Raw genomic sequence first — 57,671 nt, 5'->3', positions numbered from 1 at the left:
ACGGCATGAATTTCGTGCGGCAGACGATCAGGTACTGGCAGGGAAATGGCGGGTAGGACGGATGTGGCTTGCATGGCTGGCATGGCTGGTATGGCTGGGGTGATCATCAGACGGCTTCCTTTTCAAACTGCAAGTGGTGCAGACTAGCGTAGACGCCATTGTGCGCAAGTAGTTCGGCATGGGTGCCAAGTTCGACGATATGTCCGCTCACCAGCACCACGATGCGGTCCGCCCGTTCGATGGTCGAGAGCCGGTGGGCGATGACCAGCGTGGTGCGGTTTTGCATCAGCTTGATCAGGGCAGACTGGACCGCGCGTTCCGACTCGTTGTCGAGTGCCGAGGTGGCTTCGTCGAGGATCAGGATCGGTGCATCCTTGTAAATCGCGCGGGCAATCGCCATACGCTGACGCTGGCCACCGGACAGGCGACTGCCGTTGTCGCCGATGGGTGTGTCGAACCCTTTCGGCAAGGCGGCGACCATCTCGGTCAGGTGGGCTGCATGGGCGGCGGCTTCGATGCGCTGGCGGTCCGGTTGCGCGTCGCCGTAGGCAATGTTGGCTGCGACCGTGTCGTCGAACAGCACGACGTTCTGGCTGACCATCGCCATCTGGGCGCGCAGGCTGGTCAGCGAGATCGATTCGATGGGTTCGGCGTCGAGAAAAATTTCACCAGACTGCGGGCTATGAAAACCCGGCACCAGATTCACCAGTGTCGATTTGCCGCCGCCGGAAATCCCGACGAAGGCGACGGTTTCGCCGGGATGAATGGTCAGGTTGATGCCCGATAGCGCCGGCACTTGCTGGTCCTGATACGCGAAGGTGACGTTCCTGAATTCGATGTGCCCGACCGAGCGACCAGTCAGTTCCTTGCCGCTGCTGCGCTCGGAGGGCGTGTCGATCAGGGCGAAGACGGCTTCGGCAGCGGCAATGCCGCGCTGCAGTGGTCCGTTGACTTCGGCCAGATGCTTGAGTGGTGTCAGCAACATCAGCATCGCGGTGATGAACGAGACGAAGCCGCCAGCCGTGATCATGTTCTGACCCGACTGGATCAGCGCAATCACGATCACTACCGAGACCGCGCACGCCGCCATCACCTGCGTGATCGGTACGGTCGCGGCAAAGGTGCTGGCCATGCGCATCGAGTAGCTGCGCAGTTTGCCGGCGCGCTGTTCGAAGCGGATTTTTTCGTAATCATGGCCACCGAAAATCTTGATGACCTGCTGTGCGCGGGTGGTTTCTTCGATGACCTGGGTCAGCTCGGCATTGACGTCCAGGAATCCCCGGGTCAGCGTACGCAGGCGTTTGCCGGTCAAGCGCACGACCACGGCAATCAGCGGCAACAGGATCAGCGCGACGATGGTCAGGCGCCAGTTCAGCCAGAGCAAAAATGCCAGCAACACGATCACCGTCAGGCTGTCGCGGATCAGCGAGGTGAACACCTTGGTGACCATTTCGATGATCTGCTGGACTTCGAACATCATCGAGTTGATGACCCGGCCCACCGATGTGCCGGCATAGAAATCTGCCGGTACATCGAGCAGCCGGCTGAACATCTGGCGGCGCAGGATGTTCAGCAAATGCGTCGAGACCCAGGTCATCATGTACGTGGTCAGGAAGGTCGATGCACCTCGCAGCACGAACATGCCGATGATTGCCAGCGGCACCATCCACAACGGAATCGTCGACTCGCCGACAAAGCCCTTGTCGAGCAGGACCTTCATCACCGCCGGAAACATCGGTTCGGTCGAGGCAGTCACCATCATGCCGAGAAAGGCCAGCCCGAGACGGCCGCGAAATGGTTTGAGCATGCGCGCGAGGCGCAGCAGATGAGGAGACAGGGTCATGGTTGGCTTCGCTGCTGCATCAGACCAGGACCCGCCACTATGGCCATGGTCGATGCATAAAAGGAGGAACCGGCGGGGCTGGCGTCATGCAAATACAGGTCCGGTGCCAATGCCGGATTGACGACGAATGCGATTACAATCCACCGGGCCTGTACCGGGCCGAGAGCGCGCTGTTGCCAGAGCGTCCGCGAGCACGGCAGGCCAACCGGAACTGCCGCCCTGACCAGCCCGACTCCAGCGCGCGAGTTGATGGCCAATGCCGGCAGCAAAAAACTTATCCACGAAAAAAGTTGCAATCCAACTCTCGGCTTGATGAAACTCTCTGTGAAACTCTCTGTCATTGTGATCACGAAAAATGAGGCGCGCAATATCGGTGCCTGCATGGACAGCGTCGGATTTGCAAACCAGTGGATTATAGTGGATTCGGGCAGCACGGACGGCACTGTTGCCATCGCCAGAGATTTTGGCGCCGACGTGCTGGAGACCAGCGACTGGCCCGGTTTTGGTCCGCAAAAGAACCGTGCCCTGGCTGCCGCCGAGGGTGAATGGGTCCTGTCGCTGGATGCCGACGAACGCATCACACCGGCCTTGCGCGATGAAATCCTGCGCATCATCAACGCACCGCAACACGATGCCTACGCGCTGCCAAGGCTGTCGAGTTTTTGCGGCCAGTTCATCCGCCACTCGGGCTGGTATCCGGACCACGTGGTGCGGCTATGGCGCCGCGGCTGCGCCACCTTTTCCGACAATCTGGTGCACGAGCGGGTGCTGGTCGAACGTGGCACCACCGGACGCCTGACCAATCCCATCATCCATTACAGCTATCGCGACGACGGCGACTTCCTGCGCAAACTGGAACAGTATTCCGAACTCGGCGCACGTCAGGCCTACGCCGCCGGCAAGCGCGGTTCGTTGCGAAAAGCCTTCGCGCACAGCCTGTCGGCGTTCCTGCGATCCTTCGTGTTCAAGCGCGGTTTTCTGGATGGCCGGGCCGGCTTGATCGTCGCATTGTGCGCGGCCGAAACGACTTATCACAAGTACTTCAAACTGATGCTGCTGACCGAAGCCGAACGCGGTCACGACGGGGATGCGCAGGTCTTCGAGCGCAACGAACACACTGCACGCACCGAACGCACCGAACGTACCAAACGCACCGAACGCCGGTCGCCCGAGACCGAGTAACGCATCAAGACTCCTGCCGCAGCACGGCCCCTGGTGTCGCGCGGCCTTGCTGCGCTCCCGCTTGCGACACGCTCCCCGAGATAGCGGCACGCGCCATCGGATACCTGACCACCTGACCGTCAGGTTTCTGCAAAATATATCCACCTTGAAATTCAATTGACGCCCGTCAAACCAACATGATTTCGGCGAACTTAATTCCATGTCTGGTCGTACATTCACTTCGCACCAAATCGATTGTGCAAAAAAAATAATCATCGAAAAAATGACCCGTTGACACCGAAGGCCAGCGTCGTAACACGCGTGGTGGCTTGGGCGGCTGTCTGCCTGTCACCAATAATAGGGGACTGCAATGCCTGCAACCGCGCTATCGCTGCTCGACCTGATTTCGCCCTATCAACTACTCGGCACCACCCTTGGCGACTGGCAGGTAGCGCTCGGTGCGATCTACGTCGATCACTACGAAGCGACCGGTTCCGCCGAAGGCAACACCATCCGCGGCGTTGCCAAGTTTGCCGTCTCGGCGCGGCCGGTACTGGACTTGCCCAACGCGCGCTTCACCGTCACCGCCGTGGCCGGCGGCATCCATCCGCAAGACGACCCCACCCGACGCGATCCCTGGATCGATATTCAGGATACGCAGATCGCCTTCGAATTCTTCGCTCCGCGGATCGGCTCGACCATCATCGCCGGTGCCACCGGCATACCCGCCAGCACCGCCAATGTGTTCAATGTGATCGACGCGATGCCGCTCGATGTGCCGGTCTCGGATTACCCGGGCGCGCAGTTCACGCTGACCATGTTGCTGACCACCGTGGTGTTGCGCCCGCCGATGCTCAAAGGCGCCCTGCTGCGCGCCGACGGCTTGCTGGAACCCGATCCGGCGCATCCGGTGGTCTCGTTCACATTGCCGCGCCTGCGCATGCAATTGGCTCAGGATGCCGCCGGCGTACTGGCGTTCGATATCCTCAGCGTGGGAGCGGCAGGACTCGATGATGGCGGCGATCTGGCCAGCGCCGAGCTGATCACGATGGACCCGCCGTATGCCTTCATCGGAGATTCGCGGGTGGTCGGTTTCGGCTTTCGCAGCGCGGTGCTGGATTTGTCGGATGGCTACACGCCACCCGATATCCTCGAACAGTTTGGCTACGATGAAAGCTGGACCGGCCTGTATCTGCCGGTGGTGCGGCTATTCGTCGCGCCCAACGGCATGAATGATTTTGCGGTGTCGGCCGGCGCCAGCAATTTGCTCATTGGTCTGGGCAACACGCCCGGCATCACCGGCGACTTTGCGCTGGCCGTGATCAATCAGGGCAGCGCGCTGGGCGTCTCGGCGCGCTTTTATGGCCCCGGCAACCAGCCCTTCGGCATCACGCGCACCGGCACCACCGCCAGCGCGATGCTGCCGCAAAGTACCCGCATGGTGGTCGATGCCGCCGGACGACGCCCGCCCTACACGTACACGGCCACGCTGGACGGAACAACCCTGTCGCCGGTGGCGGGCCAACCGAACATCTTCGATGTCGATCTCGGCAGCGACAACGCCGGCGTGATCGCCATCAGCGTCACCGATGGCGGCACACCGGCCACGCCGGCAACCCTCACCATCACCGCCGGGCCCCGCCCCGGCAATGCGCTGCCGGCAGCGGCGAGCGTGGCACCAGCGAGCTTCACGACCGACACCATCACGCGCGACGCGGTGGCCGTTGGCGCACCGTCACTGAGCCTGCTCAGTCGCACTGATGCCACCATTTCGCTGACGCTCGATCCGCCCGACGCGCTGACGGCATGGGAAGTGCGCAAGCCGCCCGGCGGTGCCGTGGTCGCCTCGACCGGCGCGAGCGTGACGATTCCGCTCGGGCCCAATGAGACGGCATCGGTCAAGGCCACCACCCAGGCGGTTGGTGCAGGGCCCGACACCGTCAGCGCCTATTTCCGGTTCGACCGGCCGACCAATCTCCATTTGCCCGAGCATGACAGCACCACCACGATCAACCACGTCACCGGCCTGCCCGGCACGCTCGGCCCGGTCGGCAATCCGTACGCATTGAACCCCGACAATTCCAGCACCGGTGCAGCCGTCACGGCCGCACCGGAAAGCCCGTTCACCGGACAGCGCGTCAGCGATGCCTACACGGCGCGGGTCAATGCGATACCGACCGGTTCCACCATCGCCATCACCGGCTGGGCCAGCAACGAAGACGATCCGAACGACCTCGATTACAACTTTCTGCTGTCACGCCGCCGCGCCGAAGCATTCGGCCACATCCTGCGGGCAATCAATCCCGCCAAGATCTTCACGTTCACGCTGCTCGGCAAAGGCCCGACCGGCAGCGCCGACCTCGCCACCCGTCGCACCCACTGGCGCGCCGACGCCGTGCTGCCCGCGGCGCCTCTGGCGGGCACGGTCACCACCGGCACCGTCACGCGCGGGGCGACCAGCACGCCCGTACAACCACCGCACACGCCCGATCCGGCGCCGACCGATCCGACCCCACCGAGCTGGTTTCGCTCGCTCGGCGCGAAGGTGCGCATCGTGCGCGACGAGTTTGTTGCCGTCGAAATCGATGGCGAATTCGACATCAACACGCCGTCCGAACAATTCATCCAGCAAAACGGTGGCAGCGCCGCTGCCGAACCGACGCTGCGCGGCATGGGCAGCAACCCGGCCGATGGCGTGGTCAAGGCGCGCATCGTGTTCCAGATCGATAACGCCACCGGCGACTGGACCGCGCTGGCCTATCTCGGTGCCGATCCGGCCGACCGGGATGGATTGCTGATGACCGGCCAGTTGCCGGGGCAACCGCTGCAAGGCCCGAACTTCGGCCGCAACCTGCTCGGCATGACGGCCCTGTTTGCGCCGCTGCTCGACGCCACCGCGCCCGCCAATCCGGCCTCCGGCGACATGGTGCCGGCGGTGCTGGCCGTGGGTGGTGTGGCGCTGGCGACCGGCTTGGCGCAGGCCGGCTTTTTCAATGTCGAGCGGGTGATCCTGTGGGGCGGTGAAATCACGGTGCGCAAGCGCGCCAACGGCACCGAAGTGGCGCTGCTGGCCGATGTCGAAACCGCGCTGTCGGCCGATGTGCAGATCGGTGGCATCAGCCTGCTGACGATCCCGCGCCAATCGCCGCTGGTGGTGCGCTACAAGGCGATCGGCATGCGTTTCGGCAATAGCCCCGGCGAGCGCAATTTTCAGTTCCGGCCGGTCTTCGATGCCTCGAAGGGCTACACCATCGACCTGTCGAGTCCGGGTGCGATCAGCGTGCCGGACCCGCTCGGCCAGCTGATCCGCATCCTGGGCGCGCGCATCGCCCGCACCAATCCGCTCTCGTTTGAAATCGACCTCGGCCTGAATGTCGACCTTGGCGTGATCACCTTCGACCGCGCCCGCGTGCGCATCAAGTTCAACGATCCGGTCGCGGTCGAACTGACCGCCTTCGGCGCCGGCGTCAATATCCCGGGCGTGCTGATCGGCAAAGGCAACTTCGAACTCGGCGAAGAAATCGGCGGCAGCCTCGACCTGCAACTGGTACCGATCAATACCCGCGTGCGCGCCACCCTGAAGATCGCCAACCTGCCCGGCGCGACCGGCGTGTTCGTCGCCATGGACCTCGAATTGCCGGTCGCGATTCCGCTGGGGGGATCGGGGCTGGGCATCTATGGCTTCCTGGGCATGTTCGCCATGAATTACGGTCGCGATGAAGCCGGCCTGAGCGGCCCGACGATCGCGCTCGACTGGCTCAAGAACCGCGCCGATGGCGACCCGACCAAACCGGCCGCATGGACACCGCAACTCGACCGCTGGGCCTTCGGCGTGGGTGCCACGGTCGGCACGATGGGCAGCAGCGTGCTGTTCAATCTGAAGGGCGTGTTCCTGCTGGAACTGCCCGGACCGCGCATCCTGCTGATGATGAAAGCCCGCCTGCTGCAACCGATGCCGGCACTCAAGAACAAGAATGCCGAAGGCAATTTGCTGGCCGTCATCGACCTCGACGCCGGACGCGGCACGCTGACCATCGGCATCGTCGCCGATTACACGGTCGATCCGCTGATCAAGATCCGCATCCCGGTCGAAGCCTTCTTCAACCTGAAAAAAGGCACTGACTGGCACCTGTATCTGGGCCAGCGCAGCGATCCGATCCAGGCAAAAATCCTCAGCGTCATCGATGCTTCCGGCTATCTGATGATTTCCGGCGATGGCTTGCCGGCCTACCCGGAAGCCAGCCTGCCGCAGGTCTACGGCTTTGCCATCGGCACCGGCCTGCGCGCCGCTTTTGTGTGGGGCAATGTGTCAGTGCGGCTGTACCTGCGCATCAGCGCCGGTTTCGATGCCGTGATCGGCTTCGAGCCATTCCGGCTGGCCGGCAAACTGTTCATCCGCGGCGAACTGGTGTTGTTCATCATCAGCATCAGCGCCTATGCCGAACTGGTGGTGGATGTCGGCGAAGAGCTTTTGCCGGATGGTTTGCGCAAGCGCATCTCCAGCATCGACGGCGAGATTTGCGGTGAAATCGACCTGTTCTTTTTCAGTATCGAAGGCTGCGTCAGTTTCCATCTGGGTGCCAGCAGCGTGCCGCAATTGCCGGCCCCGCCGCTGGTGCGCGACCTGAAACTGGTTTCGCGCTCCCCTGCCCTGGTGCTTGGCAGCGGCACCGGCAGGCCGATCGATGGCGCCATCGGGACTGCGCCACAGAGTGCGGCGGGCGAGCTGCCGGTGGTGCCGATCGACGCCATCCCGGTGCTGATGCTGTCGGTGCCGCCGATCGACGACACGCTGACGTTTTTTGGCAAGGCGCCGCTGGCCGACCCGGGTGCGAAAGAAGGCGGCTGGCAACAGCAGGGCAAGAACTGGGTGCGTTACGACCTGACCGCGGTCGAACTGATCGGCCCGATCGGTGCGGGCGATACGCCGTCGGTCTGGTGGACTCTGAAAGACCCGACTGCCGACAACCTGGAAGTGCAACTGGCCCTGTTGTCGTGGGTGCCGACAGCCACGCCGAAAGCCTTCACCCGCAGCAAATTTCAGGAAGACACCATCGACGAACGCTGGGGCACGGTCTGTGACCAGGCAGCGCCGCCGACCTCGGTGCTGTGGACCTTCCGTTTTGAGCCGCTCGGCCCGTCCGCCGAAGGCTGGCTGCTCGATGGTGAAGCCTGGCCCGATCCGGCCGGCACCGTGCGGTCGCAAGCACCGGCGACCACATTGCAGGTCACCGAAGGATGGCGCTGCGGCGTCGAGATCATCGATCGCAAGCGCGGGATCTATCCGGCCTTTGTCGATGGCGCGGCAGCGCCGTGCCCGCGTGACACCACGTCCGGCGACGCAACGCGCATTCCGGGGCGCGGCGTGTCGGGTGCTCCGGTGACGCCGATCACCCCGGGAACACGACTGGCAGACATCCGCGTGGTGGCGGCAGAATTAACAACAGCAACAGCACCCATATCCGCCTCCGTGCCAGTGCCAGTGCGACTGGACGCCGCTGCAGCACGTCGCGCCGCCAGCCTCGACCAGCGCGAGCAGGTGCGCGAACAGGTCGATATGGTGGCCGGCCGCAAGCAAGTCGATGTCATTCCGGACATGCCGATCAGCTGGTCTGCCACCGCGGCGCGCCTGCAATCGGGCATCGCCATCTCGCGCGCCGAATTGCTGAGCGCCACGCTGGCCGATGCGCCCGCCGCCACCACGACCACCACAACAGCAACAACGGCCCCCGGCGCCAGCACCCAACCGGCGCGTTGCCAGGCCAAGGCGCTGGCCAGTCCGCTGCTGGATGACGGCCGCACCGTGGCACTGGGCAACCCCGACGACACCGACCAGATCGAATCAGCATGGAAAGCCCTGGGCTTCGCGCCGCCGGAACTGTTCAATTCGGTGGTGCTGCACTGTGGCGATATCGTGGCCGGACGCCTGCTGCTGTTTGTGCTGACCAGCCTGGTCCTCAAGAAGTCGCTGCTGATACGCCAGCGCGACAGCAAGGGCCAGCTGCTCGACGAACAGGCCGTCTCGGTGACCGATATCGTGCCGACCAAATCCATCCCGCCGGAATGGCTCAGCCTGTCCGGACCATGGCACGACGATGTGCAACTGGCGGCCGGCTTCTTCGCCAGACTCGGTGGCGCTGCAGGCGCCAGCCAGAAAGCCTACGTACCCGTGCTGGTCGAACTCAAAGCGCATGGCGAGGTGCACACGATCGAGATCGGCCAGACCAGCAAAGTCGCACTCAATACCGACCAGCAGCGCTTTTTGTTCCGGCCGTATTACGTCGCTGCGATCGAGTTCATGGGCGGTGCCGAAGTGCGTCGCCACGACTGGGATGACAAGACCGTCAAGCGCAACCGGGGCGCACTGGAGGCGGCGTTTTCCGAGGATGCGTCGGGCCACGCCTTGCTGCAACCGGATACGGCGTATCAGGTCAAGGCGACCTGGCAGGTCCGGCAATCGACCCAGGACGCCCGGCCAACTGCAACCGACACGGCGGCCATCGCTGCCACAACGGATAGCCGCACATTCCATTTCCGCACCGATGCACAACCGCCGCAAGCGCTCGATCCGTGGGTGCTGGTGACCTTCCCCGAGGACGGTGAAAGCCACGTCTTTGGCAAGGAGCGGCTGTCGTTCGTGTTTGCCACCAACGATGTCAGTGAACTCTATAAAGCCTATGGCAAGAAACTGCAGGTGCGCATCAAGGCCGCCTCGTTCCGCCGGCCGGTGTCGACACCGGCGCTGCCGCATCCGTTTCCGATCACGGCCGACACGCTGGTCAAACTGCCCGGCAGCATCCTGTCGCCATGGGAAGAGAGCGTGCGCGACCTGCTCAGGGACAAGCCCTGCGTGCCGATCGATGTCACGGTCAGCCATCACAGCAAGATCGATATCCCGATCCCGCTGGACCCGTACACCGACTACGTGGTCGACATCGAATACGTCGATCTCGGCGCAGCGGACGACACCGTCGGCAAGCTGGTCTTCCGGCGCGCATTCTCGACCTCGGCATACGGCACGTTGGGAGAATTTGCCAATACCTTCCTCGGCACCCGGCCCGAACATCGCTATGCGCAACCGGGCAAGCTGGCCACGCTGGCAGCGACCTTCGCCAGCCATGATCCGCAAGGCAGCCAGCTCGATGAAGCGATGCTGGCGGCCGGACTCGAACCGATGGGCACACCAACCGCACCGCGCCTGATCGCCTTGTGGGAGCAGGCAACACCGGCGGCGATTCCGCAACCGGTGGCGGTCATCATCGACTCGCCCGAACCGATCTGGCGCAGCCGGCTGATCCCGACCAAGGTCATCGATGCGATTCCGGACGCGCCCGAACGCTATGAAATGAAGCCCGTCGTATGGCTGCAATTACAGCAACTGGCCGGCGCGCCGGATGTGGTCGCGCAGATCATCCCGGCACCGGGCGGGCAGCGCGCCATCGTCATCCTGAAACCCGGCAGTCGCGGCAAGGGACTGGCGCTGGGCATCAAGCGCAAGCAATTCACCGAGCCCTATCTGGCCGATCCAACGGTACCGGCCGATCCGGTCAAGATCACTTATGTCTCGCTGCTGAGCGCACCCTGGGAGGAAGCATGACCCGCATCGTCGATCCATTCCGTTTCCATGCGAGAGCCGCCGTCACCGACTGGATGCGCATCAGCCGTGCGCGCGACGAAACTGCCCAGGAGTGGCTGAAGGACTGGCCGCGCCGCAAACTCGACAGCACCACCGTCGCGCAACTGCGCTGGTCGATCAATCCGCAACTCTCGCCGTCGTTACCGCACTCCGACATCGGCATGCCGAGCGGACCGTTCATCGTCTGGACCCGGCAACCGTCGCTCAAGCAGGCCAGGGAACTGACCTTTTTTACGTATCTGAATCAGGATGGCGCCACCATCGTCTGGTGGTTCGGCAAACCGATGGTGTATGTGCAGGTGACGCTAGCTGTCGCCGGTACCGCGGCCAACGTGATCGCGCTGAACGGGCCGGCCAGTATCGACACCATCGAAAGCATGGCGTCGGTGTCGACCGGCAGCCAGGGCGTGGTGCTGGCCGGCACCGCCATCTCGGCACTGGCGATCAGTTCGGATGCCGGCGTCAGTGTCACCAAACTCGTGGGCGTGACCGCAGTGGATTACGCCAATGCCGACGACTGGCGACAGCTCGAAATCGTCGGCCTGCCGGTCGACCAGGGCGACTGGTCGGATGTGGAACGGCATGCCGAAAAACAGGGATTGGTCGGCGCACTCACGACTCCGGCCGAGGCAGCGCGCGACCGTTTGCGGCGGGGTGCACCGGCCTTCGGCTGGGATGCCAGCATCGGCTTCAATCCGGCACCTGTCTGGCAATTGCCGGACTTCGACGGGCTCATCAAGGAAGTCCGCAAGGATCTGTTGCCGCGCCTGCATCCGGTCATGAAAATGGCGTCGGTGCTGCAACCGCGCCAGCGCGACACCATCGCCATCCCCGGCCCGACCGGCTCCGGCGGCACGCTGTCCGATCCGTCCGAGGCACGCCTGCCGCCACTTGGCCTGACCTTCGTTGCGGCGGGCTCCGATCCGCTGATGGCGTTGACATTGGGTTTTGGCACTGCGTATGAAGTCTCCGGTCTGATCGGTGCGGCTGCGCCCATCGACACGCGGATGGTGGCTGCCATGGCCAGCACCCAGGGCAACCGGCTCGCCGATTTCATGGTCACGGCAAACTGGGACAACGGTATCGACGGCCAGTCCGCCGCTATCGAGATGGCTGCGCTGGCCATCGGCGCGACCCTGCCGGTGCAACCACCCACGCCGGCCAGCCTGCTGGCCCAGGTCCAGTCACGCGACCGGCCCGCCGCCGCCGACCTGCCCTGGACCAGCGCGTCGCGCGTCTCATGGAGTCGCTTGCCACGCCTGAAAATGCTGACCACCAGCAGCTTCGCAATGGCCCGCGCCAACCCGGCGCACGCGGCCGAGGTCGCCACCGCCATCATGCGCGAGCGGCCCAGCGGCGGCTATGCGCCGATCACACTGACACGCAACCTCAAGGACAAAGAGCAGGGCCGCCACTCCGGTGTGGATTCCGGCCTGACGCTGCCGATGAGCGCCGCCGGTCTGGCGCAACGCTACGGCATCGCGTTGCAGGATATCTGGGGACTCTGGTCGCACTGGGGCACGGTCGACTACACCGACATGCAACCGGCACCGGACCGGCCGCGCATCCTGAAATGCGCGCTCGACGCCGCGGTGCCGGGGTCGGGGCGCATCTGTCCCGGCACGCTGACCATCGAACTGGCCTGGGACTGGCAAGTACGGCGTCCCAACAACATCGAACTGCGCTGCCGCCTGTTTGCCGCACCACAGCGCTCGTCAACCCCGCCGCCCGACCTGTCGCTGCCGGCCGGTATCCATTCATCGATGGCAGCGGTGCCGGGCGCGCCCTTGCTGATCAATTTTTCCGGTGACAGTGCCACGGCATTGCCCGCCAATGTCAGCGTCGATTACTTCGACATCGACGGCCATCCGGTCACGCCGGGGCCGGTTGGCGAGGACGATGTGCGCCGTTACAAGATCACGATCAGCGGTTTCAGCCTGGACTACAGCAGCGTCGGTCACGTCGGTGTTGCGCTCTGGTCGCGCGTGCAGGAACGTGCCGCACCACTGCGAACCAGCGCCTGGCTGGCGCCGCTGGTGTCGGGTTCTGCCATCGAACCCGGTCCGAACGTGGCGTATGCCTCCGACCCGATTCCACCGATCCCGGCACCCCCCGAACTGGTGCAGCGGGCCAGCCTGGCCGATGCCCGTGGCGAACACCATGCACGGGTCGCGTGGGCGGCCAGTAGCGGTGCGGTCGGCTATTTTGTGTATCACTCGACCGAAAGCGCCATCCTCGGCGCCGTCAGTGCCGCCGGTGGCACGACCACGCCGCCCGCACCGGACCCCACCCGGACCTACACCGAACGGCTGGCCGTACTGCGCGGGCTGCTGGCCATCGACACGCACCGCCACGTGTTTACCCGACTCAATACCGAAGCGCTGAAGGTCACCACCACCGACCTGATCCTGCCGCGCGGCACGCGGGAAATCCATCTCTACACGATGGTCGCGGTCAACGCCGGCAACATCGAATCGGCCTGGCCAACGGCAGCCGAAGCGGAAGAACGCATCCTCGCCATCGCCGCCGCCGGCATCGTCAGTCCGGCCGCGCCCCGGCTTGAAATCCGCCGCGTCGACCGACCTGCAGGCCTGCCGAAATTTGCCGTCCACGTCGACCTGACCAGCCAGCCCGGTGCTGCCGTCAGCCGCTACGAACTCTATCGGACACGGGTCGAAGCCGCCGCCATGCAACTCGATACGATGGGGCCGCCGGTGGCGACGATTGCCGCCACGGCCGGCAGCTGGACAGTCACGCCCCACCCCGCCGATCCAGCTGCACTGGACAGCGCAAGCGGCACCGACAACCCGGACGGTTCCTGGAAAAAACTCTGGTATCGCGCCGTGGCCTGGGCCCACAAGGATGACGACCGCGCGCTGTTACCGGGACGCTCACCGCCATCGAATGCGATGTCGCTGGTAATCCCGCCGGATGGCCCGCCCAACCTGTCGGCGATCAGTGCCGAATGGTCCGGTGGTCCGCTGCAGGATGTGCTGCTGCACTTCACCAGCAGCGCGCCGATTGCCGTCACCGCACTCGGGCCGCACAAGCTCGGTGTCACTGCCGCGGTGCTGAACGGTCCGTCGAAGGCCACGCAAGCGACCTTGTTGCAGACCCTGCAGACACTGGACGCCATTGACACCGTGGCACCGGCGGGCACCGGCCTGTGGCGCGACAGCCTGTTGCCGGCCGTACCCGCGCGCTATGCGGTACTGCTCAAGCGTGGTTCGGTCGATGATCAGATCGGCTGTATCGTGCGGCTGGCCGATCCGCTCGGTCGCATGACCGAACAGAGCATCACGATCGCCGCCGGTCCGGTCGATCCGCTGCCGGATGTGCTGGACCTGCAGCTGATTCATGTCGGCATGGGCATCAATGCCAACTGGCGCTCGACGGCACCGCCGGGGCCGCGCGCTGGCGGCAGCTACCGCATTCGCATCACGCTGAAACTGCCTGGCAAAGTGATCGGCCCGCAACCGGTGTTGCCGGTGCCGCCAGTACAGCCAGTGATCCGGCCGAGGCCGCAACTGATGGGACGCGCGGCGTTGACGGCGGCCGGCACGTCGCGCGGCTCGGTGGCAGCGATTTTGCACAAACCGCTGGTCGAGGAAATCAGCCTGGGCGGGGCTGGGATCGGTGCGATCGCTGGCATCGGTGGCATCGAGATCGGCCCCGCCGGTACCAAGTCCATCACGATCGAGGCAGCACTGAGCGACATCCCGTTGTCCGGCAGCGCACCCGCACCGACGCCCGCGCATCCCTGGAAACTCGAACGCCAGAACAGCGTCCATGGCAGCACCAGTTACAGCCTGATTTATAACGGCAAGGCCAGCAGCATCACGGTGCGCATCACCGCGCCCGACGGACGCTTTGCCGAGCAGGTGATGACGTGACCGAGACCCTTTGCAGCAGCCCGCGCCGGTGCGCCACTTTTGATCAGGATGCCCGATGAACATCACCCAGTTCACTACCGCCCAGGCCCAGAACCGCTTGCAAAGCGACGGGCTCGAATCGCTCGGACTGACCGCGCTGTTGCTGGCACCGCGCTGGTCCGCCAATGCGCTGCCGGGCTTCAATGCCGCCGCACTCACGCTGTCGGTCACCCAGCTGGCCAGTCCGTTCCTGGGCCTGCTGACCTGGCTGCCGCACGGACACGACTACACCGACGCGCAGGGCTTGCCGATCGACGCGGCCTGCGGCGTGATTTGCCTGCATCCGCATGCGGCGCAACGCCTGTTCCGGCTGGCCAGCGCACGCTATGCACCGGCCGTGCAACTGGTCCATCCGTTGCCGGTGACGATGCTGCTGCGGCTGGGCGGCTTGCCCAACGAGACCCCGCGCCGCATCGAAGCCGGCGACCCGGTGCCGGCGCCGCTCGGCACGCCGCTGCCGGCACCGGTGGTGGTGTCGTTCCATGACAGCCGTGGGCTGATCATTTGCCCGGTGGCGGTGGCGGCGATGTTTGCCGATCTGGTCAGCGCATTGCCCGGCCTGTTGTATGCCAGGGCGACCGGGGCCACCGGTGACGCCGGCGGGCTGACACCGATCAGCGCACTGGCGACCGGCAACCTGGTGCAGTTCGCCGACCTGCATGGCAACCTGTACCGCAAGACACTGAACACGCATTTCCTGAACCTGGTCACACCGGGCGCGCCAGCGACCACGAATCCGGTCGATCACGGCACCGGCTACGCGATGCTGGCCGCGAACCAGACCATCGCCGCCGATGCCGGCGATGGCGGCAAGTTGCGATTCGGTTTTGCGACACGCGGCACCCTGTCACGCACGCCGCTGGCGTTGCCCGTCCTGCCCGCCGCACTGACAGCGCCACCGTTTGCCACCACCGCCGCCCCGGTACTGCCGCGCCAGTTCCTGCGGGTCGTCGTGGTCGACCCCGACTGGCATCTGCTGGGCAACCGGCTGGAGACCACACGCAATGCGATCCCCGGCGATGACGCCAATACCCCGACCGACATCCTGCCGCCGGTACGCGACCGGATTGCGATCAGTTATGCCGTCGATGGGGTCGCAACACTGGCGCAGGTCGACGGCGTGCTGGCACGGTTTGCGGCGGCGGGCAGCGGCATGGTGATGGCCTGTTCGCCGGCCTTTGCCGCGGTCGGTTTGCCGCCACTTCCGGCGCCCGGCACCACGGTCGGCTGGCCGGGTTTTCCGGCGGCGGCGGGTGCCCCTGGCGCAGCGGTCAATGTCTCGCCGGCCACTGGCGCGACGGCGCAATGGCTGCCGCTGCCGTCGCTCGACGTGCTGTTCACGATTCCTGCCGCGGCCACGCCCAAAGACGCCCACGTGCGCATCTATACCCGACGCTTCATCGAGATCGAGAGCATTGGCAACCAGCCGTCGTTCGTGCGCGGTGATGGCGGCGCAGCACTAGCCGATGGCGTGAGCGCGCTGCACATCCTGCTGGTCAATCCGCTCGGGCTCGGCGCCGGCGATCCGCATCCGGCCGGTGCGGCGCTGGATGTCGATATCGTCATCACGCCGCGCATGGGCACGCGTCGGCTGTGGAGCGGCCTGCGCGTGACGCTGACCGGCGGCGGCACAGCGGTCGTCAATGCCTTCGGCGGCATCGACCGCCTGCCGCTGGTGCCGCCATCGATGCAGGGCTGGTGCGCGGTGCCGCTGTTCGGTTTGCCGCGCAGCGTGGTACCGGTTGGCGGCGGCACGCTGGCCGCCATCTCGCGCGGGCTGGCCTCGGAAAGCGTCCCCCGTACCGGCCCGCGCCTGCCGTTGATGGCGCGGTTTGAAACGGTGGTGGCCGCCGGCATTCCGGATGCGACTGCCACCAATGGCGCGCTGTCCTGGCAGGCAGTCGTGACCGGCGCGCGCTGGATGCCGGAATCGCGCTCGGCAGCGCACCAGACCGGCAATCCCGGCAATCCGGCCGGTCCCGACGTGCATGCCGCCGGGGCCAGCGTGAGTGGTGCGCTGGCGTATGACTTTGCCTGGCATGCGTTGCGCCGCGCCAAACCGCCGATTCCATTTCCGGGTGCGCCGGTGCTGCTGGATGGCTGGCTGGTATTCGGTGCCGGCAACACGATGAATGAACCCGTGACAGCGGCCACCGATGCCGCGCCGAACGCCGGCACCGGCATGGGTGCGGCACTGCAAACCGTGGCCGGGATTTGCGAAAATCCGGAGCTGTCGCTGGCACCCGAGAGCGCCTTCGCCAGCCCCACGTCGGTGCAGGACATCGTCAACTTCATCAGCAACGCAATCAATCCGGGTGGCACGCCGCCCACCATCAATCTGGTCAATGGCGATCGCTTGCTGGCGCAGGTGCGGCGTGAATTTTTCGTGGCCAAAAACGGCCGGCGCGATGCGCTCTGGTCACTGCGCCGGGCGCTAGGCGAAGCGCGCGAACTGATCTATCTCGAAGGTGCGCAATTCGCCCGCACGGCGGTCCCGGCCGCACCACAAAAACACGCGCTGGATCTGGCCCAGGTCATCATCGACCGCATGACCGCCCACAAGGGCTTGCGCGTGGTGATCGTCCTGCCACGCGAAACCGACTTTGCACCAAGCCCGCCGCCGATGAATTTCGAGACCTTCGTGCAGCAGGCGCTGGCCGCACGCAAGAATCTGGTCGCGGCATTTCCGCTGGCGTTGCGCAGCCGGCTGGTGGTCTGTCATCCGGTCGGTTTTCCCGGACGCTACACGGCGATGCGCTCGTCGGTGATCGTGGTCGATGATGTCTACAGCCTGGTCGGCACCAGCCATTTTCGGCGGCGCGGCATGACCTTTGACGGCGCAGCGGATCTGGTGTCGTTCGACCGGGTCATCGATGAGGGCTACTCAAAAAAGCTGCGTGATTTCCGGCGTACGCTGATGGCCACGCGACTGGGCATTCCGGTGGCCACCGGGCCTCTGGGTGCGAGCGCCGAATGGGTCGCGCTGGAACATCCGCGCAGCGCCTTCAGTGTGGTGCGCAACCTGCTGGAGCAAGGCGGACTGGGCGATATCAAACCGCTCTGGGACGGCAACAATCCGGATGTGCTGCCGGCTTCTCTGGATGTGGCTGATCCGGACGGCGTGGATGGCGCGACGCTGCTGGGCTCGCTGGCATCGTTTCTGAGCAAAGGGTAAGACGGACAGGACATTGCATCCGGGTCGAACGTCCACTGCACCACCACGGTGTCTGGCGACAGACACCTGGTACTCGGCGTCTTCACGGTAACGGCATGCCGTGCCGGTCGGGCACGTACTCGGGCTCGCCAGCGGCGAGCCGCTAGGCCGCGTCGGGTTGATCGCCCGGTGCAGCGCGGCGAAAGGCGTCGAGCGTCATGCAGTGGTCGTGAATGGCCACCACCCTGGGGACATGCGCCAGATTGCAGTCGAAGCGCATGGCGTTGAAAACCTGCGGCACCAGACAGCAGTCAGCCAGTGTCGGCGTGTCGCCAATGCAGAAGTCGGTGGAATGCTGCATTAAGGTCGCCTCAACAGCGGCCAGCCCGGTTTCCACCCAATGCTGGTACCAGCGCTTCTTCTGCTCGGTCGTGAACCCGAATTCGTCCACCAGAAAGTTCAGCACGCGCAGGTTGTTGAGCGGATGAATCTCGCAGGCGATATCCAGCGCGACGGCGCGGATGCGGGCGCGTTCGCCGGTCGATCGGCCAAGCAGGGTCGGCTCGGGATGCAGTTCCTCCAGGTATTCGATGATGGCCAGCGATTGGGTCACGGTCTCCGGCCCGTCCTGCAGCACGGGCACCAGCCCCATCGGATTGAGGCTGCGGAATTGCGGGCGTTTTTGCTGCCCGCCGTCAGCCAGCAAATGCACCGGAATCGTGTCGTAGGCCAGACCCTTGAGGTTCAGGGCGATGCGAACGCGAAACGACGCTGAACTGCGAAAGTAAGTATGAAGCTTGAGCATAAGATCGCTTTCAGAGTGGACTCGCATTCGGCAGTACCGTCCCGCTGACCTCTCCCAGCCCGATGCGCGCGGCACCTGCACGTTCGCACCAGCCACGCATGGTCAGCGTATCGCCATCTTGCAGGAAAGCATGGCGCTCGCCATTGGGCAAGGTAATCGGCTGTTTGCCACCCAGCGTGAGTTCCAGCAACGACCCCGCCTGATCGGATTCTGGCCCGGACAGCGTGCCCGACCCCAGCAGGTCGCCCGGCTGCAGGTTGCAGCCATTGACCGTGTGGTGCGTGATGAGTTGTGCCGGTGTCCAGTAGGCCGCTTGCCTGGCATTGCCGCGCGTCAGGCGTACCGCCCCCTCGCCGGCCGCGCGCATTTTGGCGGTCTGCAGCCAGACCTCCAGGTTGATGTCGAGCGCGCCACTTTCGCGATTGGCTGCGCTATCCAGATAAGGCAAGGGCTGCGGATCGCCGGCCGGGCGCTCGAAGGGTGCCGCGCGAAATGGCGCCAGCGCCTCCATCGTCACGATCCACGGCGACACCGTCGAGGCAAAATTCTTCGCAAGGAAGGGTCCGAGCGGCTGGTACTCCCAGGCCTGGATGTCGCGCGCCGACCAGTCGTTGAACAGGCAGACACCGAACAGGTGCTGTTCGGCCTGACCGATTGGGATCGACTCGCCCAGCGCATTTCCTGTGCCGGCGAAAAAGCCGAGTTCAAGCTCGTAGTCCAGCCGCTGCGTCGGGCCCAGCACCGGCGCGGCGGCCTCGCCCTTGAGTTGTCCCATCGGTCGCCTGAAGCGCTGGCCGCTGACGCCGATGGACGAGGCGCGTCCGTGGTAGCCGATCGGCACCCACTTGTAGTTGGGCATCAGCGGGTTGTCCGGGCGAAACAGCTTGCCCACGGTGGTGGCGTGATGAATGCCCACGTAAAAATCGGTGTAATCGCCGATCTGGCAGGGAACGGCCATTGTCACGGCCGATTGCGCGGTCAGCGCCCGGGCCCATACAACCTGCTTGCCGCTGCCCTCGGCCAAACCTGCAGAGATCGCCTTGCGCAGCGCATGGCGCTCGGCCGGCGTCGCCGCCATGAGCAGATTCATGTCGGCATGATCGACCAGCCCGGCTGCTTTCAGGTCGAGCACCTGGTCGCCAATGGCGACGCCGATGCGCAGCGGGTCGTCGCTGTTTGCGCGCCTGAAGCGCCCGAACGGCAGATTCTGGATCGGAAAATCGGCGTGCTCGCTGTTGGCGGATTCGACCCAGCTGCGCAGCTTGGGATCGTGGGTTTCGTTGATGTCGGTCATGGCTTGAATGTGTCCTGGAGGCCGGCCCAGCAGTCGGCGTAGTCGGTATCGAGCGCCGGGCTTTGCAGCGCCCAGGTCGTGGGAATGAAACGGTAGCGGCTCTCGAACATGAAGGCCAGGGTGTTGTCCAGCTTTTGCGGCTTGAGGTCTGCCGCGCTGGCCTTGTCGAAGGCTTCCTGATCGGGGCCGTGCGGCACCATGCTGTTGTGGAGGCTGGCACCGCCCGGCTTGAAGCCGCCCGGCTTGGCATCGTACTCGCCATGGACCAGACCCATGAATTCGCTCATCAGGTTGCGGTGGTACCAGGGCGGACGGAACGTGCCCTCCATCACCAGCCAGCGCGGCGGGAAGATCACGAAGTCGCAATTGGCGGTGCCAGGTGTGTCCGAGGGCGAGGTGAGCACGGTGAAGATAGAGGGATCGGGATGATCGAAGCTGATTGAACCGATCGTCATGAAGTTCGCCGTGTCGTACTTCACCGGCGCCAGGTTACCGTGCCAGGCCACGACGTTGAAGGGCGAATGCTGCATCGGCGCTATCCAGAAGTGGCCGCCGAATTTTTTGATCAGCTCGTACGCGCCGGGTTCTGTCTCGAAGGCCGCCACCGGCGCCTGGAAATCGCGCGCATTGGCAAGGCCATTGGAGCCGATCGGACCCAATTCGGGCAGGTGGAACTGGGCGCCGTAGTTCTCGCAGACGTAGCCGCGCGACGCACCGTGTCCGGCGTCCGAGTCGGGCAGCGCGACCTTGAATACCACGCCGCGCGGCACCAGCGCGATTTCACCCGGCGCGACATGCAGCACGCCCATTTCGGTGGTGATGACGAGGCGCCCCTGCTGCGGCACGATCAGCAGCTCGCCATCGGCATTGACGAAGGCGCGCCGTTCCATCGAGCGGTTCGCCAGGTACATCAGCGAGCCGATGCCGACCTGCGCCTCGGCGTCGCCATTGGCCGCCAAGGTATGCATGCCGTCGATGAAGTCGGCCCCGGACGTTTCAGCACCATCCAGTGGCAGCGGGTGCCAGCGCATCGGCTCGGGCGCGAGCGCGCTCGCGCGCTCGGCGCCGGTGGTCCAGCGTGCCTGGGAATAGGCCTGGTAGCGGCCCGAAACCACCGAGGGCTGGCGCCGGTAGAGCCAGGAGCGCCGATTCTGGTGGCGCGGAGCAGTGAAGGCGGTGCCCGAAAGCAGCTCGGCGTACAGCGCCAGGGGCGCACGCTGCGGGCTATTGCGCCCCTGGGGCAGCGCGCCGGCCACCGCCTCGCTGGCGTATTCGTTGCCGAAGCCGCTCTGGTAGCGCAGTTCGGAGGAAGGTACGGATGACATGAGATCCTCGTGGAATAAAGAATGCTGTTAAATGAATAGTGCGTACGCGCTTGAACATTGGGCTACATGGCGATTTTGCTGAATTCGCGAGCGCGCCGGTCCATGTGGCACGGTCGTCTGCACAGCTCAATGCGACATCGACGCTGCCTCGCCAAACGGCTTCATGGCCTTGCCACGCGTCTCCAGTCCCATCAGCAACAACGTCACTGCCGAAATCATTGCGGTCACGGCGATGGCGATGAAAATGGCGCTAGTGCTCCAGTTCAGGCCGATCAGCAGACCGCCGACCACCGGTCCGACGATCGAACCGAAGCGACCGATGCCCAGGCTCCAGCCGATACCGGTGGAGCGCAGCGCCGTCGGGTAATAGGTGGCCGCGAGTGCGTTAAGGCCGGGCTGCCCACCGATAATGCAAGCCCCCGTCACCGTCACCGCCGCAAACAGCAGTGGCAACGAACCGCCCAGCTGCCCGATCAAGGCAGTGGAGACGGCGGCCACGGCGAAGGCGGGCACCAGTACCTTGTAAAAGCCGATACGGTCGATCAGCGGACCCATCACCAGAGTGCCGATCAGGCCGCCGACGAAGAGCGACGTGCCAAGCAGCACCGAGTTCTGCAGCGTCATCCCGGCGCTCTTGGCGATGGTCGGAATCCAGCTCGACAGAAAATACAGATCGAGCAGGTTCATGAAGTTGACCACCCACAGCAAGAGTGTCGCCTTGGCGCGGCCGCCATGAAACAACTCCAGCATCGGCGTGCCGCTCTTGCCGGGTTCGGAGAGAACGTAGCGTGTATCGGCGTCAATATGAATGGTGGGATCGATCTTGCGCAGACTGGCCGCGAGTATCTCGGGTTTCACGCCCTTCATCGCCATGAACTGCAGCGATTCGGGCACATAAAAAAACATCAGCGTCGCAATCACGAGCGGAATCACGCCACCGAGATAGAACACCGATTGCCAACCCCAGGCAGGGATCATCGCCGACGCCAGAAGACCGCCCAGTACCGAACCGAGTGTGAATCCGCACGACACGTACATCATCAGCGTCACGCGACTGCGTTTGGGGCTGAACTCGCCGGCCAGCGCCATCGCGTTAGGCATGATCGCGCCCAGTCCCAGGCCGGCAATAAAGCGTATGGCGATCAATTCCGGGATCGTCGTCACCTGCGCGGTAATGAGCGTGCACACACCGAAAAAGACACTGCACCAGATCAGAACCGGACGGCGCCCGATCTTGTCGGCCAGTACGCTGAAGGTCAGCGAGCCGACCAGCATGCCGAACAGACCGGCGCCAAAAACCGCGCCCAATGCAGCCTTGTTGATGCCCCATTCCTGAATGATGGCCGGGGCCGTGAACGCCATCGCGAGGACGTCGAAGCCATCGGTTACGACGGTCATTCCCACCAGGATCAGCAGCCATATTTGAAAGGAGCTGATCTTGCTGGCATCGATCAGCGCGGATATGTCGATCGTTTTACGACTATTCATTGCAATCTCCTGATGTAGTTTTTGTATGTAGCGGTTCAAAGTTCAAGCACGAGCCTGCCACCCAGGGCACGTGAGCAGCACGTCATCACTTTGTTATTCGCATCGCGTTCGGCGCGAGTGAGCACAACGTCGCGGTGGTCGACCTCGCCCGCAAGCACGCGCACCTCGCAGGAGCCGCACAGGCCCTCTTCGCAATCGCTCTGCACGTCGACATTTGCGGCGCGCAGGGCGGCCAGCATGGTCTGGTCTGCCCGAACTTTGACGACCAGACCCGAATCCTTCAATTCGACCTCGAAGGCGTGTTCCTTTGCAGGGTCGAGCTGGCCCTTCGTCGCTACGAAATGCTCGGTACGCAGCGCATCGTCCGGCCAATGCGCCGAACAGATTTCGAGCGCCCTGAGCATCTTCGCCGGGCCGCAGGCATAGATCCGCGTGCCCGATTCCGGGGTGCGCAGCAGCGCGGCCAGGTCGTTGTGTCGTTCGTCGCCGGCGTAGACATGCAGGCGATCACCGTGCAGCGCCGCCAGATCATCGAGCAATGCCATCGTGCTGCGTCTGCGTCCGCTGTAGTGCAGCTGATAGTCGATGCCTAGCGACCTGGCGCGGCGCGCCATCGCGCTGATCGGCGTGATGCCGATACCGCCTGCAACAAAGACAATCTTGCCGGCATCTTCATCGAGCCGAAAATGGTTGCGCGGGCCGCGCATCGTGAGTCGATCGCCAGCCTTGACCTGCGTGTGCACCCAGGTCGAGCCACCACGGCCCTGATCCTCGCGCAGCACCGCGATTTCCAGCACGTTGGTTTCGGCAGGATCGCCACACAGCGAATACTGGCGCGACAGGTCGGGCGTGCCACAGTCGATATCGATGTGGGAACCCGGTGTCCAGCGCGGCATCGCTTTGCCATCGGGCGCCACCAGCCGCAGCCTGACTATGCCCTCCGCGACCGGTGTGACACTGTCGACAATGACCTGCCGCGTGATGGCATGCCTGGACGGCTCACCGACGCGGATCGGCATCGTCGACGCACGTCGACCGGCATCTTTTCTCTCGGGGTTGGCGTTCGGGTCCCACTCGACCCACAAGTGCTCGGGACCGCGAAACGAAGTGTTCGGCACATAGCTGAACGTCTGTTGTGCCAACCTCATGTGCGGCAGGCGCCGGGCAAACTCCTCCACAAAGATCTGCATCTCCATGCGCGCCAGATTCTTGCCCATGCACTGGTGCGAGCCGTACCCGAAGGTCAGGTGATCGACCGAGTTGTCGCGGCGAATGTCAAACAGATCCGCATCCGTGAAGTGGCGCTCGTCGTGGTTGGCCGACGATGTCACGATCAGCAGCCTGGCGCCAGCCGGCAGATCGACACCGTCGACCTGCGTATCCGCCGTGACGAGGCGCCGCCAGGCCGCGATCGATCCATTGTGGCGCAGGCATTCCTCGACGGCATTGGGGATCAGGCTAGGGTCTTCGCCTATCTCGCGCCACACATCCGGATGCGACAGCAGCAGCTTCATTGCGTTGGCGGTCGCATTCGCAGTGGTCTCGTGCGCCGCGACGATACCGGCCATCATCATCGAGTGCAGGTAGGAGTCGGTAACGATTTCCGGATTCTCCTTTTGCTTGCGGATGCCGTAGAACATCCAGCCGTCGCCCGACGGATCCTGCCGCATCTTGTCCAGCACTTTGCCGGCAAATTGCCAGAAGTTGCCAACCGCGTGCGCCACCTCGACCTGCTCTTCGGGTTGCGGGCGGCCCCAGGTATTGACCGTATGCGCGATGGAGTACTTGCGCAACGTATCCATGTCTTCTTCGGGGACGCCCAAAAAGTGCAAGGCCACCGTCAGCGGGATTTCCCACAGCATCTGGTCGACCAGATCGGCTCTGCCGTCATCAATGAACCGGCTCACGTACTCCCTGGCGAGCTTGCGCACCATCGGTTCGTGATGCTTCAGCGCCTCGGGAGTGAACGGGTCCATCAACATCCGCCGCCGCGGCATATGCGCCGGCTCGTCCTCATTGACCAGCGTACGGTTCATTGCGTAGCCGTAGGACGCGAGCACCGCATTGGCCTCGTCGCTCGTCGGCGTAATCTTCTCAAGGGCGATCGAGGGGCTGAAGGTGATGTTGTCGCGAAAGATGGCCTTGATGCTGTCGTAGCGGGTGACCACCCAGTAGCCCAGTTGAGGACTAAAAAAGATCGGCTCCTGCTCGCGGGCCCAGCGTAGGTACTCGGGCGGATCTTGCTGGTAAGCGTCGGTGAAGGGATCGAAATCGGCGGCGCGTGCGCTCACGGGACACCCGTCAGGTGCGCGCTGTCCGGAGACTGGCAACTGCCCGACAGGGCATGCATTGTTGCGGGGGGATGCGTCGACATTTGACATGCTTGTCTTTCTATTTAAAAGTGCATCAGCACATTGCGCAGTGACTCGACACCGATAATCGGCACGCTCAGGCAGGCATCAGGAGCCTGAACTGGAAAAAGGCGGACCATGCAGGTGTGGATCACCGCGGCGATGTCGGCAAGAGTGCTATCGTTGCTACGCCTTTTTCCTCCTCAACTGAGGCGGTGACAGAGCTCAAATCCCATCCGACAGTGCAGCGAATCGTGCGCCATTTCACTGACGATTACACTGCAATACGACTTGCCATTCAATCAGTTTTTTTTGATAGCGTTAGAAGATAAATCGATGAACGTCACACTCAAGCAATTGCGCGCGTTCCTGGCTGTTGCCCGCACCGGCAGCTTTACATTGGCCGCCGAAAGCCTGTTCGTCACGCAGTCGGCGCTGAGCAGCCTGATCAAGGAGCTCGAAAACGCGATCGGTGCAAGGCTCATGGATCGCAGCACGCGCAGAATCCAGCTATCAAACATCGGGAGTGATCTGGTCCCCCTGGTCGACAAAATCATTCAGGATCTGGACCGGGTACTGACCGGGGTGGCTGACGTCACGGCGTTGAAGAAAGGGCTGGTGCGTATCGCAGGGCCACAGCTGATGTCATGCACCTTGCTGACAGAATTCATCGCCGCCTACAACAAGGAATATCCTGAGATCGCGATCCGCCTGGTCGATTGCGGTGTCGAAGAGGTCGCGCCAAAGGTCATCACGGGTGAGGTGGATTTCGGCGTCGGTCCGGAGCGGGATCCAAGTTCCGACCTTGCAGCCAAACAGCTCTTCGAACTACCGTTCGTGGTCGTATTTCCACCCGGCCATCCGCTGGCGGCTCACAGCGAAGTTCGATGGGCGGATCTGGCAGCCTATCCCTTCATCTCGCTGCGAGGTCATTTTACGGAGCGTATTGCCGTGGACTTGCATGCGGCGATTCTGGACCTGACCCTGACGCCAGCCCACGAAGTGGCGTTCATGTCGACGGCACTCAGCATGGCCAGCAGCGGGCTGGGTGTCACTGCCTGCATCCCGTATGCCAATTCGCTGGTAGAACTCTACAAGCTGGAGATGCGCCCGCTGCGCGATCCGGAAGTGAAACGACGCTTCTTCGTCCTCACGCGCGGAGGTCGCTCGTTGTCTCCCGCAGCCGAAAGTGCCATGGCTTTTCTCTTCAGTTTTTGTAACATCCGCTGGCCTGCTGAGCAGTCCCTGTGACCGTGCTTCTTGTCGTTTACCCGCGTCTGGTGACGATGCTTCCGGGTCATGTGGAAAGGGGCTCTTAGCGTCTCAAAAGTTTACCGGATGGCCGTATCGCAAATAACGGTCAAGTCGATAAAAATGGCTGAGAAGGCAAATTCCAGCTGACGATTTTGTGCGAAATAATTTTGCGCGGTCACAACCGTATTTGGAACCAGTCAGGCGACACGACCACTTAACGTCGCACAGGCCAGCAATGGCCCCTCACTACACGCATTCCACGACCGCCCCCGCGATGCAACGCCTGAATTCCGTACTCAGCCTGCTCTTCACCGCTGCACAGCGCGCCCCGGACATTTTATTTACCTGAATCACACCGAGAGTTTTCATGCAACGCTTGAATACCATCCTTGCCCCGATCTGGACCGAGGCCTACCGCAACCAGACCGATGCCGACAGACAGACCCACCAAGAACGCCTGATGGCGTTGCATGAAGAGGCCCGCAACACGCCGCTGCAAGCGATTCCGGCAGCGTTGCACGAAGCCGGTGAGGCACAAGTGCGAACCGTCTCGCCCGACACCATCGCGCGTCTTGAACAGGGTCGCTCGCTGGCATTGGCGACCCGCCGATTGCTGCCACGGGGCCCCGCCAATCAACGTCTGGCGATGACCGGATCACGCGGGACCAACTGGCTCAACGTCGGCGGCATTCGCAAAATCACGTTACCCGGCAGCGCTCACCAGCAATCGACGGCAGCCATCGGTGTGCTGGGAAACGCAGGACAGTGCTCCGAACATACGGCGGTCGCGTTTGCACTGGCAGCAGCACTTGACCTGCCGGTGGAAGTGGTTGTCAACGACGACGACCATCAAGTGTTGCTGCTGTCGCCGGAACAGGGCCAGAACGCCGTGGTGGTGGATGCCTGGACCACTTTTCCGTCGAGCTGCCTGAAAGCAGACTCGGCGTTTACCGACGCAGTCGTGCAACAGCGCCATCAGCCGGGCACGATCGCACCGCCATCCACATTCAATCTCGTCACGATTGATACCGTGCGCGCCGCCCTGGAAGAGCAACTGGGCGAAATGCCGATTGAACGTGCCCGGCTTGTCGATTTTCTTGCCGAGTATCGTGATGTGCAGGGAGACCGGGGGTTGGAGGGACAAGCAGCGAATGCCGCGCCACACGTCAATGCTGTGTACACCGAGGCAGCCAATACCATAGCAACCGTTGCAAAGTGCACTTACAAAGTCGGTTCCATGGATCTCAGGATCAGACAAGAAGTCGTCGGAATCGCAAGCCAGCGTACGACTGTGACGGTAAGCGACCTGCGAAAAGCCGCCAACCTCGCAGCCCATACATCGCCGCGGCGGCAGGCCATCAAGGAGGCGAACTGGCGCGACACACTGACCATCGCCAGCGGCGAACGCGTCCGTGTGGAAGTGGCGATGCGGGTCAAGGCGCTGCCGCTGCTGCGCGACATACGATTACCATCGAAAAACATCCTGTACCGCGCCGACGATGGCAGCGAATTTTCGACTACGCGTGCGCCACAGGACCTGATCGACAGTGCCGCCGCCGCCGTGGAGGAAGCGCAACGCATGAATTTTCCGGCCGGGTTTGTACAGAGTCCGGCCAGCATCGTGGCGACTACGCTGGAGTCAATGGAACAACAGCGGGGATTGCCAACGACTTCGGCGATGCTCGCTACACAGAATCAGAGACTGAGCACCATCGAGATACAACTGAGTCAACTTTCTGCGAACGAACGCGATGACACGCTGGTGCGCTTCAGTACCTTGCTGCCGGATTTGCCGGCCGCGCTGATGGCCAAAGCCGCCGGTATCTGGAAGCCGTTATGGAAAGGCGCCATACCGGGTGCCGCGCAAACCAGTGCGACCCGCGCCGTGCTGGCCGGCTGGGCGCGCCACTTTACCGATCCGGTGATCGAACCAATATTGCGCAAGGCGCTGGGCATGCGCGGGCAACCGCTGCGACTGGTCGGCAGTGTCGCGCGGCAGGTGCTGTCCATGCAGGACGCACCCGCGCAGCGTCAGGCGCTGGCGCTGATCGACCAGCAACTGCCCGCCATCGCCGCGGGTGCGCAACGCGATGCGCTGCTGGCCGAACTCGCCACCAGGGTTGCGCAAATCACGCACCTGCAGGTTCGCGCGGAGGCACTGAGCATGCTGCGTCGGCATAACTGGCAGGCCTGATTGTGCGGGTGTACCGGCCAGATCAGAAGTATTCGAACTCGACACAATCGCCGCCCAGTTTTTCCGACAGCACCTGCTTGAGACCGTCGGCCGGCAGCACTTTCCATTCTTCAGCCAGGCGCAATTCGCAGGCTGCGCCCTGCTGGGTGTAACGCAACAGGAACGGCAGGCCGGCCTCGGAACGGTATGGCGTGAGCAGGCTTTTGATCTGTGCGGCATCGAGCTTGCCGGAATACGTGAGTGCAATCTGCTTGCCGTACTGGATGCGCGCAGCGGCAATGTCCATGACTTTTTCGGCGGTGATGCGCAGGCCGCCCGAAAAGCGGTCTTCGGACACCTTGCCCGAGACGCACAGAAATTCGTCTTCCTTGAACATGCGCTTGTTGGCGTCGTAGATCTCGTTGTACACCGTCACATCGACCGTCGCGCTGGAGTCATCGAGCGTGACAATCACCATCTTGCCGCGCTGCGTCATCTGCACCCGCATCGCGACGATGATGCCGGCAATCATGCGCGAATCGCGCGACGGTTCCAGGCTGGACAGCTTGGTGCGGGCGAAGCGGCGCACTTCGTCGGCATAGGACGTGAACAGGTGACCGGACAGATAAAAACCGAGCGCGATTTTTTCTTCGGTCAGGCGCTGCTTGTCGGTCCACGGCGCGACCTTGACGTAACCCGGTTGCGTGTCGAGATCGCTGTCGGCACCACCGAACAGACTGACCTGATTGATCGATGCTTCATGCTGTTCGGCCGCTTCCAGCGCCAGCGCCACCGACGCCAGCAGGATCGCCCGATCGACCTCGAAGCAATCGAACGCACCGGCCCGGATCAATGAATCGATGGTGCGGCGATTGACCTGGCGCTTGTCGACCCGCTTGGCGAAATCGAACAGGTCGATGAACGGACCATGGGCGCGCGCCGCAACGATCGCTTCGATCGCGCCCTGCCCCGAACCCTTGACTGCACCGAGTCCATACCGAATCTGCTTGGCGCGCTTGCCCGGCTCGCCGACCGGCGTGAACCGGTAATCCGATTGATTGATGTCGGGCGGCAGCAAGGTCATTGCGCAGACGTCGATCACGTCCTCGACCAGAATGCGCACCTTCTCGGTATCGTCCATCGCCAGCGACAGGTTGGCGGCCATGAACGCGGCCGGGTGATGCGCTTTCAGGTAGGCGGTGTGATAGGCCAGCAATGCATACGCGGCCGCATGGGATTTGTTGAATCCGTAGCCGGCGAACTTCTCCATCAAGTCAAAAATCTCGTCGGCCTTGGCTTCGGACAAGCCATCCTTGGCCGCACCGTCGCGGAAAATCTGGCGGTGCTCGGCCATCTCTTCGGCCTTCTTTTTACCCATCGCGCGCCGCAACAGATCGGCGCCACCGAGCGAGTAACCGCCGACCACCTGCGCCATCTGCATCACCTGCTCCTGATACACCATGATGCCGTAGGTTTCGGACAGGATGCCCTCGGTGCGCGGGTCGGGATAATCGAAGCGCTCGCCGTGCTTGCGTCGACAAAAGTCCGGGATCAGGTCCATCGGACCCGGCCGGTACAGCGCCACCAGCGCGATGATGTCCTCGAAACGATCGGGCCGCGCGTCTTTCAGCATGCCCTGCATGCCGCGGCTTTCCAGCTGGAATACCGCAACCGTCTTGGCCTTGGTCAGCAGGTCATACGACGCCTTGTCGTTGAGCGGCAATTTCTCCAGACTGAAATCGGCCATGGCCGGATCGAGCCGCTTGATATAGCGCACGGCCCAGTCGAGGATGGTCAGCGTGGTCAGGCCCAGAAAGTCGAACTTGACCAGGCCGACCGCTTCGACGTCATCCTTGTCGTATTGCGAGACCACGCCCGATTCGCCGCCCTGCGTGTACAGCGGACAAAAATCGGTCAGCTTGCCCGGCGCGATCACGACGCCACCCGCATGCATGCCGATGTTGCGGGCGATGCCTTCGACCTGCTGCGCCAGATCCAGCAACTGGCGCACTTCGTCTTCGTTTTCCTGGCGCTCGGCCAGCAGCGGTTCTTCCAGGATCGCGTCGGCGATGGTGACCTGCTTGCCCGGCTTGAACGGAATCAGTTTCGAAATTCCGTCGCAGAAGTTGTAGCCCATGTCGAGCACCCGGCCGACATCGCGAATCGCCCCCTTGGCCGCCATCGTCCCGAAAGTGGCGATCTGCGAGACCGCTTCCTTGCCGTAGCGATCCTTGACGTACTGGATCACGCGGTCGCGGCCTTCCTGGCAAAAGTCGATGTCGAAGTCGGGCATCGACACCCGTTCCGGATTCAGGAAGCGCTCGAACAGCAGGTTGTATTCGAGCGGATCGAGGTCGGTAATGCTGAGTGAATACGCCACTAGCGAACCGGCACCTGAACCCCGTCCCGGCCCGACCGGCACGCCATTGTTCTTGGCCCATTGAATGAAATCGGCCACGATCAGGAAGTAACCCGGAAACCCCATCTTGATGATGGTATTGGTTTCGAAATCGAGGCGATCGGCATAACGCTGGCGCTCGGCCTCGCGCTTGACGGCATCCGGATACAGCTGCAGCAGGCGCTGCTCCAGTCCGCGGCGCGCTTCGCTGATCAGGAAGTCGCCAATCGTCATGCCCTCGGGCGTCGGAAAGTCCGGCAGACGGGGCTTGCCGAGCACCAGCGTCAGGTTGCAGCGTTTGGCGATGTCGAGCGAATTCTGCAGCGCACCCGGCAAGTCGGCAAACAGCTCGGCCATCTCGGCCTGCGTGGTAAAACACTGGCGGTCGTTGAAGCGCTTGACGCGCCGCGCATTGGCCAGCATCTCGCCTTCCGAAATACAGGTGCGCGCTTCATGCGCGATGAATTCTTCCTTGGTCAGAAACTGGATTGGATGGGTTGCCACAACAGGCAACTGCAGACGTGCGGCAAGGGCGACCAGCTGGCGCACTTGCGCTTCCTGGTTGGGCTGGCCGGCACGCTGGATCTCGATATAAAAATGTCCCGGAAAAATCCGCGACCAGCGCTGTGCATTGCGTTCGGCAGCGGCGATATTACCGTTTTCGATGGCGATGCCGACATCCCCGAAATGCGCGCCGGCCAGCGCGATCAGGCCATGGGCCGGACTGAGTTTTTCGAGCCAGTCGATGCGGATTTCGGCGCGGCCGCGATGCAAATTACTGAGCCAGGCTTGCGAAATCAGTTCGCATAACTGCAGGTAGCCGGCGGCATTTTTTGCCAGCAGCAGCAGGCGTGACGGCTTGTCGCGGTCGTCGTCGTTGGTGATCCAGACATCGCAACCGATGATCGGCTTGATGCCTTTTTTGCGAGCGGCCTTGTAGAACTTGACCATGCCGAACAGATTGGCCAGATCGGTGATGGCAAGCGACGGCTGAGCGTCGGCCGCAGCGGCGTCGACCACGTCATCGATGCGGATCAAGCCGTCGACGATGGAGTATTCGGAATGGAGGCGAAGGTGGGTAAATTGCGGTGAGGTCATCGCAGCATTCTACCGGAGCGGGCTGTTCGACACCTTATAATGTCGCTTTTGAAACCTGGTACCCGGCCTCTCATGCAGTCTTCCACGCAGTCACCTATCGTCAACATCGCTGCCTATAAATTCATCAGCATCGCCGACACCCCGGCGGCGCGACCGGTGTTTCTCGATCAGTGCAACCTGCTTGGACTGAAGGGCACGATCCTGCTGACGCCAGAAGGCATCAACCTGTTTTTGGCGGGTACGCGCACTGCCATCGACGGCTTCGTGCAGTGGCTGCGCGCCGATGCACGTTTTGCCGACATCGAGATCAAGGAAAGCCAGTCCGGCGAGCAGCCGTTCAACAAGATGCTGGTCAAGCTGAAGGCCGAAATCATCACCATGAAAATGCCGCTGATCCGGCCCGAACAAGGCCGTGCACCAGCGGTCACGCCGGGCACGCTCAAGCGCTGGCTCGACGCCGGTCAGGATGACCATGGCAAGCCGGTGGTGATGCTCGACACCCGCAACGCCTTCGAAGTCGATGTCGGCACCTTCGACAACACGATCGAGTACCGGATCGACAAGTTCAGCGAATTCCCGGCGGTCGTGGCGCAGCATCGCGACGCACTGGCGGGCAAGACCATCGTCACGTTTTGCACCGGCGGAATCCGCTGCGAAAAAGCCGCGATCCACATGCAGGAAGTCGGCTTCGACAGCGTGTATCAGCTTGATGGCGGCATCCTGAAATACTTCGAGGAGGTCGGTGGCGCGCACTACACGGGCGATTGTTTTGTGTTCGACCAGCGCACCGCACTCGACCCGCAGCTGGCGCCGTCGCTGGCGATCACCTGCCCGGCATGCCAGGCGCAGGTCTCGCCGCGCCAGCAATTGTCGGCGGCGTATCGGGACGGGGAGTGTTGTCCGCATTGTGTGGATAAATGACGGACCGAACGTGCATGACGGTGTTCTAGCGCGGCAAGCATCGAGGAATTGCGCGCCTCGGGCGCACGGGAATCTGCTTATCCATCTGCTGGCATGCGGCAGCACACAACAGAAAAACTACCCGCCAGCGAAACCGTCATCGGAGCCCGAGCCAGCACTGTCGCCATCACGAACAGCCTCGATGACCTTGTTGCGCCCGCTGCCCTTGGCACGATACAGGGCCAGATCGGCGGCACTGACAAGGTCATCCGGGTGCTGCATGCTGGCGTCGAGCATCGCGACACCGATACTGACCGTCACGTCGGCGGCACCCAACGCCTCGATCGCCACGCGGTAGCGTTCGGCCAGCACCAGCGCGCCAAAGCGATCGGTGTTCGGTAGCACGACCGCAAATTCTTCCCCGCCGAAGCGCGCCAGTGTGTCCTGTCCGCGCGCCTGCGCTTGCAGCGTACGGGCGACTTTGCGCAACATGCGGTCGCCAGCCTGATGACCATGCAGATCATTGAAGTGCTTGAAAAAGTCGACATCCAGCATCAGGAACGACAGCGCGGCGCCATAGCGCCGGGCCCGCTCGAACTCCTGCCGGATGCGCTGCTCGAAGGCCCGCCGGTTGTGCAATCCGGTCAGCGCATCGGTTGCGCTGAGGATTTCGAGATGTTCGAGGGACTCGGACAGATGCGCGATTTTCTGTTGCGCCGCCAGAAGCGCCACCACCTGGCGCGCCAGCAGTCGCAAGCCTTCCTGCTGTGTCGCCGACAACTGCCCCGGTTGCGGATCAAAGACGCATAACGTGCCGATTACCGTACCCAGAGAGTCGATCAGCGGAGCGGCTGCATACAGTCGCAAGCCGTGGCCGGCTTCGCTTGGTGGCGTCTCGGCCAGCAGGTCGGGCACCATCAGCACCTGGCCTGCCACTAGCCCGGCAGTGCTCCAGACCGACAGGTCGCGCACCCTCTCGGCAAGTGACTCACCCAATTGCAATACGAGATCGGGCGTCTTCTGGCCGGTCAGGCTGATCACCGCAACGGCGGTGCCGCACAACAGGTTGGCCAGGCGAATGATGTCGTCGTAGCTTGTGTCAGGCAGCGGATCGTTGACCGCACCGCCGCTCATTGCCGCCACGTGCAGTCCCGCATCGGGCAGTGACTGCCCGACGTTCGGTTGTGCGGATTGGGTGGACGACAGTGGCATGAGAGGAGCGCAGATTTCCAGGGTGGAACATTGTAACTGCGTCGGGGTAGGTTGGCCTGGAATTAATACATGGGCCCATTGAATCCGGTCAAGGCATCGAGTCCGATGCCACTGACGCAGGGATGTCAACTGTCCACGATCGCTGACAGGGTCAGCATTTGCGCAATCCGCCCATGATGCTTAACTCGTGATCCTCTGGCGATTCGCGCCCCACCAGTTGCGTCCGTAGACAAGCAGCGACGACAGCACTACACCCAGCAGCAAACTGATCAGCAAGGTCGTCGACAGTGGCAGCGTATGCGATTCGGGCAAACTTGGGCCGGCAATGAAGCGGGTTTTTTCGAGATACAGATTGATGGATTTCTGGTTGTCGATCGTGATCGTGTTGTAGACCTCTTTGACGACCGGGTCCTTCAGATCCTGCTTCTTGAAAACCTCTTCCTTGATCGTCTCCAGAGAACGCAGCATCGTCGCGCTGGAATTGCCACCGTCGAGAACACTCTTTGCGCGGTCGTAATAGTCGCGCAGGATTAGCGCCTGACGTTGCTCGCGTTGCGCCGTAGTTATCGCTTCGTTGGCTTCTGATGTACCGACTTCCGTCGACATCAGATGCGTCACTGGTGGCAAGTAACGGGCATTGTCACCGGTCACCAGAAAGGGCTGACGCCCTGCCGCGCCGGCCATGTCCGGATAACGAGTCACAATCTGTCGCAATGCCGTGCCCTGGCGCTGATAGCTGTCGAGCCTTTCTTTCAGGTCAATAATGTCATTGTCCAGTTTGGTCACTCGGGCGGTGATCTCCGAATGCTTGAAGCGCAAGGCATCCGAGTAGGTCAGATAAATGATGCCATCCATCGCATAGCCACCCAGCAAGGTCACGAGATGCTGCGCCATTTCCGGCGTTCCGGCGGCGTAGTTGATGCGCAGGCCGATCACGTTGTTACTGGCGTCCTTGGTTTGCTCCATCAGCTCTTTTGCATCCAGTTTGGTGAACGGATACACCGGTTGCACTAGCGCCGTAATACCATCCTTCGAGGCGAAAGTGCGCTGCAGGGCCATCGCTTCGGGCGTGCCTGTCAGTTTGTTCTGGGTGATGAATTGATCAAGACGTCCAGGGGTGCCGAAGGCTGCTGCGTAGCGTTTGTAGTCGGCCAGCGCGATGCCCGGACTTGGTAGCGGCTCCTTGTCTCCAGGCAGGCGCTCACGCGGCAATGGAATTGCGCCGCCGAACTGTAAAAACCCTTCACTGCGGTACTTCGACAACTTGAGAGACACTGCGGCACCAAGCAACATGGCAATCAGTGCACCCGCCAGGATCAGCTTGCGTCCGCGCCAGAGCGGCACCACCAAGTCAGTCAGGGACAACTGCATTTCATCACTACTATCGTGCTGGCCGTTGTCGTGACTACTGCCATTGCTCTCAATACGACTGTGCGGTCGGGTATCTTTTTCCATGGTTGTCCGATGTTTGCAAAGAGGCGGAGTTTAGCATCATCGATGCGGTCGACCGCACCAGAAAACACATACACGCACTTTGTTATGGTCGCTATTTCACTGCACGAATCTTGCGACCAACCTGGTGCTCGACTCGCCATACAAAATCCTCGATGCCGCATTGCGGCGAGTATTCCGAGACAATCTGGGTCAGCAAAACACGGATAGCCTCATGGTCAAACTTCTCGCAAGCGACGCCCAGCCGTGCAAGAAACTGCTCCAGCACCGGCCACGGAATATCATCCTCCTGCGCGCGCATGATCAATGGATGACCGGTGCCAATCACGTTGTCGCTGATCAGCAGTTCTTCATATAATTTTTCGCCCGGACGCAGGCCCACGAACTGAATATCGATGTCGTGCGCCTCGGCGGGATCGGTCCTGATTTCCAGTCCGCTCAGGTGCACCATGCGTTTGGCCAGGTCGACGATCTTGACCGGCTCGCCCATGTCCAGCACAAACACATCCCCACCCTCGCCCATTGCACCAGCCTGCAGCACCAGTTGCGCCGCTTCGGGTATGGTCATGAAATAGCGCGTGATATCCGGATGTGTAATCGTGATCGGCCCGCCCGCCATGATCTGACTGCGAAATAACGGCACCACCGAACCCGATGATCCGAGCACATTTCCAAAGCGCACCATGCAAAAGCGGGTCTTTTGCTGCGTCTTTGAAAACGCCTGCAAGACCAGTTCGGCCAGTCGCTTTGTGGCGCCCATGACATTGGTCGGTCGCACCGCCTTGTCGGTCGAAATCAGCACAAAGCAACTGACACCGGCCGCAATCGCCGCACGCGCCAGGCTGAGAGTGCCGAAGGCATTATTGCGCACACCCTCGATCGGATTGTGCTCCACCAGCGGAACATGTTTGTACGCCGCCGCATGGTAGAGCGTCTCGACATGGAAGGACCGCATGATCTGCTGGCATTTGACCGAATCGAGGACCGAGCCAAGAAAAGGGATCAGCTCTGTCTCCAGACCCGTTATCCTTTTGAGCTTCAATAATTCCTGTTCAATCGTGTACAGCCCGAATTCGGACATGTCGAACAGAATCAATCGCGTCGGCTCCTGCCGAAGTATCTGGCGACACAACTCGGAGCCGATCGAGCCACCTGCGCCGGTCACCATAACTGACTTGCCCGTGATGCATCTGGCCATCAGGTCGTGCAGTGGCTCGACGGGGTCGCGCCCAAGCAAGTCTTCGATTTCGATTTCACGCACGTCCTGCACTTGGGCTAGCCCACTGACCAGATTCCGGATTGGTGGTGTGACCAGCGTCTTGATTTTCAGGGGTTCTAGCTTGTCGAGGATGCGACGCTGGCCGGCCTTGGACAGAGACGGCATCGCCAGCAATATTTTGGTGATCTCCTTATCGGCGACGAGAGTTGACAACGCATCTGGCCCGTAGACCCGGACCCCTGAAATGATCGAGCCCTGCAATTCGCGTTTGTCGTCGATGAATGCGACAGGGCGGTAGTCTTTGGAATTCGCTAGAGCGATAGCAAGTTGGTTACCGGCTGCGCCGGCGCCATAAATTGCGACCCGAACGCCGCCGGCTGTACCACTGATCAGCGTGATGTAGGCCCGCACCAGAAACCGGCTGGTGGCGACGTACATTATCGTGCTGATCCAGTAGATGCCGAAAACACCGCGCGATAACCCGCTCATGCCGGTTGTGAAGACCGCCGCGACCACCAGGATGAAGACCGACAGCGTGACGCCTAGCGCGACCACGTACATGATCCGGTGATCAATGAAACGGATTACTGCACGATACAGCCCTAGCCTGGTAAAGATGGGGATCGAGACGAACGGGACTAGGGCGATCAACCAGAGGTAAGGCCGGACGACGTCCATGGTCAGGCTGTCATAGCGCAGCCACATTGCCAGGCAAAACGTCAGCGGCAGGAAGAAGAAATCCACCATGACGGCAAGTATTTTTTTATGCAGGCGCGTAAGGTCGGAGAAAAATCGCATCGGTCGCAATCAAAATAAAAAAACTATCAGCGATACCACGTCGGATTTCATATTGGGTATCACGTTAAATCGCCATCACGAGCGCACATATGGCAATGCGCAAGCGACGCGAAATTGATCGTGATCGACGTTGAAGGGTAACATTTAATAGGTGGTATCGATCGTTGTCTTTAATCGGAATGTGCAATCGATGTCTCCAACGAATGCTTGCCGCATCCTAAGAACGTCATTCAGAAGCGCTCACACGTCTGCATTGAGACTGCTAACTGAACAGCGACACTTGGACGGCATTGCACTCGATTTGTGTCGATTGAAGACGGTTACTCCAAACTGCGATCTAGTCCTACGGCAACATACATTGCAGAGGTCTACTTACACAGAGAGCGTCAACAACGTACCCCATTCTCAATGAGACACCCCGTCCCGCCGAATCACCTTGACAAAGGTCAGCCACAAAATACGGAAATCAAGAGCCAACGAATGGCTCTGCAGGTATTCTGCGTCCAGTTTGACCTTGTCAGGAATGGGCAGTTCATCGCGCCCGTTTATTTGCGCCCAACCTGTCAGTCCGGGCACGAGTTCATGCACGCCTAACTCGGTACGCAGCGCGATAAGGTCGTGCTGGTTAAATAGCGCAGGACGGGGCCCGACAAAGCTCATATCGCCGGCCAGAATACTCCACAACTGCGGCAGTTCATCCAGGCTGCTTTTGCGCAAAAAGTTACCAATTGGCGTGAGATGCGCTTTGGGATCCGCCAGCAAATGCGTTGCTACAGCGGGCGTTCCCACCCGCATGCTACGGAACTTTGGCATCTTGAATAGTGTGTTGTGCCGCCCTACACGATCCGACCAATACAGAGCAGGCCCAGGAGAAGTCAGTCGCACCAGTGCCGCGACGAGAACCACGGGCACTGTCAAAAACACAGTCGCCGCCAAGGCCAACAATAAATCAAAAATCCGCTTCAAATTCATAGTCCTTCTGCAGCCTTCTTCAGGCCTTGATCCAGTGTGAGTGGCGGCGTCCACCCAAGCAAACGGCGGGTTTTTTCAATATCCACCTGCAAGGATCCGCACAAACGTTGGGCGACATCCGCCTTGCCCACAATGGCCGCAGCAAGTTCGAGGAGACTGGCTGGCAGAGGCACCAAACGCGCCGGGTGTCCGAGGGCAATTCCCATGCGGCGCAACAGCTCAGTAGTGGAAACGTCTTCACCATCGGAGACAAGAAAAGTCTGATTGGCTGCGGCGGGGTGCTTAAGGCACATCATCAGCAAGTCGACCAGATTGTCTAGTGATACCAGACTGCGCCGGTTATTGATGGAACCCAGCGGCAAAGGCACGCCGCGCTGCAGCCAGTGCATCATCACGGCGAAATTGGCCTTGACACCGAGGCCATAGACCAAGGGCGGGCGGATAATCACTACTTCCATTCCTGTCTGCAAGGCGACCTTCCGCAGGCCTTGTTCAGCCTCCATCTTGGACACGCCGTAATCGTCTAATGGCGCAGGCGTATCGTCGGCCATGAACGACTGCCCACGCTGCGTCGCTTCTCCGTTGACTTTGATGGAACTGATAAATACAAAGCGCTGCACGCCTGAAGCAGCTGCCTGTCTGGCCAAGTTTAAAGTGCCTTGCACATTTACATTGCGAAATGCCTCAAGAGGATTTGCTGCGGTATCTTCCATGACATGCACACGCGCTGCGCAATGTACAACAGCAGAAACCCCCTTCAGAGCAGCTGACCAATCGGTTGATGACTCTAGGTCCCCAGTTACGTGCTTCACTACCCGCTCTGACAACTTCGGACCAGCTCGGCGCACAGCTACTGCTACACATTGAAGCTCATCTTTAGCCAGCAAGCGCTCAACAACTGCTCTACCGACAAAGCCTGTGGAGCCAGTTATCAGAATCACGCATTCACCTCTGTTTCTTTATACAAGTTCGCTGCTTCGAAAAACAAAGCTTCCAATCGATCCATCAGCAATGTTCGACCAAACTCCTTTTGGGCAAAGGTGCGACCATTCACACCAAGTTGATACCGCCGATCAACACTCATGGCCGCCATTTCAAGTACGGCGGATGCAAGCCCACCCGCGTCACCCGCTGCGCAAACCAGACCCGCGTCAGAATCCATAATAACCTTCGCCCCCTCGCCATCGAGCATGCCCACAAGTGGCAAACCCGCCATCAGGTAAGACTGAACCTTGCCAGGGATAGTCATGCTGAAGACCGGGTCTTTTTTTAGAGACACCAGCAGTGCATCCGCATGCACATAAAAAGACGGCATGCGCTCCACTGGAAACCGGCCTAATAGCAAGACGCTGCCTTGCAGGCCGCGACGCTCCACTTCCTCTTGAAGCCAACCGGACTTCCGGCCATCTCCCACGATGAGCCAACGAATAGAGGCGTTATGCTTCAAGGATTCTGCAGCAGCGAGAACAGCTGGCAAGTCTTGCGCCTCACCGATATTTCCAGCAAAAAGTACATTGAATACTCCCTCGAGCACTGGCACTTCCGGAGCCGGAACCAGATCAATTTCACTAAAAACATCTTCCGCCCAACTGGGGAAGTAGCGAATCTTCCGAGTGTCTGAACAAAACTTAGCAATGCTCGTGAGAAAACTGCGCGATTGACCTAACACCAACGTGCAGCGGTCATAAATAAACTTCACCATATGCCCTACCCAACCCAACAACTTCGGTGAACGGACAGCACCTATAGCGGCCAATGTTTCTGGCCACAAGTCCAAAGCCCAGAAAACAACTGGTGCATGCTTGATTCGGCCAAGCAAGATCGCAGGCAGGCCTACCGTTACTGGTGAGGGCTCAAAAACAAAGATGACATCCACATGCTGACCTCGCAGACGCCACGGCCCGAACAGACAGGCCCCGATCACAAAGCTCAGGTAATTCAGCAACAAGCGGACTGCTCCTTGGCCCCTTGCCAACATCGGAACGCGCTTGACGCTAGCACCGCGGTATTCCCCGAAGTCATTGGGATTTTGTAGGTACGTGGCAAATACCCTCCCCGCCGGGTAATTCGGAATACCCGTCAATACCGTAACACTGTGCCCGCGCTTTACGAGCTCTTGAGTGAGGTCATTGATCCTGAAATTTTCGGGCCAGAAGTATTGAGTGACTATCAGAATTTTCATGCGCCCGCCGCTTCTAATACTTTTTCCATACCACACGGTTAACGTAGTCGGTGTAGCTGTGGATGATGCGCAGTACCTTGTCGGAAACATTGGGCATACTGTAGTCATCAACCTGGCGCAGGCCACGGGTTTCACCACGCGCCTGATTGGCTAGAATGGCAAGACCCTGACGCACGCGGTCCACTTCCAGCCCAACCATCATGACTGCAGCCTCTTCCATGCCTTCTGGCCGCTCGTGTGCCTCACGCAGGTTGAGCGCGGGAAAGTTTAGTATAGATGACTCTTCGTTAATGGTACCACTGTCTGAAAGCACCGCTTGAGCCGACATCTGCAGCTTTACATAGTCATGAAAACCAAGCGGCTTGAGCAGGCGTACCCCAGGGTGAAAAAGTACACCTGTAGCGTCAATGCGTTTTTGGGTGCGTGGGTGAGTAGATACGATTACCGGCAGGCTGTGGTCTTCCGCCAAGGCGTTGAGTACCGCCACAAGCTTGTTGAATGAGTGAGGGGATTCGATGTTTTCTTCCCGGTGGGCGCTGACCAAAAAGTAGCGCTCCGCGTCCAACCCCACGCGCGCTAACACGTCGGACGCCTCAATATTCGGACGATAATGCGTTAGCACCTCAAACATTGGACTGCCCGTCTTGATGACCAAATCAGGCGGAAGGCCCTCACGCAACAGGTAGTCGCGCGCAATACTGCTGTAGGTCAGATTAACATCGGCTGTGTGGTCCACTATGCGGCGGTTGGTTTCTTCCGGCACGCGCTGATCAAAGCAGCGATTGCCTGCCTCCATATGGAAGATAGGAATTTTTCGCCGCTTGGCCGGAATTACCGACAAGCAACTGTTGGTATCGCCTAGCACTAGCATGGCCTCAGGCTGCACTTCGGCCAACAGCTGGTCCACGCCGATGATAAGGTTGCCTATCGTATGCGCGGCGCTGGTAACGTTCGCCGCACTATTCAAAAAGCGGTCGGGTTTGCGCACACCCAAGTCATCAAAAAACACTTGATTGAGTTCGTAGTCGTAGTTTTGGCCAGTATGAACCAGCACATGCTCGCAATGCTCGTCCAACTTGGCTAACACGCGCGAGAGGCGAATGATTTCGGGTCGGGTACCCACCACGGTCAATACTTTTAATTTCTTCATGGAATTACTCTCATTTTTATGAGCTGCTAATGCAAGATGTAGGCATGTGATGGGTCTATTCGACATTCAAACCGCACAAGCAAACGTATCCGGCCGGGCGCGGTCAAACACCTCGTTAGCCCAAAGCATCACAACTATCTCGTCCTGCCCAATATTGGTAATGTCGTGCGTCCAACCGGGCACTGTTTCGACAATCTCGCTCTTATCGCCTGAAGTGACCAACTCATGCATCTGACCGGTTTGCATGTGGCGGAACTTGAAACGGGCCTGCCCCTTTATCACCAAGAATTTCTCGGTCTTGCTGTGGTGGTAGTGCCCGCCACGCGTTATGCCAGAGTGCGCTGTGAAGAAAGAGAACTGGCCGCAATCGGGCGTCTTCAGCATTTCCGAAAATACGCCACGTGGGTCGCCGTACTGCGGCACAGTATATGTAAATGACTCCACCGGTAGATAACTTACGTAAGTGGCATAAAGCGCCCGCACCAGTCCGCTGCCCACACGCTCAGTCATCAGGGTGGTGCGGCTATCCTTGAAAGCCTGAATCTGGCGCGCAACCTCACCCACGGTGCTAGTGTATTGCGGTGCCACTGTCGCAAAACCGTCAGGGCCTATGGCGGTATCGGCTCCATCCATCAGTTGTACAAAACGTGCAATCACATCGTCCACATATACCAGTGTGATGGGCGCATTGGGATCATTCACCTGAACCGGCAAATCCCGCGCGATATTGTTGCAAAACGTTGCAACGGCAGAATTGTAGTTGGGCTTACACCATTTGCCGAATACATTGGGTAACCTAAAAATATGTACCGGCACCGCGTGGCTGCGCTCGACAGCCCGCAAGGATTCCTCTGCCGCAAGCTTGCTCTTGCCATAAAGGTTATCGCGTCCCGCCTGAGCGGAAGATGTGCAAATGATGGGCACATGCCTACCCGTAGTCTTGACCACATCACTCACCACTCGACACAGCGCCAGCGTTAAGTCCGCATTACCCTTGGTGAAATCATGAGGGTCTTGCGGGCGGTTTACCCCGGCTAGGTGAAACACAAAATCCACCCCCTGAAGCAAATCCGGCAGGTCGACAACATTGTTGCTGCGGGTGAAGCAAACCACTTCGATATCTTTGCGCTCCGCGAGGTGCAACTGCAGGTTTTTTCCTACAAACCCGTTGGAACCTGTGATTAATACCTTCACGGCGTCAGTCCTCTGCCACGGCGTGCTCGCCACGCGCGATCCGTTGCATGAAGTCCAGCTTAAGCAACAGGGCCTTCATGCCCGCTACATCCAGCCTCGTTGTGTTGTGCGAATGGTACTCCTCGGCATGAGAGCTTTGCGTGAGGCGCTCCTCACCCATCTCTACAAACTTGGCATAGTTGAGGTCGCGGCCATCAGGCGGTACTCGGAAGTAGTCGCCCAAGTCTTCCGCACAGGCCATTTCTTCACGGCTCAGCAAAGCTTCATATAGCTTTTCGCCATGACGGGTACCAATGCAGAGCACCTCATGATCAGGCTTTCCCATAAGTGCCAAAATGGCCTCCGTGAGCACATGTACGGTAGCTGCGGGTGCCTTTTGCACAAAAATATCACCGTTGTTGCCATGCTCAAACGCATAGAGCACTAGGTCCACTGCATCGGTCAGCGTCATCATGAATCGCGTCATCGCTGGGTCAGTCACGGTAATGGGCTTACCTGCTAGCACCTGTTCTACGAACAATGGTATGACCGACCCGCGCGACGCCATCACATTGCCATAGCGAGTACCGCAGATAATGGTGCTGGTGTCTTCCAAGTTGCGACTTGCAGCCACCATTACCTTTTCCATCATCGCCTTACTGATGCCCATTGCGTTAATGGGGTATACCGCCTTGTCAGTGCTTAAGCAAACCACACGCTGCACCCCAGCGGCAATCGCTGCCTCCAGAATATTCTCAGTGCCTAACACGTTGGTCCTCACCGCCTGCATTGGGTGGAATTCGCACGATGGTACTTGTTTGAGTGCTGCGGCATGAAACACATAGTCGACGCCTCGCATGGCCACCGCTACACTGCGCATGTCGCGTACATCACCAATGTAGAACTTAAGCTTAGAGTTGGCATAGCGCTTACGCATGTCATCCTGCTTCTTTTCATCGCGGCTAAATATCCGAATTTCAGAAAAACTAGAATTAATAAATCTACGAAGTATGGCATTGCCAAAAGAACCCGTACCACCAGTAATTAACAGTACTTTAGAGTCAAACATTTATTAGCCTAATTAAAAAAATATTCTATCAACAGGGCGCCTTATTTAAATCAAATCTCAGGCAACAACAGTAACAACAGCAAAAAATTCGGCTAACACAATTCCACTAAATGAAAAATATTGATTTATCATAAAAAAAGCAATCAAGTGCGCATAGACTAAGAATGAGTTTATTCCGATATCAGCAACGAAATTTTAAAACCATTTTAGAAGCTATTTTTAAAATATTTAATACAAAGCTTTTAAAAAGGAAAATTATGATTTTAAATTTTCCACATACCTCTGTTTTGCCTATAACTTGACAAAAAAACTAGAAGCCTAGAAAAGTTTGTAAACCTATTCGGACCAACAATCCGAAGAATAATTCGCATTAACATATTAACTAACTTAAATTTTATTTTATGGCTGCTAATATCATCGAAACTATTTGACTGATAGGAAGTCAACATTTTTCCAGCTAGGTAATTTCTCCGTGCAAATTTGCCTATCGGCCCCTCCGCATCAAAAGGATCGGTATCATTTGAAAACTCAGCAGCAACACATGCATATGCGCGCCGAAGAGTAGGAGATATATAGTCGCCATTCGACATATAGTCGAAACCATACTTTATTTGAGGAGCGGCCGACGAGTGGGATTGAAGATCAGTACTATAAGCAAAGCTCAATTCGTGCAAATCTTGCCTATTTCTATGTTCTTCGGCAAGCGGACGTCTGGTCAGACGCTCCGGATTATTTTCATCAAAAGAGCTGAAATGAAAAAATATTAAAGGAAATTCTCCATTCACCAGATATTTTCCATTAGCTGTTTTCGTTAAAGTTCTTTCCTGCACGTTCCAAAACGCTACGTTGTAGCCCAAATTAAAAGACACATACAAGTCCGGAAAAAAACAAGGGGCAATGCTTACCCATTTTTGATCGGTAGATAACCCAAACTGAGTCTCAAAATAACCGAAGCGAATACAACGATCACTCCACCAACGCAAAAAATCTAGTCCTTGAGCGGACTTGGTTATAGCAAAAAAACCAAGATTAAACGATCCAAAACGCATCATTCCAATATCGCTATCCACCAAAATATCAGAATGCGGCTTTGTGTAATGTGGAGTTAATACGATTGGATTATTTTTTAGATCCATCAACACCGGCGCTAGCGAATCGAAAAGACATGTATCAGGATCAAGAAATATAACTTTCTCGTAGTGCTCCATTAACCCAAGTGCAATGAAAGGCTTTAGGCTCGTACTAAACTCTGTAATATCATATTTAAATGCCATTTGATAGAGATTCGGCACGCCAATATCTTCAATCCAAATAAATTCAGCAAGCATTTCTGGTAATTTAACGTTAATCTTTTTATCAAAAATATATATTTTTAATAGTCTCCCTTCAAATTGCAATAACGATTTTGCAAGAACCAAAGCTTTTGGCAAATAAGCTAAATTACAAACCGTAAATACGGTGAAATCATTTTTTTCAAAAGTATTCATCATTTGCTTTTATTTGACCGGCCTTAAAAATCTGGATAACACTTGAACAACCAAAAATACGGAGGCAAATTTTAAAATTAAAGCTGCAAATTCAAATTCGAACGAAAGTAAGGCTGAAAATAACAATTTGCAACTGGATTTAAGATTGTCTCGTACACGGAAAAGTGGATACGCTCTTAAGATAAGAGTTTTCTGGAAAATTCTGTATTTTTTATCTGCTTGCTCAGTCGAATGATCAAAGCCTGGTGTTCTCGCAAATTTACCGACTTTAAATCCGTTTCTCTTTGAATTTAAACAAAACTCATAATCGACACCATCAACGAAATACGACTCGTTATGCCAACCAATATTTTTCAAATTCTTCAAGAAAAATAAACTACCGCTATTGATCGCCACCTTAACATCTTGAAGAACATCGCCACTAGTTGAATTTTGTCTATTGCTAGCGTCAAAAACAACCGCACTATATGTAGCCTCTAATATATTATGATTTATGTAATAGCTCTCGATAAAACTCAACGTTGCAGACTCGAAAATCGTATCCTGATCAAAAAATAACAACGCTGAATTACCTTCGTAATACGCCTGCGCACAAATTGAAGACATACCGAGGCCCAAACCGATATTCTTACCTATCGTTAAATATACTATCTCTCCCCTACTCAAACAAAAATCTCTCACATTTGATTCTTCAGGAGAGTTGTCAAAAATATATATTTTAAAACCATCAAGGGTAGCCTTATTTAATCTTTCAATAAAACTATTTTCAGGTTTATAAATAATAAATCCGATTGCAATTTTATGCTGTGTATGCATAGATAGCTTCTTTAAATATTGATTAACGCATATTTTATTATGCAAGTCAAAAACATTAATTTTAAATTAAATCATCATCTTAAACTCACTTACAAAATAACAACTCCATGGTGCATTTAATCTTAGCTGATAGGCAGCTAAACAACGGATTAGGATGTGACCTTACGTAAGTCGCTTAACTCGACAGGTCCTTTCGCGGCGGCAGGGTTAAAGCGCTCTTGCAAAAAACCAACATTCTTAACACTAACAAATGTCGTTAATAAAAATAAAAATTTTGTCGCTTCATTCATTTCAAATATTCTTAACTTTAAATGTCCCAGAAAAAAGGAAATTATAAAAATATAAGAGATATAAACTCCCAATTTTGGAATTACTTTTTTTTCATAAAGTATATTAATATTTTTTATCAGACAAATAAAAATAAGACCAAAAAATAAGTACAGTAGAAACGAAAGAATTAGCCCTCCTGCATATAGGATCTGAAGATATCCTACATCGGTGTATAAAATCGAGCTAATTTCCGGTGTTATTAGAGCTCCGCGACCAAATACCCAGTCTTGAAAATTAAAGCTTTGTAAGATTGAAAAATTTGATAAATCGTTGAAAGTTGGACTTCCACTATCACTATAAAAACTCGAAAAGCCTTCATTCCAGATCCATATTATTAAATGGTCGATTATTGGTCCAAAATCGCCATTGATACCAAAAAAATTTACAAGAATAAATAATATAAAAATGATTGAACAAAAAATAAAGATTCCTCTGATTTTTGTCACAAATGGGGCAAATACGAAGTAGAATGCTAATGCAATTCCAATAGGTAAAAATGCAATTCTAGCGTTTAACGCTACTAAAGAAATTATCATTATAGTAAAAACTAAAAATAATATTTTTGAACGCAAGAAATTACTGAACCATACAACTACCAAAATCAGACTTAGCAAAAATGGAAACCATGCCAAATAAGTATTTCCAATACCGAAACCTCTGAATGGAAGTATTTCTGAAGACATAATAATATCTTCATCTTTAAAATTCATGAAATTAATAAAATACTGATATTTCAACTCTGGCACTAAAAGCATTACCAAAGCTGATGCGAACTGAAAAATACAAATTACCAGTACTACCCGCAAAAAGTCAGAATAGGTAATGTTTAGCTTTTCAGCGTATTTTGCGAGGAAAAAAGCGGGCAATAAACCATCCAAAAAAATGCGTAATGCATAGAAGCTAAACGTTGCAGATGATATTCCAGACCCAAATATAATTTCGACAGAAGCGCTGTACAGGACGATTATAAATATAAGATAAATAACCCACCGCCAAGCCATAAAGAATTTCATGCTCACACCGGATATAAAAAAGTATCCCAAAGCAATTAAAGTCATTCCAACTGATAACGGAATACCATATATTTTTATCCCATAAGCAAATAAAAAAATAAAAATAAGTATTCCGTACTTAAAATTTGATATACGAGAACTTTTATTCATTTTATTTTATTTTAAGAATAGATGATAAATAATAATTTCAAATTGACATAAAAAATTCTTTAAGAATTTTTATGGTTAAACGTCAAAATATTTTTGACTCATACCCTCTATAATATTATCGGTTATGCTTCAAAATTCGCAATAAATATCCAGGCATTCGAAGACCGAAATCGCATAGACAAAGCCAAGGCACGTTATTAGCAAATGAAATTTTAATTACCAATCTTAAATAACGCCATCCGAGCGAAAATTGCTTTTTACAAATCAATAAAATTGCACGTTTAATATATTCTTCACAAACAGCTTTGGATCTATTTTCTAAGGAAAAAAATCTTCTAATAACTTTGCGTTTCATCGTGGTCATAAAGGTGCTCATCTTGTGTACTTGGCTGCTATGAACACGGTAATAAAATGAAACTCGATCAAAAAACATGAATTCTTTTTTCAACTTGAGTGATTGAAAAATCCGGATATGTAGCGACCAGTCGTCAGATCCTGTTTGCTCATCGAATCCTCCGAGATCAATCAGAAAATTCCGCCTTATCAATCTGGCTTGGGAATAAAATCCTGGGGCAGTACTGAGGAGATGATCTCGCATCGCAGTTACGCCGCGCTCAAGAAATGGTTGAATAGGTTTATGTAAATTTCCGAACCGCTTCTCGTTAAGCTGAAATTGCCCATTAGAAAACATAACTTTCAACTGCAGATTGGTATCGAAGTAACTTACTTCATCTTTCAGTCGGTGTAGCGCCATTATATCGTCTGATGCGAGCACCCCAATTATTTCACCTGAGGACTCTTTTAGCGCAACGTTTAGAGAACGGCAAATACCTGCATTGCTTTGCTCTATCACTTTCATGGGGATTGGCGATAGCTTCATCAACCGTGCAAGGATATCTCGTGAATCATCAACCGAACCATCATCCACCACGACAAGCTCCATGTCGGGGTAGTCTTGCGCCCAAACGCTCCGAATTGCCTCTTCAAGAAAAAGGGCATGGTTATAGCTCGGAATCAGAATACTGACCTTTACGCTTACTTTCTTCATGTTTTTACAAACTCAATCAATTTAATATTTTTCTTATATGTCTTAAAGACACTCTCCCTAGCTCAATACTTTAAACAATATTTTCATCACAACGTACTCATTTACAATTACATCGCAATTTCTAATTATCAGATATTTAAACACACTAAGCCAAGCGCTAATTGATGCATTCTTCCTAGTCTTAACTTTATCCATTAAATAATTACCACACATATACATACGATTTTCTAGATAAGACTTAGTGATTCGGAGTATTACAATGTAAATTTTGCACCTGTTTGCTCACTTCTAAAAACATTTAACTTTCCGGCAATTATCTTAATGCTGTTGTTTATAGATGAGCATGCACTGGCGGTGATTTTAGTTGCTAAATGGCATGAAGAAAACCGCAAAATTAAATCAGATAGCACTGAAAAAGTAAACGGACCTTTTAAAGTTTTCAAAATTATTTTTTCAAATCTTGATAGCAACTTCACAGGCTAAAATGAGCTTAAGAGCTACTTTTTTCTAGCTTGACAATATTTTTCTTCGAATTTTTTTTTAGCTAAAGCTCACATCAAACTAGTTTCAATTTATTGTAGTGAAAATTATAACTGAGTTACAAGGTGGAGTAGTTTTCCATTTTTTTCATTTCAAATTTCACAAAATAAGCCATAACTATCCAATATAAACTGTAGTTCAATGCATACGACATAGCAACACCACGGAGACCGAACAAGTCAACCAGCCACCAACTAAATAAAAAAAACGAAAGAGAAAATAAAATTTCTGTAATCACAAAAACCCGAACCATCGCTCGACCAATCATGATATACGCCAACACCCATGAGCCAATCTTGATGACATCTCCCGTCAATTGCCAAGCAAAAAGCTCTCTCATAGGTTGAAAATCCTGAGTGAATAAAATCTGGATAATAAAATCCCTAAGTAGATAAATCGAAAGAGCACCAACGACGACAATGGGCATTACAAAGCGATACACCTTGATAATCTCTGCCTTTAGCTCTGGCGCTGTTCTAATTTCGGCAACTCTTGGGAGATAGTAAATACCCAATGTCGTTGTGACTAGCATCAAATATATCTCACTAATCTTCCACGATGCTTGCCAAAATCCTGCGGCAGGCAAGCCAAGCCTCGAAGCAATATGGTCACGAATCAACATATAACTGACGGGAACAGCCAAAGCCGAAGTTATGCCCATGATCGCAAAACCGGACAGCTCGCGCATCGATGACGCATCCATCTTGCCCCATAAGGAATGTAAGTTGAACCAATAGCGCCTCGCCACCAATGCTGCGGTAGATAGCAACACGACAGCTGGACTGATGGTGAAGGCAAGCAATGCGCCAAAAAGTCCGAAGTAATAAGCCAGCAATCCAATCAGCAACAAGCTGACTATGCTGCCTGATATGTTTGCTGCAATATAAACGCCCACCTCCTTTTTGCCATTCACGATAGCAAGAAGCAAATTATTGGCCGCCATGGCTGGTAGTGCCAATGCTAGCCAAATAAATATGTTAGACATATCTGAGCGGTGCAGCAGCCATTCAGACAAGGGCTCCCCCACTAGAAGCAAAGCAACTCCCGCAAGAAGCGATGCGGCCAAGGAGAAGCGAATTGCAGTTTGCCAAACTTGATACTGTTTAGCCTCATCGTCAAAATGCTGTGCGGTGCTTTTTGTTACACCGGCTGCCACCAATCCTCCAGCCAGGCTGACTAAAATGGCCACCACGTTTTGAAATTGACCAATGATGGCATAGCCCGCGGGGCCCACATAAATGGCAAGTACTTTGTTCAGTACCAATGCGCTAGCCAATTTAATGGCAACTGCGATGCCGTTGAGTAGGCTGGTTTTAACCAAGCTCATTGCCGACAAACTGCCTTGGTCGCAAGTTGCACGGCTTGCACGACTGCGCATACATCTTCTTTTGTAAGAGCTGGCCCCATTGGCAGGCTAAGTACTTGATCGGCCATGCTCCTAGCTAGTGGGAAGGCCGCCTGAGCCCAGTTAGAGTGCGCATACGCCTGTTGCAAATGCGGTGGAATGGGGTAATGAATCAGCGTGCCCACGCCTGCATCGGTCAATGCTTGCTGTAAGGCATCCCGTTCGGGATGTCGCAATACGTACAGATGCCAGACAGGTTCTGCCCAGTCCGGCACTTGAGGCAACTTTAGTCCGCTGTTAGCGAGGCCTTGCTGGTAACACAGTGCAATATCACTGCGACGGGCATTCCATATATCAAGGTGGGCCAGTTTCACGCGCAAAATCGCCGCTTGAAGTGGGTCAAGTCGGCTGTTGTAGCCCTGTGTTTCGTTGACATACTTCACACGCGAGCCGTAGTTACGCAATACTCGGATTCGATCCGCAATTTGTGGGTCATTCGTCGTCACAGCGCCACCGTCACCCATGGCACCCAGATTTTTTCCTGGGTAAAAGCTCCAAGCGACCGCATCGCCATGCGCTCCCAAGCGCTCGCCCTTGTAGCGTGCACCGTGAGCTTGTGCGCCGTCTTCAAGCACGCGCAGTCCGTGCTTGCGCGCTATAGCTAGAATCCGATCCATGTCGGCGGGTTGGCCGTACAAGTGCACAGGCAAGATGACTTTGGTACGCTTAGTGATAGCGGCCTCGATCAATTCTGGGTCGATATTGAAAGTCAGTACATCGGGCTCCACCGGTACAGGTGTGGCCCCACATTGACTTACGGCGAGCCAAGTAGCTATATAGGTGTTGCTAGGCACAATGACTTCATCCCCCGGCCCTACGCCCATAGCACGAAGTGCCAAGTGTAGGGCATCCAGGCCGTTGGCTACGCCTATCGCATGGTTTGCGTTGCAATAAGTAGCGTACTCTGCTTCAAACTGATCAAGTTCACTTCCGCCAATGAACCACCCGGAACTGACTACCCGGGCGATTGCTTCGTCCAGTTCATCCTTGAGTTCTAAATACGGGGCTTTTAAGTCAAGGAAGTTAATCACTTTGTCATATCCTCTATAACGATACCATTTGGCAAATAACGAAGATACTTTTCCATAGATAAATTAATTGCTAAGTTAGAAATCGTATATTCATATTGAATTTTATCTTCAGATACGCGGATTGCACCGAACCTCTCGTGAAATCTGCAAACATGTGCATTTGATTTATGAACTTGAAAATGAGCATTAACGAAACCTAGTGAATGAAGAGCATATGAATACACCATTAATGCAGATTCAATCGCGGCATTAACTGGCACCCCATCTTTTAAAATCCAACTGCCCCAGCAGAAGCTATCGCCTCTCGCATCATATAGCCTCACGGTTCCAAGTGGAATACCATAGAGATTTTCAATAATAAAATACGCTTCACTATTGCTTTTTTCATATTCCTCGAGCCAGTTTTGTTGTGAAATTAACTCACCAGATATTTTTGATATATGACGAGATTTATTTTCGTCCATTCGAAGTTTCAATATGAATTTTGCATCTGTCACACATGCATTTCGCAGAATTAACGACCTACCATGAATACGTCCCACCTTACGAATTTGAATGGAGTTCACTTTGTGTAACCTTTGACTGGAATTCTGAATAGTCGCGAATGTAATCCGTACTTTCGTAATAATGCGATGCGAAGACCAGTAGCACTGCATCAGCCGAGTATTTGTACTGAATGCCCCACACCATCGGCGCTAAATGCAGACCAACGTCGGGCTTATCTAGCAGGAACTCTTGGCGGTTGAAGCCGTCATCAGCAACCACCACACAACTGCCACGCACACATATCAGGAACTGATGGCATTTGCGGTGGGCGTGCTCACCTCTTGTTTCCATGCTGGGCACTTCAAAGACCATAAAGTAGCGTTTGACGGCAAATGGAACGCTGCGGTCGAATTCACCGACAGTGAGACTACCTCGAATATCAGGTATTCGAGGCATGTGGTGCAAGGTGACACCTTGGACACGAGTAGATGTGGCCCCAACTACAGGTTTCGTCGACACCATTTCCGAAACCTCGTTACGTGCGGCATCCACATAACCTACGATTTTGGCAGGACTGCCTTCCACAACCGCGTTAGGTGGAACTGATCGTGTAACTACCGCACCAGCTACGACCATGGCTTTGCTGCCAATTTCTACACCAGGTAAGATTACCGCGCCTGCACCGATCGATGCGCCATCATGAATTGTTGTAACGAGACATTTTTCCGGTTTTTGCTGGCTTCGTGAAAAACTGCCGTTAGTGAATGAAGCGTTAGGTCCGATGAACACGTCATTGCCCACACGCATACCATCCCAAAGCTGCACGCCGCTCTTGACGGTGACACGGTCGCCCACCACGACGTCGTCCTCGATCAGGCAGTGTGAACAGATGTTGCAGTCTTGCCCGATCTGGGCACCTTGCAGCACGACAACAAACTGCCAAAGGCGTGTGCCCGCGCCAATGGCGGTTGACTGCACGTCTGACATTGGATGAATAAATGGTTGACTCATGGTGTGTCCATGCAATTAGATTAATGAAACTGGAACGCCATCTACTATATTTTTTGAAGTTGATCGCGCAGTTGTGTATTGACGCGAAGCTGTCTCAATCATTACTTTTTCACCATACAACATGATGTGACTTGGGCTATACGACAGAGAGTACACAGCGCTTTCAAAATGTTAAGGCATCGCGAAGTAGCTTCCCTAGTTGATCTTTGATTGATAAGCTTGGAGTCAGCGTGAAAGGCCAATCGATCCCGATTTCCGGATCATTCCACGCGATACAACGCTCGAATTCCGGCGCGTAGTACTCGGTGGTTTTGTACAAAAAGTCGGCAGAGTCGCTCAAAACCAAAAACCCATGCGCAAATCCCGGTGGCAGCCATAACTGCTTGTGGTTGTCTTCTGTCAACTCGACGCCGACCCACTTGCCGAACGTGGATGATCCCTTCCGAATGTCCACCGCCACATCAAACACCGCACCACGCACTACACGAACGAGCTTGCCTTGTGGCTGCTGAACCTGGTAGTGCAGACCGCGCAGTACGCCCTTGGCACTGCGGCTGTGGTTGTCTTGAACGAAGTTCACATCGAGGTCGGCTGCCTCGTTGAACGCTTTTTGGTTGAAGCTCTCATAAAAGAAACCTCGTGCATCTCCGAATACTTTGGGTTCTATGATCAGAACGTCGGGGATGGTTGTGGCGGTAACGTTCATATTCAAAACACTTTGTTTGAGAGAATCTGGAGCAAATATCGCCCGTATCCATTCTTTTTGGGCGGCTGTGCTAGTCGATCAAGCTGAACAGCATCGATGTAGCCTTTGCGGTAGGCGATCTCTTCCGGGCACGCTACTTTTAAGCCTTGGCGGTTTTCGATGGTGGCAATAAATTGCCCTGCTTCCAGTAACGATTCGTGCGTGCCAGTGTCTAGCCAAGCCATACCGCGCCCCATCAGTTCGACATTGAGCTGACCTTGCTGCAGGTAGACACGATTGACGTCGGTAATCTCAAGTTCGCCGCGGTTTGAGGGCTTGATATTGGCGGCAATGTCACAGACCTGGTTGTCGTAAAAATATAGTCCTGTGACGGCGTAGTTTGACTTCGGCGCTGCTGGTTTTTCTTCGATGCTGACAGCGCATCGCTGTGCATCGAATTCGACTACGCCATAACGCTCAGGATCGTGAACGTGATACGCAAATACGGTGGAGCCTTCTTTGCGAGCAGTCGTAGCGCGCAATTGGGCTTCAAAGTCATGACCATAATAGATATTGTCACCCAAAATTAGTGCCGATTGCGAATTGCCAACAAAGTTGCGACCGATGATGAAGGCTTGCGCCAATCCGTCCGGGCTAGGCTGCACCGCGTAGCTGAGGTTGATGCCCCATTGGCTTCCGTCGCCCAGTAACTCCTGAAACCTCGGCGTATCTTGAGGGGTAGAGATGATCAGGATGTCTTTGATCCCAGCCAACATCAGCGTCGTAAGGGGGTAATAGATCATCGGCTTGTCATACACCGGCAGCAGTTGCTTGGAGACGGCCATCGTGACTGGGTATAGGCGTGTTCCGGAACCGCCAGCGAGAATAATACCTTTGCGTTGTGTCATGGAGGCCTAGAGAATTTCGGTAAGCATACGGGCAACGCCACTTTGCCAGTGCGGCAAAACCAGCCCGAACGTCTGATGCAGTTTTTCGGTATTGAGCCGCGAGTTTTTAGGGCGGGTAGCTGGCGTCGGAAAGGCACTGGTTCGCACCGGTAGAATCGCATCCGGCCCAACCTTGATCTCGATACCCGCCTGACGTGCAAAGGCGACCACGAAACTGGCATAGCCATGCCAGCTCGTTTCACCACCTGCAGCCAGATGATACAAACCACTGACTTCAGGACGTTGCAACGCCAATCGCAATGCGTGTGCAGTCACATCCGCCAGTAAATCGGCACCAGTCGGTGCGCCAATCTGGTCATCAATGACGCTTAGGCTGTCGCGCTCTTTTGCGAGGCGCAGCATAGTTTTAGCGAAGTTACCACCGCGTGCAGCATAGACCCAGCTGGTGCGAAAAATCAGGTGCTTGCAGCCGGACGCAAGGATGGCTTGTTCGCCTTCGAGTTTGGTCTGGCCGTAAACGCTCAGGGGGCCGCTCTGGTCGTCTTCGGTCCATGGCTGGTTGCCACTACCATCGAAGACATAGTCGGTGGAGTAATGCACCAGCCAGGCACCGCTACGACGGGCTTCCGCTGCGAGGACGCCGGGAGCCAAGGCATTGATCGTGCGCGCCAGTTCGCTTTCGCTCTCGGCTTTATCGACTGCCGTGTGGGCGGCAGCGTTGACGATGATGTCGGGAGCAACCGCTCGTACGGTGTCTGCAAGCCCGACCAGGTTGGTGAAGTCTCCGCACAACTCGGTACTGTCAAAGTCCACCGCCACCAGCTCACCCAGCGGTGCCAAACTTCGCTGCAGTTCCCAGCCAACCTGACCGCCCTTACCCAGCAACAGTATCTTCATGCCGCGCGCTCGGCGTAGTTCTTCTCGACCCAGGCGCGGTAGCTGCCGGACTGGACATTGGCCACCCAATCCTGGTTGTCGAGGTACCAGGCGACCGTCTTCCGAATGCCGGTATCAAAGGTTTCAGCGGGTTTCCAGCCGAGTTCGCGTTCGATCTTGCTGGCATCAATGGCGTAACGGCGGTCGTGACCGGGGCGGTCGGTGACGTAAGTGATTTGTTCGGTATAGCTTTTGCTGTCGGCGCGGCCGCGCAATCCGTCGAGCAAGGCACAGACGGTGTGGACAATCTCGATGTTCGGTTTTTCGTTCCAGCCACCGACGTTGTAGACCTCTCCAACCTGGCCCGCTTCGAGGACGCGGCGAATGGCGCTGCAGTGATCCTTGACATAAAGCCAGTCACGGATTTGCTGGCCGTCACCGTAGACCGGCAATGCCTTGCCTGCGAGCGCGTTGACGATCATCAAAGGAATCAATTTTTCCGGAAAATGGTACGGGCCGTAGTTGTTGGAACAGTTCGTCGTCAAGACGGGCATGCCGTAGGTATGATGGTAGGCACGCACCAAGTGATCGCTGGCGGCTTTGCTGGCGGAGTACGGGCTGTTTGGTTCGTAGCGATGCGTCTCGGTGAAGGCGGGCTCTGTCTTGGCGAGCGATCCGTACACTTCATCGGTGGAAACGTGCAGGAAGCGGAATGCCTGCTTTGCTTCGGCAGGTAGGCCGGTCCAGTAGGTGCGCACGGCTTCGAGCAAACGAAAGGTGCCGACGACGTTGGTCTGGACGAAATCTTCTGGCGCGTGGATCGAACGGTCGACGTGGCTTTCGGCAGCGAAGTTGAGGATGGCGCGGGGTTGGTGTTCGGTGAGCAGACGGGTTAGCAGAGCAGTGTCGCCAATGTCGCCATGGACGAAGATGTGGCGCGGATCGTTGGTGAGCGCTGCGAGGTTTTCGGGATTGCCCGCGTAGGTCAGCAGGTCGAGATTGATTACCGGCTCATCAGATTGGGCCAGCCAGTCGTTGACGAAATTCGCGCCGATGAAACCTGCCCCGCCTGTTACTAGAATCATGTCGTGCCTTTCAGTGTCTGAGCATCCGATGCGTTTGTTCTGGTCGACTAACAACGTCGATTCTTGATCGGATTGGTGCCCTGCGAAGAATGGATATGAAACCTGAAGTAGTCATGCCCCTTTCGCGGAATGGCTATATTTTAACTCAGCGAAGGAGTATTCCCTTCGGTACCGTAGCTAGTTATTACAAATCAGTGGGAGAAATACTAATTGATGAATACCAAAATTCCATGCTGCACAAAATGAGCAGTGCATTTGAATAACGCTTTGTCCGGCGACTAAAACTCACAATGAATTTTGGTTGGATGGCTATTTGTTCAGCGTTGGTTGATAACATACTTAGTCAACGTGGATGCTGATCAAGAGCACGTCGCATATGCATGCCAGCATCAAGGTGCTGAGCGGGTTATAGATCATGAGCTTGTCGTACACCGGCAGCAATTGCTTGCTGATGGCCAGTGTGGCCGGGTGCAGGCGGATTGTGGAGTGCCGTCGTGGCGCATCGGCAGCTGCGGTCGCGATCAGCACGCTTCGAATTCCGCAAGCAGGGTCAGAGTAATTTTCGCGGTGAAGCGTTGCGAAAACAAACTCTGACCCTGGTTGCTGCTGATGTGGTTTGCGATCGTTGGTAAGAGCGGACTTGGTGTCGGAGCGGCGCAGTGCAGTGGCATGCGAAGGACGCACGCTGCAGACGCGAGTTTCCGGGGTCAGAGTTTTTTCGCGGGGGGGATATCGCGAAAATTACTCTGACCCCGGAAACG

At 57.2% G+C, this 57,671-nt stretch carries 36 protein-coding genes and 1 pseudogene; 8 read left to right on the top strand and 29 right to left on the bottom strand.

Translation table 11 applies throughout. The features are described 5' to 3' along the window. Positions 1–106: 106 nt before the first annotated feature. A complete protein-coding gene (msbA, locus tag ABD720_RS01815; RefSeq protein WP_344761503.1) occupies positions 107–1,843 on the bottom strand; it encodes a lipid A export permease/ATP-binding protein MsbA in 1,737 nt (578 codons plus the stop codon). A gap of 312 nt (positions 1,844–2,155) precedes the next feature. Here msbA and ABD720_RS01810 point away from each other — a divergent pair, with 312 nt between their 5' ends. From ABD720_RS01810 to ABD720_RS01795, 4 genes are all read left to right on the top strand, one after another. Continuing rightward, on the top strand, positions 2,156–3,025 hold the full coding sequence (locus tag ABD720_RS01810) for a glycosyltransferase family 2 protein (protein ID WP_344761502.1): 870 nt from the start codon (positions 2,156–2,158) through the stop codon (positions 3,023–3,025). Positions 3,026–3,374: 349 nt separating this feature from the next. Continuing rightward, a complete protein-coding gene (locus tag ABD720_RS01805) occupies positions 3,375–10,601 on the top strand; it encodes a hypothetical protein (RefSeq protein WP_344761501.1) in 7,227 nt (2,408 codons plus the stop codon). Continuing rightward, positions 10,598–14,533: a hypothetical protein gene (locus ABD720_RS01800; protein ID WP_344761500.1), complete on the top strand. Its 3,936-nt coding sequence runs from the start codon at positions 10,598–10,600 to the stop codon at positions 14,531–14,533. Before ABD720_RS01805 ends, ABD720_RS01800 begins: the two co-directional genes overlap by 4 nt. Before the next feature lie 55 nt (positions 14,534–14,588). Further along, positions 14,589–17,747, top strand: coding sequence for a phospholipase D-like domain-containing protein (locus tag ABD720_RS01795; RefSeq protein WP_344761499.1), 3,159 nt, complete (start codon positions 14,589–14,591; stop codon positions 17,745–17,747). A 142-nt stretch (positions 17,748–17,889) separates the two neighbouring features. Here the strand turns inward: ABD720_RS01795 and maiA are convergent, their stop codons facing one another. The 5 genes from maiA to ABD720_RS01770 form a co-directional block, all read right to left on the bottom strand. Continuing rightward, entirely contained in the window at positions 17,890–18,531 is a 642-nt protein-coding gene (maiA, locus tag ABD720_RS01790) for a maleylacetoacetate isomerase (RefSeq protein WP_344761498.1), read from the bottom strand. A 10-nt stretch (positions 18,532–18,541) separates the two neighbouring features. Beyond that, positions 18,542–19,825 (bottom strand): fumarylacetoacetase, encoded by a 1,284-nt coding sequence (fahA, locus tag ABD720_RS01785; protein ID WP_344761497.1) that lies wholly within the window; start codon positions 19,823–19,825, stop codon positions 18,542–18,544. After that, on the bottom strand, positions 19,822–21,150 hold the full coding sequence (gene hmgA, locus ABD720_RS01780; RefSeq protein ID WP_344761496.1) for a homogentisate 1,2-dioxygenase: 1,329 nt from the start codon (positions 21,148–21,150) through the stop codon (positions 19,822–19,824). Before hmgA ends, fahA begins: the two co-directional genes overlap by 4 nt. 126 nt (positions 21,151–21,276) lie before the next feature. Beyond that, entirely contained in the window at positions 21,277–22,638 is a 1,362-nt protein-coding gene (locus ABD720_RS01775) for an MFS transporter (protein ID WP_344761495.1), read from the bottom strand. A gap of 35 nt (positions 22,639–22,673) precedes the next feature. Beyond that, positions 22,674–25,019, bottom strand: coding sequence for a cytochrome P450/oxidoreductase (locus ABD720_RS01770; RefSeq protein ID WP_344761494.1), 2,346 nt, complete (start codon positions 25,017–25,019; stop codon positions 22,674–22,676). Positions 25,020–25,325: 306 nt separating this feature from the next. Between ABD720_RS01770 and ABD720_RS01765 the strand changes: the two genes are divergently transcribed. Both ABD720_RS01765 and ABD720_RS01760 read left to right on the top strand, forming a co-directional pair. Further along, positions 25,326–26,240, top strand: coding sequence for a LysR family transcriptional regulator (locus ABD720_RS01765; protein WP_344761493.1), 915 nt, complete (start codon positions 25,326–25,328; stop codon positions 26,238–26,240). A gap of 370 nt (positions 26,241–26,610) precedes the next feature. Further along, entirely contained in the window at positions 26,611–28,437 is a 1,827-nt protein-coding gene (locus tag ABD720_RS01760) for a hypothetical protein (RefSeq protein ID WP_344761492.1), read from the top strand. Between the two features lie 22 nt (positions 28,438–28,459). Here the strand turns inward: ABD720_RS01760 and dnaE are convergent, their stop codons facing one another. Further along, positions 28,460–31,912, bottom strand: a complete 3,453-nt coding sequence (dnaE, locus tag ABD720_RS01755) for a DNA polymerase III subunit alpha (RefSeq protein WP_344761491.1) — start codon at positions 31,910–31,912, stop codon at positions 28,460–28,462. 72 nt (positions 31,913–31,984) lie between these two features. Here dnaE and ABD720_RS01750 point away from each other — a divergent pair, with 72 nt between their 5' ends. After that, complete coding sequence (locus ABD720_RS01750; protein WP_344761490.1) at positions 31,985–32,833, top strand: sulfurtransferase; 849 nt, start codon at positions 31,985–31,987, stop codon at positions 32,831–32,833. A 117-nt stretch (positions 32,834–32,950) separates the two neighbouring features. Here ABD720_RS01750 and ABD720_RS01745 read toward each other — a convergent pair whose 3' ends face one another. From ABD720_RS01745 to ABD720_RS01685, 13 genes are all read right to left on the bottom strand, one after another. After that, positions 32,951–34,024, bottom strand: coding sequence for a GGDEF domain-containing protein (locus ABD720_RS01745; protein ID WP_344761489.1), 1,074 nt, complete (start codon positions 34,022–34,024; stop codon positions 32,951–32,953). 180 nt (positions 34,025–34,204) lie between these two features. After that, positions 34,205–35,479, bottom strand: a complete 1,275-nt coding sequence (locus ABD720_RS01740; protein ID WP_344761488.1) for a lipopolysaccharide biosynthesis protein — start codon at positions 35,477–35,479, stop codon at positions 34,205–34,207. Between the two features lie 91 nt (positions 35,480–35,570). Continuing rightward, a complete protein-coding gene (locus tag ABD720_RS01735) occupies positions 35,571–37,493 on the bottom strand; it encodes a polysaccharide biosynthesis protein (protein WP_344761487.1) in 1,923 nt (640 codons plus the stop codon). Positions 37,494–37,898: 405 nt separating this feature from the next. Then, entirely contained in the window at positions 37,899–38,459 is a 561-nt protein-coding gene (locus ABD720_RS01730; RefSeq protein ID WP_344761542.1) for a sugar transferase, read from the bottom strand. Between the two features lie 2 nt (positions 38,460–38,461). Then, entirely contained in the window at positions 38,462–39,406 is a 945-nt protein-coding gene (locus ABD720_RS01725) for a UDP-glucose 4-epimerase family protein (RefSeq protein WP_344761486.1), read from the bottom strand. Then, positions 39,403–40,647 carry a glycosyltransferase family 4 protein gene (locus tag ABD720_RS01720; RefSeq protein WP_344761485.1) on the bottom strand — a complete coding sequence of 415 codons (1,245 nt, stop codon included), beginning with the start codon at positions 40,645–40,647 and terminating at the stop codon, positions 39,403–39,405. The genes ABD720_RS01725 and ABD720_RS01720 overlap by 4 nt, the downstream gene beginning before the upstream one ends. A 13-nt stretch (positions 40,648–40,660) precedes the next feature. Next, entirely contained in the window at positions 40,661–41,797 is a 1,137-nt protein-coding gene (gene wecB, locus ABD720_RS01715; RefSeq protein ID WP_344761484.1) for a non-hydrolyzing UDP-N-acetylglucosamine 2-epimerase, read from the bottom strand. 66 nt (positions 41,798–41,863) lie between these two features. Then, positions 41,864–42,991 carry a UDP-2-acetamido-2,6-beta-L-arabino-hexul-4-ose reductase gene (gene wbjC / locus ABD720_RS01710; protein WP_344761483.1) on the bottom strand — a complete coding sequence of 376 codons (1,128 nt, stop codon included), beginning with the start codon at positions 42,989–42,991 and terminating at the stop codon, positions 41,864–41,866. 4 nt (positions 42,992–42,995) lie between these two features. Further along, positions 42,996–44,039, bottom strand: a complete 1,044-nt coding sequence (locus tag ABD720_RS01705; RefSeq protein WP_344761482.1) for a polysaccharide biosynthesis protein — start codon at positions 44,037–44,039, stop codon at positions 42,996–42,998. 263 nt (positions 44,040–44,302) lie between these two features. Then, a complete protein-coding gene (locus ABD720_RS01700) occupies positions 44,303–45,526 on the bottom strand; it encodes a glycosyltransferase family protein (protein WP_344761481.1) in 1,224 nt (407 codons plus the stop codon). A gap of 9 nt (positions 45,527–45,535) precedes the next feature. Then, on the bottom strand, positions 45,536–46,342 hold the full coding sequence (locus ABD720_RS01695) for a glycosyltransferase family protein (protein ID WP_344761480.1): 807 nt from the start codon (positions 46,340–46,342) through the stop codon (positions 45,536–45,538). Positions 46,343–46,491: 149 nt separating this feature from the next. Then, complete coding sequence (locus ABD720_RS01690) at positions 46,492–47,835, bottom strand: hypothetical protein (protein ID WP_344761479.1); 1,344 nt, start codon at positions 47,833–47,835, stop codon at positions 46,492–46,494. A 115-nt stretch (positions 47,836–47,950) separates the two neighbouring features. Further along, positions 47,951–48,883 (bottom strand): glycosyltransferase, encoded by a 933-nt coding sequence (locus ABD720_RS01685; protein ID WP_344761478.1) that lies wholly within the window; start codon positions 48,881–48,883, stop codon positions 47,951–47,953. Positions 48,884–49,204: 321 nt separating this feature from the next. On the opposite strand from ABD720_RS01685, the gene ABD720_RS01680 reads away from it, so the two are divergent. Further along, complete coding sequence (locus ABD720_RS01680; RefSeq protein ID WP_344761477.1) at positions 49,205–49,366, top strand: hypothetical protein; 162 nt, start codon at positions 49,205–49,207, stop codon at positions 49,364–49,366. 115 nt (positions 49,367–49,481) lie between these two features. Here ABD720_RS01680 and ABD720_RS01675 read toward each other — a convergent pair whose 3' ends face one another. The 9 genes and pseudogenes from ABD720_RS01675 to ABD720_RS01635 all read right to left on the bottom strand — a co-directional run. Then, positions 49,482–50,750 carry an O-antigen translocase gene (locus ABD720_RS01675; RefSeq protein ID WP_344761476.1) on the bottom strand — a complete coding sequence of 423 codons (1,269 nt, stop codon included), beginning with the start codon at positions 50,748–50,750 and terminating at the stop codon, positions 49,482–49,484. Then, positions 50,747–51,859 (bottom strand): DegT/DnrJ/EryC1/StrS family aminotransferase, encoded by a 1,113-nt coding sequence (locus ABD720_RS01670; protein WP_344761475.1) that lies wholly within the window; start codon positions 51,857–51,859, stop codon positions 50,747–50,749. Before ABD720_RS01670 ends, ABD720_RS01675 begins: the two co-directional genes overlap by 4 nt. Further along, the gene (locus ABD720_RS01665) at positions 51,856–52,515 is read right to left on the bottom strand and encodes a GNAT family N-acetyltransferase (protein ID WP_344761474.1); all 660 of its coding nucleotides are present in this window, start codon (positions 52,513–52,515) and stop codon (positions 51,856–51,858) included. Before ABD720_RS01665 ends, ABD720_RS01670 begins: the two co-directional genes overlap by 4 nt. Further along, positions 52,403–53,356: a WxcM-like domain-containing protein gene (locus ABD720_RS01660; protein ID WP_344761473.1), complete on the bottom strand. Its 954-nt coding sequence runs from the start codon at positions 53,354–53,356 to the stop codon at positions 52,403–52,405. The genes ABD720_RS01665 and ABD720_RS01660 overlap by 113 nt, the downstream gene beginning before the upstream one ends. Before the next feature lie 163 nt (positions 53,357–53,519). Then, a complete protein-coding gene (gene rfbC, locus ABD720_RS01655) occupies positions 53,520–54,062 on the bottom strand; it encodes a dTDP-4-dehydrorhamnose 3,5-epimerase (RefSeq protein WP_344761472.1) in 543 nt (180 codons plus the stop codon). Between the two features lie 2 nt (positions 54,063–54,064). Continuing rightward, a complete protein-coding gene (gene rfbA / locus ABD720_RS01650; protein WP_344761471.1) occupies positions 54,065–54,949 on the bottom strand; it encodes a glucose-1-phosphate thymidylyltransferase RfbA in 885 nt (294 codons plus the stop codon). Between the two features lie 6 nt (positions 54,950–54,955). Continuing rightward, positions 54,956–55,846: a dTDP-4-dehydrorhamnose reductase gene (gene rfbD, locus ABD720_RS01645; protein ID WP_344761470.1), complete on the bottom strand. Its 891-nt coding sequence runs from the start codon at positions 55,844–55,846 to the stop codon at positions 54,956–54,958. After that, on the bottom strand, positions 55,843–56,910 hold the full coding sequence (rfbB, locus tag ABD720_RS01640) for a dTDP-glucose 4,6-dehydratase (RefSeq protein ID WP_344761541.1): 1,068 nt from the start codon (positions 56,908–56,910) through the stop codon (positions 55,843–55,845). The genes rfbD and rfbB overlap by 4 nt, the downstream gene beginning before the upstream one ends. 342 nt (positions 56,911–57,252) lie before the next feature. Next, positions 57,253–57,432: pseudogene (locus ABD720_RS01635) on the bottom strand (sugar phosphate nucleotidyltransferase); the annotation flags it as partial. Positions 57,433–57,671: the final 239 nt, after the last annotated feature.

This window comes from Actimicrobium antarcticum, assembly GCF_039536745.1.
Taxonomy (GTDB): domain Bacteria; phylum Pseudomonadota; class Gammaproteobacteria; order Burkholderiales; family Burkholderiaceae_D; genus Actimicrobium; species Actimicrobium antarcticum.
This window is presented reverse-complemented; position numbering and strand designations above follow the sequence as displayed.

Coding starts and splice junctions, on each gene's coding strand:
- msbA (WP_344761503.1), bottom strand. CDS start 1,843: ATGACCCTGTCTCCTCATCTGCTGCGCCTCGCGCGCATGCTCAAACCA.
- ABD720_RS01810 (WP_344761502.1), top strand. CDS start 2,156: ATGAAACTCTCTGTGAAACTCTCTGTCATTGTGATCACGAAAAATGAG.
- ABD720_RS01805 (WP_344761501.1), top strand. CDS start 3,375: ATGCCTGCAACCGCGCTATCGCTGCTCGACCTGATTTCGCCCTATCAA.
- ABD720_RS01800 (WP_344761500.1), top strand. CDS start 10,598: ATGACCCGCATCGTCGATCCATTCCGTTTCCATGCGAGAGCCGCCGTC.
- ABD720_RS01795 (WP_344761499.1), top strand. CDS start 14,589: ATGAACATCACCCAGTTCACTACCGCCCAGGCCCAGAACCGCTTGCAA.
- maiA (WP_344761498.1), bottom strand. CDS start 18,531: ATGCTCAAGCTTCATACTTACTTTCGCAGTTCAGCGTCGTTTCGCGTT.
- fahA (WP_344761497.1), bottom strand. CDS start 19,825: ATGACCGACATCAACGAAACCCACGATCCCAAGCTGCGCAGCTGGGTC.
- hmgA (WP_344761496.1), bottom strand. CDS start 21,150: ATGTCATCCGTACCTTCCTCCGAACTGCGCTACCAGAGCGGCTTCGGC.
- ABD720_RS01775 (WP_344761495.1), bottom strand. CDS start 22,638: ATGAATAGTCGTAAAACGATCGACATATCCGCGCTGATCGATGCCAGC.
- ABD720_RS01770 (WP_344761494.1), bottom strand. CDS start 25,019: ATGTCAAATGTCGACGCATCCCCCCGCAACAATGCATGCCCTGTCGGG.
- ABD720_RS01765 (WP_344761493.1), top strand. CDS start 25,326: ATGAACGTCACACTCAAGCAATTGCGCGCGTTCCTGGCTGTTGCCCGC.
- ABD720_RS01760 (WP_344761492.1), top strand. CDS start 26,611: ATGCAACGCTTGAATACCATCCTTGCCCCGATCTGGACCGAGGCCTAC.
- dnaE (WP_344761491.1), bottom strand. CDS start 31,912: ATGACCTCACCGCAATTTACCCACCTTCGCCTCCATTCCGAATACTCC.
- ABD720_RS01750 (WP_344761490.1), top strand. CDS start 31,985: ATGCAGTCTTCCACGCAGTCACCTATCGTCAACATCGCTGCCTATAAA.
- ABD720_RS01745 (WP_344761489.1), bottom strand. CDS start 34,024: ATGCCACTGTCGTCCACCCAATCCGCACAACCGAACGTCGGGCAGTCA.
- ABD720_RS01740 (WP_344761488.1), bottom strand. CDS start 35,479: ATGGAAAAAGATACCCGACCGCACAGTCGTATTGAGAGCAATGGCAGT.
- ABD720_RS01735 (WP_344761487.1), bottom strand. CDS start 37,493: ATGCGATTTTTCTCCGACCTTACGCGCCTGCATAAAAAAATACTTGCC.
- ABD720_RS01720 (WP_344761485.1), bottom strand. CDS start 40,647: ATGAAAATTCTGATAGTCACTCAATACTTCTGGCCCGAAAATTTCAGG.
- wecB (WP_344761484.1), bottom strand. CDS start 41,797: ATGAAGAAATTAAAAGTATTGACCGTGGTGGGTACCCGACCCGAAATC.
- ABD720_RS01705 (WP_344761482.1), bottom strand. CDS start 44,039: ATGTTTGACTCTAAAGTACTGTTAATTACTGGTGGTACGGGTTCTTTT.
- ABD720_RS01700 (WP_344761481.1), bottom strand. CDS start 45,526: ATGAATACTTTTGAAAAAAATGATTTCACCGTATTTACGGTTTGTAAT.
- ABD720_RS01695 (WP_344761480.1), bottom strand. CDS start 46,342: ATGCATACACAGCATAAAATTGCAATCGGATTTATTATTTATAAACCT.
- ABD720_RS01690 (WP_344761479.1), bottom strand. CDS start 47,835: ATGAATAAAAGTTCTCGTATATCAAATTTTAAGTACGGAATACTTATT.
- ABD720_RS01685 (WP_344761478.1), bottom strand. CDS start 48,883: ATGAAGAAAGTAAGCGTAAAGGTCAGTATTCTGATTCCGAGCTATAAC.
- ABD720_RS01680 (WP_344761477.1), top strand. CDS start 49,205: ATGCTGTTGTTTATAGATGAGCATGCACTGGCGGTGATTTTAGTTGCT.
- ABD720_RS01675 (WP_344761476.1), bottom strand. CDS start 50,750: ATGAGCTTGGTTAAAACCAGCCTACTCAACGGCATCGCAGTTGCCATT.
- ABD720_RS01665 (WP_344761474.1), bottom strand. CDS start 52,515: ATGCAGTGCTACTGGTCTTCGCATCGCATTATTACGAAAGTACGGATT.
- ABD720_RS01660 (WP_344761473.1), bottom strand. CDS start 53,356: ATGAGTCAACCATTTATTCATCCAATGTCAGACGTGCAGTCAACCGCC.
- rfbC (WP_344761472.1), bottom strand. CDS start 54,062: ATGAACGTTACCGCCACAACCATCCCCGACGTTCTGATCATAGAACCC.
- rfbA (WP_344761471.1), bottom strand. CDS start 54,949: ATGACACAACGCAAAGGTATTATTCTCGCTGGCGGTTCCGGAACACGC.
- rfbD (WP_344761470.1), bottom strand. CDS start 55,846: ATGAAGATACTGTTGCTGGGTAAGGGCGGTCAGGTTGGCTGGGAACTG.
- rfbB (WP_344761541.1), bottom strand. CDS start 56,910: ATGATTCTAGTAACAGGCGGGGCAGGTTTCATCGGCGCGAATTTCGTC.